The organism is Streptomyces sp. NPDC046939 (assembly GCF_040644575.1).
In the GTDB taxonomy this organism is placed as follows: Bacteria; Actinomycetota; Actinomycetes; order Streptomycetales; family Streptomycetaceae; genus Streptomyces.
Genome location: NZ_JBEYWV010000006.1, coordinates 57,672 through 115,342, shown reverse-complemented (window position 1 = coordinate 115,342; position 57,671 = coordinate 57,672). Strand labels below are relative to the sequence as shown.

Below are 57,671 nucleotides of genomic sequence, written 5' to 3'. Positions count from 1 at the left end.
GGGTTGCACTTGCAGAAGATGATCGACGCGGCCGGAGACGGCCGGCGGGTGGTCGCCGGCGCCGACATCGTGCCGGAACTCGGTCCGACGCCCAGCACCGGCAACCCGGCCGGGAAGATCACTGCACGCTCGACGAAAGGCGGCATCAGCACTCACACCATCCGCCGCGACGACGACGGCGACCCACTGTGCCCGCCCATCGGCCGGGCACGTGAAGTCCGGGCCCGGGGCGGCCGGTCCGTCGGCGCGGCGTCGCCGTGGTCCGGTGGACGGCGAGGGGTCAGGCCCAGGGCTGGGCCACGGCCCAGCTGGTGTCGTCATTCCAGGAGGTGGCGCTGTCCCACTCGTGGGACCCGCCCTGGCTTGCGATATAGACGCCGTAGTTGTAGTGGCGCAGGAAGTCGCTCGGGTAGTTGGCCGAGCGGAAGGAGTAGCCCTGGCCGTTGTGGCCGCCCTCGGTGCAGAAGGTGGCGTCGGCGGCGAACTGCGCGGTGCCGTCGCTGGTGTTCAGCCGCGCTGTGAAGTTCGTATGGCGCAAGTACTGGCCGGGCCTGTCGGCGGATTCGAAGGAGACGCAGGAGGAGTTGGCCAGTCCTGCCCGCACGGTCCAGGTGGCGTGCGACTTGGCGGTGGCACTGCTGGACGCGGAGACCGGCGCGATGGAGACGCCGGCTCCGGCGTCGTCATGTGCGAGGTAGCGGTCGGTGCAACATGCGGTGGTCGCCCGCAGCGAGACTTTCGAGCCAGGTGCGGGTCCGCCTGAGGGCGATGTCGTGTAGCCGGCCGCGTTGATATTGGCCTGGACCGCGTTCTCGGTGGCGTCCGTGGGGTAGCCGGAGGTCATGACGCCCTCGTAGAAGGTGCCGGTGGCTCCGTGGCTGTTGTCGCCGCCGATGCCGAGGATGATGGCGCCTTCCTTCTTCATCGGGTTGTAGCCCGGGGCATTGGGGCGGGCCCCGTTGTAGAAGGTGGACAGGCCGCCCGACTGGGCGTTGCCGCCGCGGATGGCCCAGTGATTGGGTTCACCCTTGACGACGGCGGTCAGGAACCGGTGGCTGATGCTGGGGTCACCGGCGTTGTAGCCTGGGTTGACGCCGGAGAAGAGCCCGTTCTCGAGGTCGGCCATGATCCAGGGGCCGTTGCCCGCGCCGTAGCCCCAGACCTTGATGTTGCCGAAGTAGATGGCTTCCATGGTGCCGTTGCCATTGTCGCGGCTGTTGGTCTCGGCGTTGCCGTAGTCGAAGCAGCAACCGCCGTTGTAGTGCGTCCCGTTGAGGACGGCGTACATGCCTTCCGGCTGGTCGCCCTTGGCGATGCCGTTGGTGTTGTTGTTGCGGTATCCGGTGCCCGGGGCAACATAGACGCCGTAGGCCCTGTGCCCGCCCACGGTGATCGGCGCAGCGGTGGCGTCGGCGAGGTTGTCGTAGCCGCCCGGAGCCGGGCCGGGAAAGCCGCCGGGGGGAGCCTGGGTGAGGCGGTTGTTGCGGCCGGACTGGTCGTAGATGACGGTGATGACACAGGTCGTCCCGGCGCAGAAGGAGTCCTGCGCGGCTGCGTTGGCGACTCCGCCCGTGTTCAGTACGCCGATGTCGCGGGTGGTGTTGTCCGAGGCCCGCCTCACCTGGTACAGCGCACCGTTGTAGGCCGAGAACAGGGCGCGCGTCGTGCTGTGCGCCGCGACGCAGGGCGTTCCGCCGGACGCGTAGAGATCGCACGGCCCCGAGGCGGCGGCCGGTTCGGCGGCCGCGGTCGCAGCGGAGTGCTGTCCCGCCGGCGGTTCGCTCGTACCGCTGGCGGATGTCTGACCTCCCAGCAGGGCGGCGGTCAGTCCGATTCCTGACGCCAGGACGGCGAGCGTTCGTCCCCGACGTAAGCGACCTAAGATCAACGACATGTCTCTCCTCGTGGAGGGCGCAGGAAGATGTCACGGCCGGCGGAAGTCGTGCACAGGGCAAGGGGTGCGGGAATGTCGACGCCTGTTCAGCACCCACCCACCTCAGTTCCGACCGAAGCCAAGACACTGCAAGCCGCGCGTTCGATATTTCGGTCATTGAACGAATTGCCGGACGGTCGTTGATGGTTACGGGACTGCATGGCCCTGTCAACGCTTTCTGCACGCTCGCATCGAGACGCCGACGGGGGAGGTGGGATCCCGATTGTCTGCCGGCAGGCGGCAGGGCTTGGGGCTTGTCACTGAGAAGGCAGCCTGGCTGAAACGATGCCCTACGTGGTGAGGCGGACGAGGCGTTTGTAGCAGCACAGGGTGACGGCGAGACCGAGGAAGGCCAGGTACTACTCGGCAGACTTGACGGCATCCCTGTCTACCTCGTCAACGCCCGGCAGGACATCGTCGCCTGGAACGCGGCAGCCGCGACTCTGGTCACAGACTTCTCTCGTCTCACACCCGACGAGCGCAACGTTACGCGCATCTCGGTGAGATGCCGGGGCACCCTCTGCACCGGCGCGCCCGGTTCGGAGTCCGATTTTGCTCAGCAGGTAGCTGCCCAATTGCGCGCAGCCGACGTTCGGTACCCCACAGACAACGTGCTTGCAGAGCTGATCAACGAGTTCGCGACCCACGATCCGGCTTTTGCGAGCAGCTGGCGCGATCACGCTGTGCGCCCCGTGCCCGGCGTGCGCAAGAACCTGCGTCCCCCCACGCTGGGCGAGCTGGAGATCGACCGGCACACCCTCACCCTGCCCGGCTCAGGTCTCTGCTCCGTCCGCCGAGGTTGGGGGCGTACTGGTGGAACCGTAGCCTCGGGACGGAGAACTGCCCACTCCGCAACTCCACACGCCTGTGTCGTCATACCTCACCGCAGGTTCAGACGTGCGACCAGGACAGCGGGGTCGGGCCGCGCTGGTCGGCCGGTGCAGGGAGATCCGCCCCCTCCGGTTCGCCGAGGACGTCCTGGAGCATCAGGGTGTTCCCGTACACCAGGGCCGATTCGTCCGCCCCCACATCTACGCACTGGGCCGTCACTGCTTCCAGCTCCTCGACCTGCCCGGCGGAACACGGCCCCTGCGCGACAGGAACGCCTCCGACGACCAGTGAGCGCCGGGAGCAGGCAGGCCACGGGACTTCGCCTCGCACACACCAGAAGCTGTTCCATTGACCAGAGCACGTGAAGGCTGTGCCCTAACCGGTGTGGGCCTGGACACCGGTCAGGGCACAGCCTGTTCGCCGCCCTATACGGCTTGGGCCGTGGGCAGGATGGTCAGTTCGCTGACGTTGACGTGTCGGGGAAGGGCGCTGATGAAGGCAACGGTCTCCGCGATGTCGGTGCTGCGCAGGCACTCGATGTCCTTGAGCAGGCCGGCCATCATGGTGCTGGCGTCGGGGTCGGTGACATGGTCGGGCAGTTCGGTGTCGACCATGCCGGGCTCGATGGCGCTCACCCGCACGTTCTTCCGGCCCAGTTCAACGCGGAGGAGACGGGTGAGGTGGCTGATGTACGCCTTGGTACCGGAGTAGATCGAGAACTTCTCCAGAATGCGTGTCGCCGCGATGGAGGAGGTGTTGATCAGGTCGGCGGACTTTCCACGCTCAGCGCTGGCAGTCAGGTGGGGGAGGAAGGCGGCGATCACGTTCATCACTCCCGTGACGTTGAGATCGATCTGCCGCTGCCAGTCCTCGACCTTGAGCTCGTCGATGGCAGAGATCAACTGGACGCCCGCGTTGTTGAACACCAGGTCCGCCGTTCCCAGCGTGTCCGCCACCTGGTCGGCGGCCGTTCGGACGGCCGACCGGTCGGTGACGTCGACGGACAGGGGTATGGCCTTTCCGCCGGCCGCGGTGATGTCGTCGGCGAGGGAGGTGAGCTTTTCCTGCCGACGTGCGATGACGGCGACAGAGGCCCCGAGTTCGGCGAGCCGGCGGGCGGTGGCCGCCCCCATGCCACTGGAGGCTCCGGTGACCACAGCCACACGGCCGTCCAGCGGCCGACTGGTAAGCAGGTACGTCATGACGAGAAGTACTTCCTGTTGCTCGGGATGCGTTTGGTGGTCAGGCGGCAGCGTCGTCGCAGGCCGTGGCGGCGGACTTGTCCTGCCAGGCCGCGAGGTCGTCCTGAAGGCTGCGGATCTTCACCAGCTGGCGCTCGATCGCGTCGCGCCCCAGGGCCAGGTGCCCAGGCAGCTTGTCCTGGCAGGTCACCTCGTAGATCAGAGCCGCGCCCTTGACGGGATCACCGAGCTGGGTGTGGTTGGCGGTATCGACCCAGTCCAGCGTGGCGTGGGCCGGCGTGCCGTCGTAGGCGGGGATACGCTCGGCCGCGGTCGACAAGGAGCTGGCGTCGAGAAAATCGGTGCGGAAGACCCCGGGCTCCACGACCATGCTCTGGATCCCGAACGGCTTCAACTCCACCGCGAGCGCCTCACTGATACCAGCCACCGCGAACTTCGACGCGCTGTACATGCTCACCCCGGGCTCGCCCTCGAAGCCGGAACGGGAGCCGATGTTCACGATCTTTCCGCCTCCGGCCGCCCTCATTCCCGGCAGGACCGCGCGGGTGACGTTGACCAGTCCGAAGACGTTGAGATCGAACAGGGACCGCGCCTCGGCGTCGGTGATCTCCTCCAGCGCCCCGAGCAGACCGCGCCCCGCGTTGTTGACGAGGACGTCGATCGTGCCGAAGCGCTCCACAGCCGTCTCGACCGCAGCGGCGATGTCCCCGTCGCGGGTGACGTCGAGGGCGACACCGAGGACTCGGTCGTGCCGGCGCAGCTCCTCCGGCAGCTTCCGCGGGTCACGGGCCGCGACCACGACGTTGTCCCCGCCGTTCAGTGCCGCCCGCGCGATCTCCAGTCCCAGCCCGCGGGACCCGCCGGTGATGAACCACGTTGCCATGAAGGTATCTCCATCCGTTCGCTTCGCCCGGACACCCCTTGCGGTGGCGGGCTCCGGCATCCACTGAACCAACTCCGAGCAGGCAGAAAGGGCCTCAAAAGGGCCCGCCTGATCGGGGGACAAAATGGGCCACCCTCCCGCCGCCGAGTCCTCAGTGAACGCGTCACCATGGATGTATGGACCGTGAGCACCCCACCAGCACACCCTTGGCGGAGTTCCTCCGCTCCGCCCGCACCCGCCTCACCCCGCGGGAAGCCGGGCTCGACGACCCGGGCCTGGGCCGACGCCGGGTCCCCGGACTGCGGAGGGAGGAACTCGCCCGACTGGCCGGGGTGAGCGTGGACTACTACACCCGTCTCGAACAAGGCCGCAGCCGCAGTGCCTCCGCAGAGGTCCTCGACGCGCTCGCCACCGCCCTGCACCTGGACGACGCCGAGCGCAGCCATCTGCACACCCTCGCCCGGCCACGGCCCCGGCCGGCCCGTCGGCGCCCTCGCCCCCAGCGCGTCCACCCCGCCACCTGGGACCTGCTGGACACCCTCCAGCAGACCGGCCGCCCCGGCTTCGTCCTCGGACGACGCCTCGACGTGCTGGCCCACAACCCACTCGCCGGGCGCCTGATCACCGACTTCCGGGCGCTCCCCGCGGCCGAGCGGAACCAGGCCCGCTTCGTCTTCCTCGACCCGCACGCGCGCGAGCTGTACCGGGACTGGCCCCGCGTCGCCGCCGACACCGCCGCCATGCTCCGCCTCGACGCGGGTCGCCACCCCGACGACCCGGCCCTCAGTGCCCTGGTCGGTGACCTTTCCATACACAGCGAGGAATTCCGCCGCTTCTGGTCCGACAACAAAGTCCACCAGCGCACGACCGGCACCAAGGACTACCACCACCCGCTTGTCGGCGACCTCACCGTCACCTACCAGGCCCTCACCCCCGCAGACGACCCCGACCAGATCCTCTTCGTCTACGGCACCGAACCCGGCAGCGCGTCCGAGACCTCCATGCGCCTGCTGGCCCAATGGAGCAGGACGGCAGCCGATACCGGCAGCGTCACAACGCAAGCGCCCAAAGCGCACGACTGATACAAGCCCGTTCCGGGCGGCAAAAGGTACGAGACTCATCCGACGCATAGCGGTCTCTCCCCACGCCCCGGCGCCCAGGCACGCTGGTTCAGCTCAGGACAGCGCCTCCGAGGAGGGCTTGAAGTAGCGGCGGGCGCTGGCTGGGGCGTCGGCGCCTCGAAAAGGGAGCAGGGCGCCTCTCCGCTGATGTTGATGGCGATCGCCCCCCGGGACCGCTTGTGACCGCATCGGCCGCCTCGCCGCCTGCGGCACTTCCATGATGTCCCGGTACGACGACGGCAGCACCGAGGCCCCCGTCCCCGCCTCCCGCGGCGGCACCGTCCGCGAGCACCTCATCGAACGCCTCGAGCTGCTCGCTCAACTTTGCGACTTACTGGCTCCAACAAAAGCTGCTGACCGTGAGTCTGTCGGGCGTTCTGTCCGTAGGTCTGGGCATGGGGAAGCGCGAGTCCCGGCCGTGGATCGTGTCGGATGAACTGTGGTCGCTGGTCGAGCTGTTGCTGCCCGTGCCGGGGCTGAAGCTGGTGGAGGGCAGGCCGCGGGTGCCGGACCGGCGGGCCCTCTGCGGCATCCTCTTCGTCCTGCACACGTGCACGGAGGCGTTGTCCAGGACGACGGTGCACGGCCGCCTGCGGCACCAGAGCGGGAGCCAATCGACTCCGACGCCGTCCGTAACCAGGTCGAGCATGCCTGCACCGCCGCCCAGGCCCGTCAGGCGGACGCAGACGGAGTCCAGCAGCATGCGGGCGTCGATCTTGCCGTCGGTGCGCTGCCAGAGCAGGTCCGGCTCCACGCCGACGATCTGCGCCCCCAGGACCTTGACCCGGTGGCCCTGGGTGCCCTCCCGTGGCACCACGGCTCGCTGTCCGATGCGTGATCAGGTGTATCCGGTGGGCACGGTAGCGGTAGGGGCGAAGCCGGACTCGTCCAGGAAGATCGGGTCGCGCCGGGCGGTGTTCGCCCGCAGCCGTAAGTCCGCAAGTCCTCCAGCTGGGCCCGGGCGGTCTGCTGGAGGACGGGGTCGGCCTTGTGCCGGACTCTGTCGCGGGTGCGTGCCCAGCGGAAACCCTCTCGGTGCAGCGGCTCGGCCGGCTGGTCCGTGGAGGTCTCCACCCCCGCGTTACTGACCTTGTCGCGGTGTTGTCGTAATGGGTTACGGGAGATGATCCCTGCGGTAGGCCGGTGATGTGCGGTACGCAGGTCGGTGGGATTGTCGAGCGGCAACGCTTTCGTGAACGGATCCGGATGGAAGCCGGCGAGCGCTTCACGCGGGGCGAGGAGAACGCGGTCCCGCGAAGGAACTGCGGGTGAGCGTGCGCCCGGTGGAGTGCTGGCGGTAGGCCCGGCGCCAGGGCGGGACGGCCGCCCTGCCCTCCGCCGGACCGCCGAAGCTGCCCAAGCTGACCGATGACCGGCTCGCCGAACTGGAGCAGGACACATTCGGCCCGATCGAGACCGCCGACCACCTTCCAGACCTACCTCGACCAGCACCAGCCCCCCGGCTCGGGGCCTGGGCGACCCTCGTAAGGCGACCTCGCTCACCAAGATTTCCGACAGGGTCAAGCTGAGCCCCCTGCTGTGGGCCGCTTGCTCTGACGGTGTGGACGCTGGTGGGGCCTGCCTGTGCGCAGGGGTGGGCTCCTCCCCGTAGGAAGGGGCCCACCCCCGCACGGGGTGTGTGAGGAGTTATTCCGTGCGCAGGCCCGCTGGGCGCATCATGCGCAGCAGCAGCGGCAGGCTGAGCAGTGTGACCATAGCGACCACGGCCGCGCCCACGCCGGTCATGGTGAGGACGCTTGCCCAGTCCATGGTCACCGGTGTACGGGTCATCTTCAGCAGTGCCGTGCCGAGGGTGACGCCCACCGCCGTGGCCAGTACGAGACCGAGGATGACTGGGAGGGCTGTCTGCCAGAGGACGGACAGGCTGAGCGTGCGACGCCGGGTACCGAAGGCGACCAGCGCCGAGAGCAGCTTCCTGCGTTCGCGCAACTGCTCCAGTTGGGAGACCAGCAGGCTTGCTCCGATCAATGCCAGTACGAAGGCGGAGCCGATGAACAGACCCGTGCGGATGCGGGTGTACTTGGCGTCCTCCTGGGTGGCCGACCAGCCGAAGGCCTGTGCCAGGGGGTCGATGCGGGCGGCGATGTTGCGTACGTAGTCCCGTGAGTCCGGCACTGAGGGGTCCAGACGCAGGTAGATGCCGTCCGAGAACACCGCGGGTAGGGCCTTTCGGGGCAGGGCGGTGGGGGTGACCAGCAGACTGGTGTACTTCTGCAGTGAGTCCTTGCGCGCGTTCACCTGCCGAATATTTGCCGGAACGGTCCAGGGCACCTCTAGGCGGTCGTTGTCGCCGTCGTACGAGGGGTCGATGTAGAGCTGCCGACCGGGCTTCGCCAGGGCGATCTCGGATGCGTTGCTGGGGTCCGAGTAACCGGCCCGCGTTCGCGTGATGAACACGTCGCCCTCCTTGCAGGAGGGCAATGTGGCGAGTTCGCGCAGGGCGACGCAGTTACCCACGGCCAGGCTGTTGCTGTTCTGCGGGTCGCGAGGTGAGTCCCCGTACTGGGCGCCGGCCAGGGCCACCGCGGCCCGGACTCCCTTGGCGCCGGTGAATTCGCGCTCGACGGCGGGCAGCGGCTTGCGGTCGCTGAAGGTGACTTGCATCTCGACCCGGTTGGGGTCCCTGCCGGTGGCTTTGGTGTACTGGCTCTGCGTTCCCGTGAAGAGCATCTGCAGTGCGATGGCCCCGGCCACGGCCACGGCGATGCCGTTGACCATGCGGGCGGCTGTGCCGCTGCTCAGTTGCAGCCGTCGAACGGCCAACTGCCAGGACAGCATGCCCTTGCCGAGCCGGACGACGGCTGCCTCCACGGCCCAGGGCAGCAGGGCGGTGATGCCGATCAGCAGCATGAGGACGCCGCCGATGACGAGGTACTGGTTGAATTCTCCGTTCTTGCGGCCTTGGCCGATCATCGGATAGAGCATGGCGAGGCCGGCGAGCGGCGGCAGCAGCCGCCACCACAGTCGGCGGCGGCGCTGTTTGGCCGCACGCACGACACCGAGGGGTTCGACGCTCACGCCGCGCATCGCGAGGAGGGTGGCCAGCACCGCGGCGACCGGCACCGCGACCGCGACCAGCGCGGCGAGTGCGGGAGCGGGGTCGAGGTAGCTGGCCCAGACGCTCAGGCCCATCAACTCGCCGGCGCCCAGCCTCTGGCGGCCGAGCAGGAAAAATACGGTGCCCACCGCCAGCCCGAGCAGGGCTCCGGCCAACGCCTCGCCCGCCGCGATCCGCCGGGTCATGTGACTGTCGGAGCCGACCAGGCGCAGCGCGGCGAGGCGCCGGTCGCGGCGCTCGCCGCCGAAGCGGACGGCGGCCGCGATGAACACCGCGACCGGCGTGAGCAGTGCCACGAACACGACCAGGACCATGAGCAGCAGCACAGGATCGGTCTTCTCGGGTTTCATGTCCGGTTTGCCGAACTTGGTCAGCCGCGTCACCAGGGAGGAGTCGGTGAGCTTCAGCCCCGAGGTGCCCGCGTAGTAGGCCAGTTCGTGCGAGCCGATCAGCCCGCTCTCGCCGATCGTGCCGGTGATCTTGTACGGCAGGCGTTCCCGCAGCAGTTTCGCGTCGTCCGAGGCGAGCAGGTTCTTGAGCGCGGGGGAGACCACCATCTCGCCCTTGCGCGGCAGGTGGTCGACCCCGGGGGGGCAGCGGCGCCCGCCTGCCCTCGGGTTCGACCAACCGGCCCAGAATGTCGTCGTCGTGCCAGGTGGTGGCGGCGTCGGCGACCAGGAGAGTGTTGTCGGCCTTTGGCGGCACCTTCAGGGCGTACAGGTTGACGTAACGGGCGTCCTCCACCTTGCTGCGGGACGCGTACACGTTGGGTATCGCGGTGCACAACAGGAGCAGAGCCACGCCGAGGCCGACACCGACCGCTGTCAGTGTCACTCGGATCCAGCCCTCGCGGCCGCCGGTGACGGCGAACCGGGCTCCCATGGCCAGGTCCTTGGCCCACTGGCGCGGACTCATACGGCGCGCTCCATGTCCTGGGACTTGCCGTCGCGCACGACGACCTCGCGGTCGGAGTAGGCGGCCACCCGTGCCTCATGGGTGACGAGGACGACGGCGGCGTTGGTGGAGCGGGTCGCGCCGGTGAGGAGTTCCATCACGCGCTCACCGTTGTAGGAGTCGAGCGCGCCGGTCGGTTCGTCGGCGAACAACACCCGGGGGCCCGTGACCAGCGCGCGGGCCACGGCGACGCGCTGACTCTGGCCGCCGGAGACCTCGCCGGGGCGCTTGCCCTTCAGGTCGTCGACCTCCACGCGTTCCATCCAGCCGAGAGCCGCCCGCTCGGCGTCCTTCCGGGAGGCGCCGTTCAGCCTGAGCGGCAGGGCGACGTTCTCCACGCAGGTCAGTTCCGGTACGAGCTGTCCGAACTGGAACACGAAGCCGAACTCGGAGCGGCGCAGCGCGCTGCGCTGGGCGTCGCTCATCGTCGTCATTTCACGCCCGTTGTAGGTGATCGACCCGGAGTCGGGCTGCAGGATGCCCGCGAGGCAGTGCAGCAACGTCGACTTGCCGGAGCCGGAGGGGCCCATGACGGCGACGACCTCGCCGGGGTCGATGGAGAACTCGGCGCCGTCGAGGGCGTGGGTGTGCCCGTAACTCTTGCGCAGGTCCCGCGCGGTGAGCAGGGAACCGGGGGGAGAAGTCGTCATCGGGCTACAGCCTCACGGAGTTTGTCGAGTCGGGCGGCGGTCAGCTCCAGCCAGCGCAGGTCCGCTTCCAGGTGGAAGAGGGCGTGGTCGCAGATCAGCTGGTCGGCCAGATAGCCCTTGCGCTTGCGGTCGGTCAGGATGCGCATACTGCGCAGGTGTTCGGAGCGTTGGGTGTCCAGGATGTCGGCGGCGTCCCGCTGGGTGAGCAGCGCGAGGACAACCTTGGTGTAGAGGGCCGACTGGAGGTATTCCTCCGGCTTTTGCGGTGTCGCGAGCCACTGCTCTACGTCGGTGATGCCGGCGTCGGTGATCGCGTAGCGCTTGCGCTCCGGGCCGGAGCCGGCCTCGATCCCGTCGACCTCGACGAAGCCGTTCTTCAGCAGCCGGGACATCGTCGAATAGACCTGACCGTAGTGCAGTGGCCGGTCGTGACCGAACTTCTCGTCGAAGGCCCGTTTTAACTCGTAACCGTGTCGCGGGCCGGACTCCAGGAGCCCCAAAAGGGTGTGACCGATGGACATGCGCACACTATACATAGCATGTATACGCTCAATGTATACGTGGAGCGTATACGTCCTTGTTCGGCTGGAGCCGAACCGAACGCGAACACCCCGGGATCGTGGATCACCTCGGCATCCTCGACGTCTGGCACACCCGGGACGCCGACTTCGCCACCGCCCATGCGATCGCCACCACCGACTGCCGCGCGAGCAGGCGGTGACGCTACGGTTCGTCGGGACCGACTCCCGCACCGGCGGCCGGGTTCGGCCGGTTGCGTCGAGTGGGTAGCCGGCCGAAGGCAGGGCTTCCCGCGCACAAGCACGTGATGCGGATCCCGCCCCGCCGGGCGCCGTTGTCGACCACCTGGACCGTGCCCCACGACGGCCGAGCGGTATGACCGCGCCGCTCCCGGCGCACGCCCTCTGTCCGGTACCGGCCGGTCCGCAGCAGCGCCGGGATCTTGCCGGTGACGCACGCGATCGAGGAGGGCACGGTCCCGGGGGCGGGCCGCCATCGAGGCGGGGGTGACGCAGTCGCCGGCAAGGGCGAGGACGGCCGGGTACGCAGGACGGAGCGGTCCCCTCTTCTTGGCGTATGTCCGCATGTCGGTTCGCCGTCCAAGTGGCATCAGGCGAACGGCGTGCGTTTTCTGGCGCGGGTTCCGCAGCGAGGCCGCTGAGCCGCATCGACGTGCGCGCGGGGGCGCCGCTACCGCCGCGGGTGCCGTCTTCTGCGGCACGACCGGGGCCGGGTGGGAGGACGATGGGCGGAGACCGGCTCGCGTAGAGGTGGTTCGTGAACGAGGAGGGGAAGCGATGACGTCATCTTCCAGTTCCTCAGGCAGCGGCTCTTCGTACGGCGGCGGGTCGCCTGAGTTCTCCGCCGCCGGGCCGCTGGCCGTGGTGGCGGGCATGGGCTGGCAGATCCTGCTCATCACGGGCCTGGCCGCCATCGCCCTGGGTGTGGTGATCTTCGCCTGGCCCGCGGAGACGCTGCGGGTCGTCGGCGTCCTGTTCGGCGTCTACCTGCTGATCACCGGTGTCTTCCAGCTGGCCGCCGCGTTCGGCACACATGTTCCCGGGCACCTGCGGGCCCTGCACTTCGTCACCGGTGCGTTGTCCGTGCTGCTGGGACTGCTCTGCTTCCGCAGCACCCTGGAGTCACTTCTGCTGCTCGCGCTGTGGATCGGCTTCGGCTGGCTGCTGCGCGGCGTCATGACGACGGTCACCGCGGCCTCCGCCGAAGTCATGCCGGCACGGGGCTGGATGCTGTTCTCCGGGATCATCGGCATGCTGGCGGGCATCGTGCTGATCGTCTCGCCGTTCACCTCGATCGCGGCGCTCACCCTGGTGACGGGCGTCATGGCGGTGGTATTCGGGGTGATGGAGGCGGCCCATGCGGTCAGGATGCGCCTCGAGGCCGGCCGCTCGGCCTCGGGTGTCCCGGCCGGAGGGCGGCCCTCGTTCGCCTCGCGGCCGCATCCCGGGCACTGACGGCGATGATGCCTGCGGTTCCCACATACTCGGCACCCTTTGCAGGCACCGCCGCAACGGCACCCTGGACCAACGGCACCAGGTACCGCGCACCGCGCACCGTGCAGGCCACCGTGAAGCGGGCCCCGGCCGGGGACGCCCGAAGGGAAGGGGACCAGACACCAACCACCGGACCAAACACTCAGTCAGGGGTCGGGACCGGCGCGAGGGACATCGCCTCGTGGGCGACGACGACCGCGACCTCATCGGCGGCCTCGTCATACGTGACCTCGCCATCCGAGACCTCGTCATCCGTGACCTCATCCATGGACGGCGAGTATTCCGACCCGGTGTGCGAACGTCGCAGGCAGCCCGCGGCCGCGCGTCACGGCACCAGTACCACCCTGCCGAACACCTTCCCCTCGTCCATCCAGCGGTGGGCCCGAGCCGCCTGCTCCAAGGGCGCCACCTCGTGCACGACCGTACGCAGCTTCCCGCGCGCGGCCTCGGCGAACTGGGCGGATCGCACGGTCTGCCGGTCCGCCGGGGGAACGGTGTCGGAGCTGAACGTGGCGAACGACAAGGACTTGCGGAAGGCGTCCGTCAGCCGCCTGCCGAAGTCCGCCGGAGGCGGCCCGCCGACCACACCGACAGCCACGTAACGGCCGTTGGGCCGCAACTTGTCCAGGAAGCGGGGAAGGTGCGGACCGCCCACGACATCGATCACCACGTCGAAGTCCGTGGGCGCCTGCGGACCGCCCTCACCGGTGCGGTCGAGAACATGTGTGGCGCCCAGCTCCCTCAGCCGGGCGCCACGCTCCACCGAGGAGGTGGTGACCGCCACCGCGCCCGCGCCACGCCCCACCGCGAGCTGGATCGCCGTGATCCCGATGCTGCCCGCCGCGCCGCGCACGAGCACCGTCTCCCCGGGCGCGAGGCGAGCACGGTCCAGGGCGAAGTGGGCCACCACGCCCGAACCGCCCAGGGTCACCGCCGCGGCGCCGTCCAGACCGTCGGGCAGTGCGAGAACGTCCTCGACCGCGGCGACGGCCCGCTCGGCATACCCTCCTGACAGACCGGTGAACGCCCACACACGCCGCCCGATCCACCCGTCGTCGACACCCTCTCCCACCGCGGTGACCCTTCCCGCGACCTCGCTGCCCAGCAGGTGGCCCTCCCGGAAGCCGTACGAGGCGAGGGTTCCCCTGCGGATGACGGCGTCCACGCCGCCGACCCCGATCGCTTCCGTACCGATCTGCACCTGCCCCCGAGCGGGGACGGGCACGGGCACATCGACGACATCGAGGCCATCGGGGTCACCGAACGCCCTGATCACAACGGCCTTCATCGAAAACTCCTCAAGGTCGGGAAACAGCTCGCGGCCATCGGAACGTAAGGGACACACCCAGCCGCGCGGCTAAAGTGAGAAACGATGAGCAACCATGTGTCTCGGTCCGCGCGCTCCGACGCCCGCGACAACCGGCACCGCATCCTCACCGCCGCCCGCGACGTCTTCGGCGAGGAGGGCCTGAGCGCGCCCGTGCGTCAGGTCGCCCGCCGCGCCGAGGTCGGCCCCGCCACGCTCTACCGGCACTTCCCGACCAAGAGGGAACTGATCGAGGAGGCCTTCGCCGAACAACGGCGGGCCTGCCATGCCGCCGTTCGTGACGCGCTCGCGGACGTGGACCCGTGGCGCGGATTTCGCGGCCTGGTCGAGCGGATCTGCGAACTCCACGCGCACAGCAGGGGCTTCGCCGACGCGTTCATGACCACCTACCCGGAAGCCATGGACTTCGCCGCCGACCGGGAGCGAGCACTGCGCGCGGTGGAGGAACTGGCCCGCCGCGCCCAGCGGGCGGGGCGGCTGCGGCCCGGGTTCGTCGTCGACGACCTGGTCCTCATGCTCATGGCCCACCGCGGCCTCCAGGACACGCCGGGCGCCGCCCGGGTGGCCGCCTCCCGCCGCTTCGCCGCCTACGTGATCGAGGCGTTCCACGCCGCTCCGGAGGCGCGAGCATCCGCTCCGCTGCCACCGGCGCCGCGCCTGCGGTTCACGCCCTCGCCCTCGCCCTCGCCAGACATGAGGTAGGCCCTTCGGACGACCACCGTGACGATGTCGGTGCCGGGTCAGTTCCAAGCCCGTCGTTCCTCGCCGTGGGGGTCTTCCACCTGGGTCCATTCGGCGTCGATGCGCATCGTGGCGCGGCGCTCGGCGTCGTACGGGTCCCAGCCGGGGTCGCCGGTCCCGGCGAAGCGGATCCAGGTCTCGTGCACGCGGGTGGCGAGGCCCTCGGGCGGCTTGTCGGGGCCGAGCAGGGCGTGGGGGCCGTTCAGCTCGGGCCGGTGTGAGAGGTCGAAGACGAAGGGCAGCTCGACCGTGTGGGTGGCGCCAAGCTCTCCGTCCAGGGCCTTCGAGCGCCAGGCGAACTCGTAGGCGTACGTGGCGGAGCGCGGGTGCGCGGCGTGGGCGTCGGCCAGGGCGCGGCTGCCCACGCCGAACAGCGCGTCGCCCATGATCGCCGAGCGCAGTTCCGCGAAGGACGCCCCGGGGCGGGACCGGCGGTACGTCTCGACCAGTCGCGCCGGGTCCGGATGGGAGCGCGCCGCGGCTTCGTGGACATCGGCGGCGGTGGAGGCGGCGTGCTTGCCGACGGGTACCAGGTAGAGGTTGCCCTCCTCGGCGTTGGTGCCGACGAGGAGGTCGACGTCGGCGGCGAGGCCGGTGGCGACGGACGCGGCGGGCTGGGCGTCGAGGACCAGGCTGAAGGGGCTGAGCCCGATCAGCGGGTCACGGTGGCTTCCGGTCCGCAGGTCGATGCCCGAGAGCTGGGAGGCGGCGTCGACCAGACGCTCGTCGGAGATGTCCGCGAAGGCGTCGACGTGGGGCTCGGCGCCCAGGAGCACGGCCGCCGCCCCGGTGACGCGGGCGGCCTGCTCGGTGGTGAACGCGCCGAGGCCGCTGCCGCTCTGCACGATCGCCCGGCGGAACAGGCCCGCCGCCTCCGGAGAGGCCAGGACGCCGCCGACGACGGTCGCCCCGGCCGATTGGCCGAAGAGGGTGATGCGGTGCGGGTCGCCGCCGAAAGCGGCGATGTTCTCGCGTACCCAGCGCAATGCGGCGACGACGTCGAGCAGGCCACGGTTGGCGGGCGCCCCCGGGAGGTCGAGGAACCCGGCGATGCCGAGCCGGTAGTTGAGGGTGACGAGGACGACGCCGTCCCGGGCGAACGCGGAACCGTCGTACATGCTCGACCGCGTCGACCCGGCGACGAATCCGCCGCCGTGGACGAAGACCATGACCGGCAGCTCCCCGCCGCCGACGGCGGGCGTGAAGACGTTGACGGTGAGGTAGTCCTCGCCGTGGCTCCAGCCGGGGCCGAAGTAGGGCGTCATGTCCACATTGCCGAGCACGCGTGCGGACTGCGGTGCGGTGGGCCCGGGGACGGTGGCGTTCCGTACGCCGTCCCACGGCTCATGAGGCCGTGGCGGCGCGAAGCGGTCGGCGCCGCGGGGAGGGGCGGCGTAGGGGATGTTCAGGAAGGCGAGGGTGGCGCCTCGGCGCAGACCGCGGACGGCTCCCTGGGCGGTGGTGACGACGGGGTCGGGGTGGTGGTTCACGGTGGTGCCTCCCGCGGGTTCTCAGGCCTGCTCGGTGTACTTGGTGAAGGGCGCCCAGCCCTTGACGGCGAACTTGTCCCCCTCGCGGACGACTTCGGCCGCACCGTGGCCGCCGAGGTGGGCGGGGAAGACGAGCGCGTTGTCGTCGGCCGCCGAGCCCAGGAGCTTGCGGCGGGTGGCACGGGCCTCGGCGGGGTCCTCGCAGAAGCAGCTGTTGGCGTCGGGCTCGTGGATCTGGACCGGACTGTGCACCAGGTCGCCGACGAAGAGGGCCCGGTCCGGTCCGGACTCCAGCCGCAGCACCGAGGAGCCCGGGGTGTGGCCGGGCGCGAGGTCGAGGCGCAGGTTGCCGTCGATCCGGTGGCTGCCTTCCCAGAGATGAGTCAGGCCCGCCTCGTGCACAGGGGCCACACTGTCCTCGAAGACGTTCTGGTTGCCGCGGCCGAACAGGGTCTTGATCTCGTTGGCGGGGTTCCAGTAGTCGAAGTCCGCCTTGGCCATCAGATAGGTGGCGTGCGGGAACGTCGGCACCCAGGTCCGGCCGTCGAGGCGGGTGTTCCAGCCGACGTGGTCGATGTGCAGGTGTGTGTTGATGACGATGTCGACGTCCTCGGGGCGGACCCCGGCGCGGGCGAGGTTGTCCAGGAAGCCGGTGTGCAGCCGGCTCCACACCGGCGCGTACGGCCGCTCCTTGTGGTTGCCGACGCCGGTGTCGACCAGGATGGTCCTGCCCTCGCTGCGCAGCACCCAGGTCTGGATCGCGGTGTTGACGATGTTGGTCCCGGCGTTCAGGAAGTCGGGAGCCAGCCAGGAACGGTGGGTCTCCCAGGCCTCCGCCGGGCTCTCCGGGACGAAGGCTTCAGGTGTCAGGTCGACGGGACCGTAGTACTCCCGGACGCGGGTCACGGTGACATCGCCGAGGGTGAGGGTGTCCATGATTGTCGTCTCCAGTCGATCGGTTCGGCGTGCTCGGGCGTCCGCGGACGGCCCTGCTCGGCCATGTTCGATCCGGCCGGACGTGCCGCGGTATGCGTCACGTGACTGCACCTGGAACCGGGCCCGGCCCCCACGGCCTTGGTCAGCCGGCCGCACGGGCGGGACGGAAGGACGGCCGCGTTACCATCTGGGCAGTCTCAGTTCGTGGAGCATCCGTGGAAGATGGTGGGCCTGTCCGAGCGGATCGGCGCTCGGCACGCGATCCCGCTCCGCCGCTGGTGGGACGGGAGGCCGAGACCGCCGAGATCATGCGACGGGTCGCCTCCGGTCGGTCCCGCAGCGAGGCGCTGATCCTCACGGGCGATCCCGGGGCCGGTAAGAGCGTGCTGCTCGACCTGGCGACCGCCCACGCGCGGTGCGAGGGGCGCCGCGTCCTGCGCGCGGTCGGCAGCGAGTCCGAGGAGCACCTCGGATTCGCGGGCCTGCACCAGTTGCTCCGCCCCGTGCTGGGCAGTCTCGACGGTCTGCCGTGTCGGCAGCGTTCCGCGCTGCGGACCGTCCTGGGGCTCGGCCAAGGCCCCGAAGTCCAAGCCCCTGACGGGATGCTCGTCGGTCTCGCGGTCCTCACCCTGGTGTCGGACCTGACCGAGTCAGCGCCGCTGCTCATGGTGGTCGACGACGCGCAGTGGATCGACCGTGCGTCCCTCGACGTCCTCTCCTTCGTGGCCCGGCGCATGGACAGCGAACCCGTCACGCTCCTGGTGGGGGTGCGCTCCGCCGCCGCGCTGCCCGGACTCGACAAGGGGTATGACCGCCTGGAGATCGGTCCGTTGAGCGGTGAGGCGGCGGCCCGGTTGCTCGACCGGCAGCCGACGCCGCCCACCGGCCGGGCCCGGGTACGGATTCTGCGCGAGGCGGCCGGCAATCCGCTGGCCCTGGTCGAACTCGCCCGAGCCGACGCGACTCGAGGGGCCCCGGGCAGCGGCGTGGCGGGCCCACTCCCCGTCACCGACCGGCTTGAGCGGATCTTCGCGCGGCACGCGGAGTCCCTGCCGGAAGTGAGCCGCCGCCCGTTGCTGCTGCTCGCGGCCGCTGACGCGACGGACGCCCAGGCGGCGTCCGCAGGGCTGCCCGAGGCCGACGACAAGGCCTGGGTGCCGGCCGAGCAGGCCGGACTCGTACGTCAGGACGGCTCCCGGATCGTCTTCCGCCATCCGCTCGTCCGCTCGGCCGTCTACCATGCCGCGTCGTTCGAGGAACGCAGACGAGCACACCTCGCTCTCGCCGGTCTGCTGAGCGAGGAGCCCGACCGCCGCGCCTGGCACCTCGCCGCCGCTACCACGCGCCCCGACGCGGACGTGGCGGCCGCCCTGCGGCAGACGGCCGACCGGGCCCGGCGCCGGGGCGGCCACGCCGCCGCAGCAGCCGCCTTGGAGCGTGCGGCGGGCTTGAGTCCGCGCCGCGCGGACCAGGCGCGGCTGCTGACCGAGGCCGCCGTCACGGCCGTGTTCACCGGTCAGCTCGGCTGGGTGGAACACCTGGCCGCCGAGGTCCGCGAGCGCAGTGCCGACCCGGTGCTGAACAGCAGGGCATCCCTTGCGGCCGGACAGCTCATGAGCCTGAGCAGGCACCATGCCGCGGCCTTCGCCCTGCTGACACGCGTCGCCGCCGAGGCGGCGGCCGCCCGCTCACCGCTCCTGCTGGACGCGCTCGCCGCGGCGTCCGTGGTCCGCTACTACTCCGGCGAGCAGTCCCACAAGCAGCGGATCGAGGATTTGCTGGCCGCCTCGCCCGCATCCACCGCCGACAGCGTCCTGCGCGCCTGGGCGCTGGCCGTCAGCGACCCGTACGGCGCGGGCGCGAGCCTCGCGCCCACGCTGCCCGAACTCATCGCCGACGCCGAGGCCGAGGACGACGCCGGCGGTCTCACCGCGCTGGCCGTCGTGGCCTGGCTGCTGGACCGGACCGCACTCGCCGCGAAGACGTTCGACGAGGCGCGCGACCGGTGGCAGGCCCGCGGCCCGCTCCCGGACGGCCTGGGATGCGCCGTCGGCTGGGCCTACCTGGAGCAGGGCCGGTGGGCAGAGGCCCGCTCGGTGGCCGCCGAGATCTCCACGGTGGCGTCGACGGCCGGACTCGACCACGCCGAGGCGTGCGCGCGGACGCTCGACGCGACGGTCCTCGCGCTGCTCGGCGAGCCCGCCGAGGCGCGCGGACATGCCGAGCGGGCACTGGCCCTCGTCGACCCGCTGGAAAGCCGCTCCGTCGCGGTCTCCGCACACCGGGCCCTGGGCCTCGCCGCGGTGGCCGAGGGCGACTACGACACCGCGTACACGCAATTCCGCTCGGCTTTCACGGATGACGGCGAACCGGTGCACTACCACGTGTCCTGCACCGTCCTGGCCGACCTCGCCGCGGCGGCCGTCCGCCGAGGGCGCCGGCAGGAAGCCGCCGAGCTGCTGGAACGGTGCGCGCGTCGCCTGGGCGCGGGCGCGTCCGCACGTATCTCCGCACTGCTGGACCGAGGCCGTGCCCTGCTCGCGGAACCGGACCGTGCGGAACGGTACTTCGAGGCCGCGCTGGCGGACGACACGGGCGAGCAGCGGCCGTTCGAACGGGCGCAGACACGGCTGGACTACGGTGAATGGCTCAGAAGGCGGCGCCGCATCGCCGAGGCCCGCCCGCTGCTGACCACGGCGCTCGACACCTTTCAGCGGCTCGGCGCGCGGCCGTGGACCGAGCGGGCGACGGCGGAACTGCGAGCAGCCGGAATCGAAGCCGCCGACAGCAGGGTGCCCGGTGCCTTCAGCGCACTCAGTCCCCAGCAGCAGCAGATCGTCCGGCTCGCGGCCCGCGGCCTGACGAACCGTGAGATCGGCGAGAGGCTCTTTCTCTCGCCGCGCACGGTCGGCTCCCACCTCTACCGGGTGTTCCCCAGACTGGGCGTCACGGCCCGGGCACAGCTCCGCGACGTGGTGCCCCACGCGCCCGCGTCCTGATCCGAGCGGCCGGGGGGAACTGTCACCGGCGACGCAGGGGCCACGCCGTGGACAGGGCGGCTCCCGCGATCAGCAAGGCGGCCGAGAGCGCGAGCCACAGCCCGGTGGTGTCGCCGGTCTCCGCCAGGCTGCCGTCGCCGTGCGGCGGGTGAACCGCGGGCGGCTCACCCGCCGGGGGGCACCGACGCCGTGGGCCGCGGGGTGGACGACGGGGTGGGTGAAAGCTGTGCGGCCCGGTCCGTGTTCGTGATCGTGCAGGTCACGTCAGCGCCCGGTTCCACGGTCACCTTCGCCTCATGCACCGGAACCGCACCGTCGGCGCCCGCGCAGCTCCAGCCGCTCGCCTCGTATCCGTCCGGGCCGTCCGACTCCGACAGCGCGTGGGTGCCGGCCCCGACGTCGGCGCCCGTCACGTCCGCCGAGCCGGTCACACCGGTGACCTGGGACGGGCCGTCTGCGGTCAGGAGCCAGTCCGTCGGGGACGCGGTACCGCCGTGCTAGGGCGTGCTCTCGTCGACGGCCGTGCCGTTGGCAGAGATCAGGTGGGTCCGCCGGCTATGCGGCGTTCGACGGCTTGCAGGTGGCAGGCCGGGACCTGTGGGGCTGCTCGTATGTGGAGCGACGCGCGGCGCTCCTGGACGTGCTCGAACCCCTCGGACCGCCGCTGGAGGCGGTAGCCGCGACCGATGACGTCGACGTGGCGCGCGTCTGGTTCGAGGCGCTGCCCGCGCAGGGTGTCGAGGGCATCGACGCCAAGCGCGCCACGGGCTTGTACCGGCCGGACCGGCCCTGGCGGGAGGTCCGGCACAGCGAGACGGTCGACGCCGACGTCATCGGCTACACCGGCGCCCGCAGGCACCCCAAGCACCTGGCGGTGCGCCTGCCTGACGGCCGGACCGCCCAGACCCAGACCCTGCCCCCGGCGCTCGCCGTACAGGTCGCTGCGCACCTGTCTGCCACCGACGACCTGCCGGTCCGACACCCGCGGACGCGCCCAGTCACAGCCCGCGGTATCAGCGGAGCGAGCAACTCCCGCTCCGAACGGCTGAGTTCATCACGGCGTATCACCCCACCAAGATCGAGCACTCCGTGACCTACGAAGACGGACCCCGCGCGGACACTTGGTGGCAGGTGGACCAGAGTCCTTCGTGGCGGGGGATTCCGCTACGGCCTGCGAGGTGTGGTGATCGGACCGCCCGCTCCCATGGGTGCCACCCGGACCGACCGGTCGGCTTCGGGCCTCGCCCTACTCAGGACGAGACGGTCACAACGGTGGGACCGTGCCGGGCCCCCGTCCCCGGCACGGTCGACATCGGTCGCTCAGCAGCCGTCGGTCCAGGAGTGCGAGGAGATGTTGTCGTTGACCGACTGGTTCTTCCCCTCCCACCACCACAGGCCGTTGTTGAAGATGTAGTCCCCTCGCGAAAGGTCGTACCACGCGTCACCGTGGCCGAGGCAGGCGTACACCCCGGTCTGGTCCTGGTTGTAGTAGAGGTCGACATCGTCGTAACCGCCCGCGAATCCGCGGTTCTCCAGCGACGAGGCACGGTTGCGCATCGGCTCGCAGTTGCCCGTCACACCGTCGTCGCCGTAGTCCCAGTCACGCTTGTCGCCCGACCAGGAACAGTGGGCGCCCCGCTGGTTGGGGTCCGCCCACGCGTGCAGCCTGCCATCCTCCGTGGCGGCCGCGCGCGGCGCGGCGGCCGGTCCGTCCGCCGCCTGGGCGCCGACGACTGGGCCGACTGTCGCGAAGAGCATCGCGGCACCGGTGGCGAGCAGAGTGAGTCGCTTCATTTCCTCATACCTCTCGGATCCAGATGGGCAGTCAGCTGGTCTTGAAGATGTCCCGGGCGCGGTTCAGCGCCCCGAACTCCAGCGTCTTCCTGGTGATGAACTCGGTGGAATGGTCGGACTCGGTCCTGGCCCGTTCAGCGTGCGCGAGCGTGCGGGCCGTCTTCGCAAGACCCGAGGTGCCTGCGCACTGGGCCTCCGCCCTCGCAGTCGCGATCTCGGTGGCGCGGGACTCGCCGGATCCGGTCGCGCCCGCCGGACGCACGAACCGCTGACGTGCCTCCAGGGGGGAGCTGTACGAGTAGCCCTTGGCCCGCATGCAGGTCGACCACCGTGAGACCGCCGCCGTGAAGCGCTCGTCCCGTACGACCGCGGGCGGTACGGAGCGCTCGAGAGCGTCCGTCACCTTCCACGCGCTGTACCACTTGGGCAGGTCCAAGTAGAGGGCCCGTTGCGCCTCGGACTCGCACCCCTCATCGCTGTGCCGGATCGTGCCCATGCCGGGAACCCGCGCTTCCAGACCCGTCGGCTCCGGGCCGTTCAGCGCGTCCACGGCGGCTTCCCTGCGTTCCGCGGAGAGGCTCCGGAAGTAGAGCTGGTTCGGGTTCTTCGCGGCGAGGGTGTCCCGTTTTCGCTGGATGTCGCTGCCGTAGCCGTGCTCGGCGGCCCAGCCCTCGTCGTCGACGACGTACGGGAAGAGGCGGTCGACCCCGTCCGGCAAGTCCTCGACGGCGTGGAAGGAGAATCCCCGCTCCTCCATGCAGTTCCGCGTCAGGAGTGCCTCGGCCTTGGTCAGGGTCTGCCGTTCCGCAGGCGTGAGTGCGCGAGCGGCGGCGGTCGGCTCGGGGACGGTGGTCTTGGGAGGAGGGGGCGGCGCGCCCGTGCAGGCCGACAGCGCCGGGGCTGCCAGACAGAGCAGCAGCGCGGCCACGGCCTTGCCCCGCCCTGGACAGGACTCGGTGCGTCCGGCCATGTTCATCCCTCTTCCCCCCAAACGCTGCGACACCTCAAACGGTAGGAGGACCAGCTCGCCCGCGGTCCTGACATCTGTCAGCACCGCGGGCCCGGGCTGTTCCAGTACGCAGAAGGTGTATGCCTTCCGATCCACCGTGCCCGGCTCCAGGTGCGGCGCCCGCAGCACCAGCCGCCGCCACGAGCCGATCAGCAAAGACGTGTCGACCTCGCCGGGGTCGCTTCGAAGTCGTGGCGGGTCGTGGGCTGCCGGTTTCTGGTGCCGGTGGGCGTCCGGGGCCGGGGCGGCTGGGTTTTGGCCCTTGGGCCGGGTGGGCGAGGTAGGGGCGGATGTGCCGGAACCCTCGGTGGACGCGGGTCGGGGTGAGGGTCGCACCGGGCTCGGTGCGCTTCTCCCGGGGCTTGCGTCGGTCGGCCGCTATCGATGTGGCGAGGCGGAGTCGGGTGTGGGCGGAGATCACCAGCCATGTCCAGCGGTCTGCTGTCTGCGGGTCACGCAACCGCGGCCTTGTCCAGCCGAGCGACTGCTTGGACAGACAGGCGGAAGGTGTGCTTCAGGTGGAAGTAGGCGCAGGGCTGCCGGGCCGCGCCCACGACCTTGTCCGCCGCCCGCGCCAAAACGGCATCATTAAGCCCTGCCTGATGCGGCACATCCTCTGATACGGCCATGCCGCCCTACCGCTGCGTTCCCAGGCCGAGACTGCACCGCGTCGCGCCCTGCTCGGCGGGAAGGAGCGGCACGGCAGCATCGGTGCGGCCGCGCATGCCCGGTCCGGTGGTCTGTTGGTCTGTTCGGCGGGGCGGCTGGGCCCGAATGCGCTGGGGTGGGGCGGCTGTCTGGGTGGCAGGCGGGCGTGGGAGCCGGGCCGGGGCGCGGTGTTGGCGGCGCTGCCACGGGGATGAGCCGCACCACCCCCTACGGGCCGTTCGGCGGCCTGCCCGCCCGGGTCCGCGTGGACCGGGGCAAGGAGTTTCTGTGCCGCACTGTGTACCGGGCGCTGGGCGTGTTCGCTGTCACCGTCGAGGACCTCCCGGCCTACACCCCTTACCGCAAGGGGACGGGCGAGGCGCTCAACAATGCGGTGGAGCGGATGCTGTTCATCGCCATGCCGGGCTCTACCCGCCGGCGCCCGCGCTACCGGGGCCTGCCGGCCGGACCGGTCCGAGGACCTGTTGCCTTACGCCGACTTCGTGCAGGCATTGCTCGACGGGGTCGCCTGGTGGAACACCGAGCACCGCCCCGCGGCCTGGCCGGCGACCGCACTCCGCAGCAGGCATGGGAGGCAGACCCGGCACCCGTCGAGGACGTGCCCGAGGAGCATCCGGCGTTCTTCGCGCTGGAGGACGACGCCCGCCTGAGGAGGATCACCACGAACGGGATGTCCCGGCGCCGCCGCGCCTACATCGCTCCCTGGATGACCGGGCACGTCGGCACGCCGGTCAGGCTGCGCTGGCTGCCGCACCACGATGTTGTGGTGGGGTGTTCACCGCTACCGGCGACGGCCGGCATCTGGGCGCCGCCTACCCCGCCGAGAGCGCCACACGGCCCAGCAGCGCGCTTTGAGCGCGATCCGGGCGCAGGCAGCCCAAGCCTTCAGAGCGGACCTGAAAGCCGCGAGGAAGCAATGCCGGGCTCCCTACACCGCCAGGACCACAACACGCCGCTCCCGACCCCCGTCGCACTCCGACCTCGCGTGCAGCCCAAGGGGAGATCGACCTGGCTCAGGCCGCGGATCTGGCCGCCCGGGCGCTGCCGGATCGGATCCCGCCCTGCGAGCCGCCTGCGGCATGGACCCACCCCCGTAGGCACCTGCTTCCGAGGCCGACGTGCCACGTCGTTCGGGTGGCCCAACGTTGACTTCGGTGCTCCCGACTGGGCTGATTGGTTGCCTAGGACAGGACTGCTGCGCCGAAGATGACGACGCACATGCTCACGCCCAGGTAAACCCTCTGCCACCGAGGGAGCACAATGCCGGGTCGGGCGGGATCGGCTCCCTCCACGCGCACGAATCGCCGCACTGTCAGCAGCATGGGCAGGGTGCTGACGGCCATGGCGACCTGCCCGCCTGCATACAGCACCAGGCCAGAGGCGACCGAGTAACCGTGGAGGTGAATCACCAGGAAAAACAGGGGGCCTCCTCCGGCCCAGACGATCGGCCACAAGATACGGACCTTGCGTACGGGTACGCACACCCAGATCAGTGCCCAGCAGAGCAGAAGTGCCACGAGCGCGGTAAGCCACAGGTATGCGATGGGTGCCGAGGCGAGCATGGGCGAAGTCCTCCCACAGTAACGACAGTTGGCGCGTGCCGAGGGGCGTGATGTACCTCATGCGTGCTCGTCACGTTCAGACCGTACGGCCTCAAGATCCGCTGGTCACTGCCAAGGTCCGGCAGGATCGAGTGGGGATAGGTTGCGCGCCATCGACATATCATGTGCGTCATCCTTGGCTTGACTGTCTGGCGGGCCCTGCGGATGGGCCCCGTCATCCGCTCCCGCGGCCGCGTCCGCGAGGCGATGCCGGTGACGGGCGCTGTGCTGGACCGGATGTCTTCACATCCGACCCGTTCGCGCCTGCCTGTGACGGCATCCGCGACCACTCCATGCACGCCTACCTGGGCGCACTGGAGAAGAACCTCGCCTGACCTGCGCCAGAACAGCCACCGCCGCACCGCCCGCAGCTGGTCCTGGCGGTGTGAGCAACCACCGCCACCAGCGCGCCGTGCACGCCACCGCACCCGGCGCCATGGCAAGGCCAGCGGACGAGGAGGTCGAGGTGAGCGGAGCGGGGAGCCGGCCGGCTCGTATGCCGCGCTGGCCGACGATAAGGCGTACAGCAATGGGCCGTGCCGCGACAATCCGCGTAGATGCTGCATCCGGCACGCCGTCCCGAAGAAGAGCGACAGCCGGGCCACCCGCCTGCGCAAGGGCTCATGCGGCGGGCGACCGCCGGGCTTCGACGAGGAGCGGTACACGAAACGCAACACCGTTGAACTGGCCATCAACAAGCTCAGGCATGCCAGAGCCGTCCGCCATCTGACATGACAGACGCGGGTACGTCTCCCTCGGCACCGCTACCGCAGCAGCCGTCATCTGGCTCCGCATGTGATCGACCCGAGAATTCCTAGCCGACTGTTGCGGCTTCAGTGGATGCTGTCTCGTCGGAGACCGTGGAGGACTTGTTGTTGGGCCCTCGCAGGGCGACGTAGACGAGCAGGACGGCCATGATGGCGGCGCCTGCCCACATGGCCTGCTGCCAGCCGTCGATGAAGGGCTGGTGGGCTGCGTGGATGAGGTCCTTGGCGTGGGGGTTGGCGCTGCCCGCGACCTCGACGGCGTTGGCGACGCCTTCGCGGGCGGTGTCCGCGGTGCCCTGCGGGATGTCGTGCAGCTTGTCGTCCATGGCGCTGCGGTAGCCGGAGGACACCAGCGCGCCGAGCAGGGCGACGCCGAGGGCGGTGCCGAACTCGCCGGTCACGTCGTCGAGCGCGGAGGCGACGCCCTGCTCGGCGCGGGGCAGGGATTGAGTGATGGCCTCCGTGGAGGGGGCATCGACAGACCCATGCCGATGCCCATGGCGAGCAGGCCGGGCAGTACGGACAGGTAGCCGCCGTCGACGGAGATGAACAGTGCCATCAGCGCCATGCCGACGTCGGCCAGCGCGATGCCCATCACCATGGTCATGCGGGTGCCGACTGCCGCGGCCAGCTTGGGGGCCCAGGCCGGACGAGGCCATCTTCTACCACTGCCTGGATTACCCGCTCGCTGCCGTGGCCGACACCACCGGCCCGCACCCCGGGACGGCCGCCCACCTCGCCCGTAGCCGGCGTCGCTCCCCACCCGCGGGGTGAGCGCGTTTGCGGGAGGCGGGTGAGGTGCATGCCCGCGCATCGGCTCTGCATCCTCCGCGCACGGCAGCGCAGCCAGTGCGCTGCTGATCAAGACCCAGTGCACTGAGCTGAAACTGCACGGGCACGGACCGTCATAGCGTGAGCCGTGAAGCAGCCGCCGCACAGTCTCCTCGTGCACCTCGCCGCATCCCACCGGCGCAAGCGCGCGGCCTCGACGTTCATCCCATGCTGTACGGCCATGCAGGAGGTTGTCGAAACGTGTCCACGATGCCGGTCGGCGGGCTGATACCTCGCGCCACCGACGACGCGGCGGACCTCATCGTCCGCAACGCCAAGATCCATACCGGAGATCCCCGGCTTCCGCAGGCCGAGGCGATCGCCATCCGGGACGGAGTCATCACCACCGTCGGCGGCGACAAGGACGTCGCCGACCAGGTCGGTCCCGCCACGCGGGTGGTCGACGCGCTGGGCCGCAGGATGATCCCCGGCCTCAACGACGCGCATCTGCACGTGATCCGCGGCGGCCTCAACTACGTACTGGAACTGCGCTGGGACGGCGTGCGCTCCTTGCGGCAGGGCTTGGCCATGCTGCGCGAGCAGGCGGCCCGTACACCCAAGGGGCAGTGGGTGCGGGTGGTCGGCGGATGGTCGGCCGAGCAGTTCGCCGAGCGGCGCCTGCCCACCGTCGCGGAGCTGAACGCCGCCGCACCGGACACCCCGGTGTTCGTCCTGCACCTCTACCAGGCGGCGATCCTCAACCGCGCGGCACTGAAGGCGGTGGGCTACGACAAGGACACCCCCGACCCCCGTGGCGGGCAGATCATGCGCGGCCGCACCGGCGAACCCACCGGCATGCTGCTGGCGGCCCCCAGCGCCCTCATCCTCTACTCCACCCTGGCCAAGGCTCCGGTCCTCGATGAGGAACACCGCGAGACCTCCACTCGTCACTTCCTGCGCGAGCTCAACCGGTTCGGCCTCACGTCGGCTATCGACGCGGCGGGCGGCTTCCAGAACTTTCCCGACAACTACGAGACGGTCACCGCCCTGGCCAGGCGGGGCGAACTGTCTCTGCGCATCGCCTACCACCTCTTCCCCCAGACCGCGGGACAGGAGATCGACGACCTCACCCGCTGGGTCGGCATGGTCCGCCCCGAGGGCGGCGACGAGTGGCTGCGCCTCAACGGCGCCGGCGAGAACCTCACCTGGGCGGCGGCAGACTTCGAGAACTTCGCCGAACCACGTCCCGAACACGCCCCCGGCTACGAGGTGGAGTTCGAGCGGGCCGTACGCCTCCTCATGGAGAACGGCTGGGGCTTTCGCCTGCACGCCACCTACGACGAGACCATCCGTCGCGACCTGGCCGTGTTCGAGAAGCTCGCCGCGGAAGGGCTCTTCCCCGGTGGCAACCGCTGGCTGTTCGACCACGCCGAGACCGTCTCCGCCGACAGCCTCGACCGCGTCGTCGCCCTCGGTGGCGCCATGTCGGTGCAGAACCGCCTGTCCTTCCAGGGCGAGGCGTTCGTACGCCGCTACGGGATCGGAGCGGCCGCGGACGCACCGCCCGTCCGCGCGATGCTGGGCCGGGGCCTGACCGTGGCGGCCGGCACCGACGCCACCCGCGTCTCCTCCTACAACCCCTGGGTCGCCCTGCACTGGCTGGTCACCGGCCGCACTGTCGGCGATCTCGCCCTGCACCCGCCGCACAACCGCGTCGACCGGGAGACGGCCCTTCAGATGTTCACCACGGCCGGTGCCGCCCTGACCGGCGAGCAGGACCGCAAGGGCGTCCTGCGGCCGGGCTTCCTCGGCGACCTCACCGTGCTGTCCCAGGACTACTTCACGGTGCCCGACCCGGAGATCACGGACATCGAAGCCCTGGTGACGGTCGTCGGCGGCCGCATCGTCTATGCCGCCGGCGAGTACGAGGGCATCGACGAAGAGATGCCCGCAGTGGCCCCCGAGTGGAGCCCGGTGGCCCGTTTCGGGGGCTACCAGGCGACTCCGGCGCACGCAAGGCCGGGGGTGCGCCAGGCCGAACTGCTCGGCGAGGCCGTCGCGGAATCCGACCTGCACCGCCAGTGGCGCGCCCGCTGCGGCCAGGTCCCCGAGACCGACAGCCCGGTCTTCGACCCCTGCTTCTCCCTCTGACACAGGCGCTCCGGCGCCTGCCCCACTCTTCCTTCTCCTTCCGGTCACAGACACCCGTCGGTGACCGAAGCACCTCATCATCGAGAGGCACACTCATGGTCAACATCGCCGAGGTCACCGCTGCCCCCAGCCCGGACCTGCTGACCCCCGACAACTGCGCGGTGCTGTTCGTGGACCACCAGCCGCAGATGTTCTTCGGCACCGGCAGCAGTGACCGCACCGCGATCATCAACGCGACCGTCGGCCTGGCCAAGGCCGCCAGGGTCTTCGGCGTTCCGACCGTCCTGAGCACCGTCGCCGCCGAGTCGTTCTCGGGCCCGCTCATGCCGCAGCTCGCGAACGTCTTCCCCGGCCAGGACATCATCGACCGCACCACGATGAACGCCTGGGAGGACGAGGCGTTCGTCGAGGCCGTCAAGGCGACCGGCCGCAAGAAGCTCGTCATCGCCGGGCTGTGGACCGAGGTCTGCGTCGTACTGCCCGCCCTGTCGGCCCTCGCCCAGGGCTACGAGGTGTACGTCGTCACCGACGCCTCCGGCGGCGTCACCCCCCAGGCTCACGAGCACGCCGTCCAGCGCATGGTCCAGGCCGGTGTGGTGCCCGTGACGTGGGTGCAGGTCCTCCTCGAGCTGCAGCGTGACTGGGCGCGAACCGAGACGTACCTGCCGGTCATGGATGTCGTGAAGGAGAACGGCGGCACCTACGGCCTCGGCGTCGTCTACGCGCAGGCCGTCATCGGCGAGCACGCCGCCGGCTGATCCCACCCACGATCGGCCACGGACGCCAGGAACAGGCGGACGAACGCGATGGACAGCGGATTGTTGATGCTCCGGCTGGTGGTGGGGCTCCTCATCGCCGGACACGGAGTGCAGAAGGTCAGCTTCCGGTTGGGCGGCAACGGGCTGGACGGGGGGACCGAGGAGTTCCGCCGGGACGGCTTCCGCGGCGGCCGGCTCACCGCCCTCGCGGCGGGCGGCAGTCAGATCGGGGCCGGCCTGTTCCTGGCGGCCGGCCTCATCACCCCCATGGCGGCAACTGCCGCCATGGGGGTGATGACCGTGGCCGGCACCGTCAAGTGGCACAAGGGGCTGTGGGTGCAGAACGACGGCTACGAGTACCCGTTGGTCCTCGTCGCCACCGCGGCCGCCCTGGCTTCGACGGGCCCCGGCCGCCTTTCTCTCGACGATGTTCTGGGACTGGCCCACTGGCCCTGGTGGGTGGCCCTCGCCGCCCTGGTCGTCGGTCCGGGCAGCGGACTGATCACTCGCATCGCGCTGCGGCACCGGCCCGGCGACCCCACGCAGGAAAGGACGCGGCATGCGCGCACTGCTGACTGACGCCGCCCATACACTCGTACCGCCCAAGGACGACCGGCACGGCCCTCTGCCCCCGCTGATGCTGGTACTGACCGTGGTGACCGGCCTGATCGACGCTGTCAGCTACCTGGCGCTCGGCCGGGTCTTCGTCGCCAATATGACCGGCAACGTCGTCTTCCTCGCCTTCGCCCTGGCCGGCGCGCCAGGCCTGTCCGTCCTCGCCTCCCTGGTCTCCATGGCCTCCTTCCTCGCCGGAGCGCTGGCGGGCGGACGCCTCACCACGCAGCTCGCCTTCCATCGCGGCCGGTTGCTGGCCGTGACGACGGCCCTTCAGGTCCTTCTGGTCGCCGGGACGGTGGCCGCCGTCGCGGTCGCGCACGGCGAGGTCACCACCCCGGTCCGGTACACCCTCATCGTGCTGCTGGGCCTCGCCATGGGCATGCAGAACGCGGTCGCGCGGCGCCTCGGCGTCCCCGACCTCACCACGACCGTCCTGACGCTCACCCTGACCGGACTGGCCGCGGACTCCGCACCGGCCGGCGGGGCTGCACCCCGCCCCGGCCGCCGCATCCTCTCCGTCCTCGCCATGTTCCTCGGAGCCCTCGTGGGCGCCCTGCTGCTGCGGCACACCGCACTCCTCTACCTTCTGGCGCTGGCGGTGCTGCTGCTCGCCGCGACGTCGCTGGCCGCCCACCGCCTGTCGGCCTCCGCGCCCGCCTGGACCCGGCCGCCCGCGTGAAGCTCACCGAAAATGCGGCATGGGCGCCCTTCGCAGCCCGTGTCTTCCGGGCCCTGTGGATCGCGCAACTGGTCTCCAACACCGGAAGCTGGATGCAGACGGTCGGCGCCCAGTGGCTCCTCGTCGGGCACAGCGCGGCCACTGTGACCTTGGTGCAGACCGTCTCCAGCCTCCCCGTCGTCCTGCTGGCCCTGCCCTCCGGCGTCCTGGCCGACCGCTTCGACCGGCGCAAGGTGCTCCTGGTCTCCCAGGCCACCATGCTCACCGTCGCCACCGTCTTGACCGTGCTGGCGTTCCAGGGCGCCCTCGACCCCACCCGCCTGCTCGCGCTCACCTTCCTGCTGGGCTGTGGAACCGCCCCGATGGGCCCGGCATGGCAGGCCATCCAGCCGGAGCTGGTGGCCCGCGAACAGCTCGGCCAGGCCGCGGCGCTGGGTGCCGTGAACATGAACCTGGCGCGTGCCGTCGGCCCAGCTCTGGGCGGCGCGGTGGTGGCCGCCGCCGGCCCCGGCTGGGTCTTCGCCTTCAACGCCCTGTCCTATCTCGCCATCATGGCGGTCCTGCTGACATGGCACCGCACCGGAACCGCCCAGGCCCCTGCGGCACACAGAGAAGGACTCCTGGCCGCCGCGCAGGCCGGACGCCGTTACGTCTGGCACGCCCCCGGTATCCGCCGCATCCTGCTGCGCACCGCCCTGTTCATTCCCGGCGGCGCCGCCCTGTGGTCCCTGCTTCCCCTCGTGGCCAGCCGCTCCCTGCTGCTCGGGTCAGGCGGGTACGGACTCCTGCTCGGAGTCGTCGGCGTCGGTGCCGTCGGCGGTGCCTTCGCCTTGCCCGCCATCCGGCGACGCCTCAGCGCCAATGCCACCCTCGCCGTCGGGACCGTCATCTTCGCCGCGGTGCTGGTAGTGCTGGCCACGACCCAACTGCCCTGGCTCGCGGCCACAGTCCTGCTGCCGGCCGGCCTGGCATGGATCAGCGTGCTCTCCACGCTCAACGCCGCCATCCAGCAGCGACTACCTGGCTGGGTCCGGGCGCGCGGGCTGGCCGCCTACCTCGTGGTCTTCCAGGGCGGCCAGGCGCTGACCGCACCGGTATGGGGGGTACTGGCCGACCGCCTGGGTCTGTCCGCCTCCCTTGTGATCGGCGCCGTCCTGCTGGCAGGCAGCGCTTGGAGCGTGCGGCGCTGGCCCTTGCGCCCCGCAGAGGGAATCGACCCGAGTCCCTCGGACCACTGGCCCGTCCCGCCCCTGGTGTTCCAGCCCGGTCCGGCCGATGGCCCGGTACTCGTCTCCGTCACCTACCGGATTGCCCCACAACAATGGACGGCCTTCACTGCCTGCATGCGGCGCGTCGCCCGCTCCCGGCGCCGTACGGGCGCGCTCACCTGGGGCCTCTACCAAGACGGGCGCGAGTCGGGACGGTTCATCGAGAACTATGTGGTCGCCTCGTGGTCGGAGCATCTGGCGCAGCACCACAGTCGCCTCACCGCCACCGACCGCCGCTATGAGGAGCAAGCACGGCAGATGCTCCTCGAAGGGACCGTTCCTGAAGTGGTCCACGCCTTCGACGCCACGGCCGGACCTGCGGTCACCCTGCCCACGGCAGGGGCGGAGGGCGGGCAGCGGCATCCCGGAGCCAGCGGGGGAGCGGCGCCCCGCATGCCGTGAGCGGCGGGCCAGGTCGCCCGCTCTCGCCCCACCAACGGCCGCGTGCGAGGCACCGGGCGCGCCCCGGCGTCACATGCCTCGGCCGGACCGGTCTCCGGAGGAACATGTAGACACCATGTTTTTGTTGAGGGCAGCGCTCGGCCGACGTGTCACCCGTGCTTCGGGGGCCGGGCGCCGTGCCTATGAGCCTGAAGCACACACCGCAATGATCTTTGACCGATACTCGCAGAAGGACCACCGCAATGTTCCAACGCATTCTCGTCGCTGTTGACTCAAGTCCCGGCCGCCACTCCGTCCTACGCCTGGCCAGGGACATGGCCCTACTGGCCGGCGCCACGGTTCGGGTGCTGCACATCGCGCCGTCCAAGGCCACCCTTGCCGCAGTGGTTTCCCTGGAGGACGACGACGAAGCCAAGGCCGTCCTTGACGAGGCCGTCACTTTGCTGCGTGAGGCAGGCGTACAGGCCGAGGGAGCCGTCTCCAGCGCCCTGACGACGCAGGTGGCCACCACGATCGTGTCTGCCGCCGAGGAGTGGCGCTTCGATCTCCTGATTCTGAGCCCCCACCACCGTGGAGCGCTCGAAGCCCTCGTCAACCCCCGGGTCAGCGACGCCGTCGCCCATGCGAGCCGCATTCCTGTTCTGCTCGCGCCGGAGAATGACGCCGACCGCTAGACCTGATCACGCATCAGAGGACCAAGCCGGCGCCGTCCTGACCGGCAGAGTGCGGCCCGCGCCCGCGGGCCGCACCCGCATGCGAAGGACGGACGAGAACCCGGCGCGGACTGCGCCACGGGGCACTGTCGTGAGGCACGACAGTGCACTGCTGGTCGCGAACCGGTGCACGCAGCCTCAACTGACCTGCTCCACAGCTCCCTAGCCTGGCCCGGCCCGTGAGCGACCACCTGAGGAGCACCACGGCCCGACAGTCCGTGGCCGAGCAATACGTCGACCTCCTGGCACGTGCCGGAGTACGGCGCCTGTACGGCGTGGTCGGCGACAGTCTCAACCCTGTCGTCGACGCGACCCGCCGCCACCAGGACCTGGAATGGATCCAGGTCCGCCACGAAGAGGTCGCGGCGTTCGCCGCCGGTGCCGAGGCCCAGCTGACCGGCAGGCTCGCCGCCTGCGCCGGCTCGTGCGGCCCCGGCAACCTGCACCTCATCAACGGCCTGTACGACGCCCACCGTTCGATGGCCCCGGTCCTCGCCCTGGCGGCCCAGATCCCCAGCGGTGAGATCGGTACCGGCTACTTTCAGGAGACCCACCCCGACCGGCTGTTCGCCGAGTGCAGCCACTACTCGGAACTGATTTCCTCGCCCCGGCAGATGCCCCGTGTCGTGCAGACCGCCGTGCAGCACGCGGTGGGACGCCGCGGCGTGTCCGTGGTGTCACTGCCCGGAGACGTCGCCGCGGAGCACGCGCCGGCCGACGGAGCCGAACTCGCCATGCCGCTGGACCGGCCCGCCGTACGGCCGGCGCAGGAGGAACTGACCCGGCTGACCGAGCTGGTGGACGCGGCCGAGAAGGTCACCGTCTTCTGCGGACGCGGTGTCGCCGGTGCCCACGCCGAGGTGATGGCGTTCGCAGAGAAGATCAAGGCTCCGGTGGCCCACGCACTGCGCGGCAAGGAACACATCCAGTACGACAACCCCTACGACGTCGGCATGTCCGGACTGCTGGGCTACGGCGCCGCCTACGAGGCCATGCACGGTTGCGACCTGCTGATCCTCCTCGGCACCGACTTCCCGTACACCAACTTCCTGCCGCGGCACGTACGCACCGTCCAGGTGGACATACAGCCTGAACGGCTGGGGCGGCGCACCCAGCTTGACCTCGCAGTGTGGGGAGACGTCCGCGAGACGCTCCGGTGCCTGACGCCCGCGGTGCGGGAGAAGCACTCCCGCAGCTTCCTCGACCGCATGCTGCACCGGCACGTCCACGCGCTGGAAGGCGCCGTCAACGCCTATACCCGCGACGACGAGCACACCCCCGTCCATCCCGAGTACGTCGCCTCCGTCCTGGACGAAGAGGCCGCGGACGACGCGGTGTTCACCGTGGACACCGGAATGTGCTGTGTCTGGGTGGCCCGCTACCTCACCCCGAACGGCCGACGCCGCATCCTCGGCTCCTTCGTGCACGGCTCCATGGCCAACGCTCTGCCGCAGGCCATCGGCGCGCAGTTCACCGACCGTGCACGCCAGGTCGTCTCCCTCTCCGGCGACGGCGGCTTCTCGATGCTGATGGGCGACTTCCTCACCCTGGTCCACCACGGCCTGCCTGTGAAGGTCGTCGTCTTCAACAACTCCTCCCTGGGCATGGTTGACCTGGAGATGATGGTCGACGGCCTGCCCCCGTACGGCACCGACTACCCCCACACCGACTTCGCCGCCATCGCCACCGCGGCCGGCGCCCGCGGTATCCGCGTGTCCAAGCCCGCACAGGTACGCGCCGCCCTCCGCGAAGCCTTCGCCCATGACGGGCCCGCGCTCGTCGACGTCGTCACCGACCCCAACGCGCTCGCGATCCCGCCAAAGATCACGGCCGAGCAGGTCACCGGGTTCGCTCTGTCCGCCAGTCGCACCGTGCTCACCGGCGGAGTCGGACGCATGATCCACTTGGCCAAGACGAACCTGCGCAACGTCCCCCGCCCCTGAACACATCCGCCTGCCGCCGCCCGCGCCGGGCGACTGCCTACCTGCTGCACGGCTTCCCGGAAATCTGGTACGGCTGTCGCTGGCAAATATCGGTGCCGGCCGAGCAGTTAGCAGGCATCGCGGGAGGAGGTCGGATCGTGAGTCGGCGTCCGAGCACGCCGAGCGGCGACGCCTGCTGGTGGTGGCGCTGTTGGCGGTGCCGGTGGTGTTGTTGTCGATGATTTCGGGCTGGCAGTTCCGTCATTGGCAGTGGCTGTGCTTCATGCTGGCCGCGCCCGTCGCGGTGTGGGGGGCCTAGCCGTTTCACCAGCGGGCCCTGCGCGGGGCGCGGCACGGTGCGGCGACGATGGACTCCCTGGTCTCACTCGGCGTGGTGGCCTCCTTCTCCTGGTCGGCGTACGCGCTGTTCTTCGGCGGCGCTGGAGGCGGCGGTCGGTGTGCCCTTGTTCGTCCTTGTGGGCCGTTACCTGGAGGGCCGGGCGCGGCGGGGTACCGGGGCCGCGCTGCGGGCGCTGGCCCGGCTCGGGGTGAAGGATGTCGCCGTCCGTGAGGGGCGCCATGAGCGGTTGATCCCGGTGGAGGAGTTGGCCGTCGGCGCCACATTCCTGGTGCGTCCCGGCGAGCGTGTGGCCACCGACGGTGTGGTGGTTCAGGGCCGTTCGGCACTCGACCAGGCGCTGGTGACCGGGGAGAGCGAGCCCGTCGAGGCCGGCCCCGGGGACACGGTGGTCGGGGGCGCGGTCAACGCGGGCGGTCTGCTGCTGGTACGGGCCACGGCGGTCGGCGCGGACACCCAGTTGGCGCGCGTCACCCAGCTGGTGACGGAGGCCCAGGCCGGAAAGGCGCGTGCCCAGCGGCTCGCGGACTTGGTGGCCGGGGTGTTCGTGCCGGTGATCCTGGCGCTGGCGGTGACCACGCTGGGCTTCTGGCTCGGTGCCCGCGCCGATGGGCAGGCAGCCATCACCGCGTGTGTGGCGGTGCTGGTGGTGGCCTGCCCGTGTGCGCTGGGCCTGGCCCCACCGACCGCGCTGATGGCCGCGACCGGCCGGGGCGCGCAGCTCGGCGTGCTGGTGACCGGCCCGCAGGCACTGGAAGGGCTGCAGCACATCGACACCGTCGTGCTGGACCTGACCTCCGGCCACATGAGCGTCGCCGCCGTCACCGTCGTCCCCGACGGCCCCGCTCTCGCCGATGTACTACGCCTTGCCGCGGCGGTCGAGGACGCCTCCGAGCATCCGCGGGCCGGGCGATCACCGTGCACGCCGTGCGTGCCCTCGCCGATGAGGTGCTGCCACCGGTGGCGGACTTCGCGGCGACGCCCGGGTCCGGCGTCCGCGGCCGGGTGGAGGGGCGACTGATCGAGGTGACCGCCGTCGGCGACCGATTGCCCGCAGCGCTCGAGGATGGGTTGCGTAGGCAGTGGAGAGCCCGTGAGCCCCTTCGATGGTGAGGACCCGGCCGGGCACCGAGCCACGTCTTGAGATCGTCGTGGCTGTCGGCGGGGTTCCCCATGGGGAGAATGTGCCAATCCACAGCGTCCTCCTCAAGATCTGGAGTCCGGCATAGGGTCTCCGCGTCTGGCAGGGACATGCAGCCGCGGTTCCCGAAACTGGTTCGCTGCTCTTACACCCCCACCTTGATCCAGCGGACCACCTAGCCCGGCCGCGTGATGTCCACACTGCCGTGCCCCGTCCGCACTGCGGTGGCTGAAGCGACCGCAACCACACACCGCCGGGCCCTCACACCACAGCCGACGTCGCAGGCCGGCGGAGCAGGGTAGGAACCGCGTAGAAGCCTGTTTGGCCGGGCACGCCACAATCTCATGCCCCCGCCGTCAATCGCTCGGACATGTCGTGCGCCTCCGCTGCCCGGCCCTGGTCCCGGTACATGTCCAGCGCCGTCGCCCAGGCGCGCCGTGCTGCGGCAAGGTCTCCCGCGTCGGCGTGCACGTCTGCGAGGGACGCCCAAGTGTCGGCCTCACGATTGGCGTTGCCGATGGCGTGGAAGTGGGTGAGGGCCCGTTCGTACGCCTTCAGGGCACGCTCCGTGCGGCCGGTACGGCGGGCGATGTACGCGAGCGTGTCCCATGTCGCGGCCTGCCCCTCACCGTCCGCATGCTTCTCGAGCAGCGGGAGCGCCTGGAGGCAGTGCGCCTCGCCGCTCTCGAACCGGCCGAGGCGTGCCAGCGCCCAGCCGGTGCCGTTGAGGATGTTCGATTCGCCTACCTGGTCCGCGAGTTCGCGGTAGCCCTCCAGTGCCTGTGCGAAGTGCGGCAGGGCGCGCTCATAAGCGTTGATGCGGACGTGGACCTCGGCGAGCGAGTGGTGGGTACGGGTCAGGCCCGCGGTGTCGTCGTCGGCTCGGAAGTGCGCGAGAGCCGCGTCGAGATGAGGCAAGGCTTCGTCATATCTTCGCGCCTGTGCCAGGGCGACGCCGAGCCGTTGACGGATGTGGGCGGCCAGGAACGTATCGTCGAGGCCGGCGGCTGCATCCAGGGCCGTGTGCCACGCCCGGATACTCTCCTCGAACAGCCCGCGACGCCAGCGGAACGTGTGCAGCGCCCAGGTCAGCCGGCATAGCTGAAGGCGCATTCCGTGCTGTTGGGTGACTGTGACGATGTCCTGGAGGCAGGCATACTCGGCATCGAACCAGGCCAGCGCGGCCTGCGCGTCGTCGAAGGAGAGTGAAGCCGACTCCGGAACGTGCAGCGAGGGCGGATCCTGAGCCGTCCGGTGCGGCTCCAGGACCCGGTGCGCGGCTTGGGCGGTGCGCACGTAGAAGCTTACGAGCCGGCGCGTGTGCTGCTCGCGCTGTGCGGCGGTCAGGCGGTCCGCCCGCTCCTCGGCGTAGAGCCGGACCAGGTCGTGCATCTGGTAGCGGCCCGGCCGGTGCTGGCGGACCAGGCAGGCTTCCTCCAGGACGCGCGCGATCTGCCGGGTCGGCGCCAGGTCGCGTTCGCTGAGGTGAGCGAGCGCGGCCAAGGAGATGTCCTGGTGGGGCGTGAGCCCCAGCAGAGTGAAGGTTCGGGCCGGTTCCGGGTCGAGAGCGGCGTGCGACGCATCGAACAGGACGCGCAGACTGGCGGAGACGTCACCGGCGTCCAGCACGTCGAGACGGGTGCTCGGGTCGCGCAGGTCCCGGGCGAGCTGGTCGAGGGAGCCGCCCGGCAGGCCGTCCGCGTGCGCGGCTGCGATGTCGAGGGCCAGCGGCAGTCCGGCGCACCAGCGGACGATGTCGCGCAAGGCCGGTTCACCGGCGGCCCGTACGTCCCCCAGGCGGCGGGCGAACAGCCGCGACGACTCGGCAGCGGGCAGCACGCCGAGGCCGACTAGGTGCGCACCGGTCCGCACTCTGAGGCTGCTCAACCGGTTTCTGCTGGTCACAAGCGTCCGGCAGTCAGGTGTTCCGGGCAGGAGCGGCATGACCTGGGTGCTGTCGCGGGCGTTGTCGAGGAGCACCAGCATGCGGCGCCGGGCCATCAGTGTGCGATAGAGCGCCGCGCGGCCCTCGGTGTCGGCGGGCAGTTCGCTCTCGGCCGCCCCAAGAGCCATGAGGAACAGGCGCAGGACGTCACCGGGGTCGGTGGGGCGGGCGCTGGGACTGAAGCCGTTCAGCTGGGCGTAGAGCTGGCCGTCGGGGAACGCCTCGGCGTGCTGATGTGCCCAGCGCAGAGCGAGCCACGACTTGCCGACCCCCGCCATGCCCGCGATCACGCTGACGTCCGGTTGCGCATCGTCGGCGCGGCCGCCCCGTGTGTTCAGGAGGCGCAGGGCCTCCTCCCGGCCCACGAACCCCTGCGGACCGACCGGGAGTTGGCGCGGAATACGGCGGTCCGGAGCGGCGGCCGCGGGGGCGGCGAGCGCGTCGTCGAAGACGAGAATTTGCTGATGGAGTTCGCGCAGCCGGGGGCCGGGGTCGACGCCCAGCCGCTCGGCGAGCCGTTGCCGCACCTCCTCGTAGGCGGTCAGGGCGGCCGCGGGGCGGCCCGCCCGGTACAGGGCCAGCATGTGCAGATGGGCTGCTTGTTCATCGAGCGGCTCGGCGGTGGCGAGTGCGGCGAGCGGCTGGAGGGCGTCGACGTGCCGACCCTGGTCCAGCAGCAGCGCGCAGTGGTCCAGGCGGGCCTGCCGGTGTTCCTCCGCCAGAGTGAGGCGGTACGCGTCGAGCCAGGGGGAGCGCAGCCCGGCGAACGGCTCACCCTGCCAGAGCGCCAGCGCCTGACCGTACGACGTCTCGGCCTTGCGCGGGTCCTGCGCGCCGCGCGCCTGCTCGACCAGGGAGCGGAACCGGAACAGGTCGACGTTCCAGCTGTCGGTGCGCAGCACGTATCCCGCCGGTGTCCGCACAATGTCCCACCGCTCCTCGTCGCCCGGGTCCGAGCGCAGGGCACGCAACCGTGACACGTAGCTGTAGAGCGAGGCCATCGCACGCGGCGGGACCTCGTCCCCCCACACGCGCGCGACGAGCGTCTCCGCCGGGACGGGCCGGTTGACGTCGATCAGGAGCAGGGCCAGGACACAACGCTGACGCGGCGATCCAGGGGCGACCTCGACGCCTCGCGCGCGGATGGTCACATTCCCGAGAAGGGTGAATCCGATGCTCATGCCGGTCCTTCGTTCCGCGAGGTCTCACCGGAGCCGGACCGGCCGCCGCGGCTGCCCACCCGGCGCCGAACCGTGCACCCCTGCAAGAAACTATCAAGTTCCGTACAGGGCGCGTGCGGAACAGTGAAGGCGACCAGCACGCACCACAGGGGGAAGGACCGCCTCATGACCCACCACGCCGTACTGCTCCGCGGACTGCTCGGAGTCACCGCCGCCGCAGCTCTCCTGACCACCGCGGCGGGGGCGGCCACCGCGCAGACCGCACCGGCCGCCCATGCGGCAGCCGCACCGGCGAAGACGCTGGGCGCGCAGTCCTCGGCGGGCCGCTACCTGGTGGACGGCGCCCGCATCCACACGCAGCCCAGCACCACCTCCACGACGGTCGGTTACGGCTATGGAAGCCACAGCGTCACCGTCCACTGCCGTCGCGTCGTGGCAGGGCAGGAGTGGTTCTACCACACGGACAACACCACGCGCGTGACCGGTTGGGGCCGCTACGTCGTCGTCGTCCCGTTCATCGCCGTCGGCGACTGCTGACCCGACCACAGGAGCCATCCGTGAGCGCATCCATCAGCCGCCGGCCGCGTGCGCCCGCCGGTACTCTCGCTGTCCCCGGCGCCTCGGCAGCGCCCGACACCGCGCCGCAGGTTGCCGCTGCGGCGCCGGGGGACTACTTGGGAACGGGAATGCGAATCCGGGCCTAGGCCAACGGCTCGTCCACGATCAAGGGTCTCAAGGGTCTGGAATACGCGGGGCAGGGAGTGACCGTCTCCTGCCGGCAAGACGGACCCACCTCCAACCCGAACTTGACCATCAGCTGGTACTACCGCCGCAACAACGCCACTGGCGTCACCGGCTGGTCCAGCTGGGACGTCCTCCGGCCGTCTGCCTCCGTACCGCACTGCTGACACCACGGTAGGTACGCACGATCGGGCCCGGCCCTTCGCCCACGGGGGTGGCGGAGGGCCGGACGCGCTGCTTCCCCAGCGTCCGTACGCCAACGTGCTCCCTGCCCTTCCGGTCCCGGCGTCCAGCGCGGCGCCGGGGTGCTACCGGGACCGGAGACACCCGACATCGGCTCACCCGGTCCGCAGGCCAACGCCGACTTTTTCACCCGTTGCCCTCCGCCTCCTCGGCGGTCGTGCCAGAGTCCCGCGCACCGGTAACCGGCAGTGGCACTTGCAAGAAGCGTGCAAGACGCCCCCAAGGCAAACCGGCAATGCTGCTGAAAAACCCCGCTCCCGGAACTCTCCCTCAAAGGATGAGGAAACCATGGACAGAACCCTTTCGCGTACCGGGCTCGTCACCATCAGCGCGGTAGTCGGCCTGCTCATCGCCACTGGTGGCGTCAGTCAGGCGCAGCCCGCAACTGCGGCAGCTGCGCGGACCGCGGCAGCGTACAGCGTCGTGCCGTACGAGAACGTCAACGTCCGCAAGCTCCCCACCAAGGACAGCGCCTACTTGGCCACCCTCACTGCCGGAAGCACCTACACCGCCTACTGCTGGACTCACGGACAGACGATCAAGGACCACGGGATCACCAACGACATCTGGATCGGTTTCGCGGATGGCTACAGCAGCGCCGTGTACTTCAAGGGCAATGAGTACGCCAACCTGCCGCAATCCGCTCAGTGCTGACCATTACCTCGGACACGAAGGAGAACAGCGTGCGATTCAGTGCTCGCGCAGTCGGCGTCGCCGCAGGGTTCGGTGCCGGCGTCGGTCTGCTTGGCATAGGTGCGCCCTCGGCCGCCGCTGCGGACGCCTGCGTCACCAGCGGACCGGCCACCTACTGCCACAACGTCTACGGCGCCCCCGTATACGGCAGTTACGACGGTACCGGCCAGGTGGTCGGCCGCATGTACACCACCTACAGCTGGTTCAGCTGCCGACTGGACAAAGGCGGCTACGTCGGCGGCCCGCACCCCTACCGATGGCTGCTCACCAAGGCGGACAACGGGGTATGGGGGTGGATGAAGGACACCTCCATCAGCTCCGAGACCGACTCCGTCATCCCCTGTTAGCCCTGCTTTCGCTGGTCAGGCAGGGGGCGGCTCGGCCTGAGGGAGACCTCCGGCGTCTTGTTTCCGTTCGGGGAGCTGGGGGGTGCGATGGCGTCGGTGCTGGGCATGCTGGATAGCAGGAGGCCGCCGCCTGAACCGCCCCGGGTGAGGTGGAGACTCGATGCTGAACGCGGTGATGGAGAAGCTCGGCATCGGTTGGCGCGAGACGCTGCGCAAGTGGATCCGCCAAGGCCAGATTGACACCGGGCAGCGGCCGGGGGACGACGACCGAGGAGGCCGCGCAGGTCAAGGCCCTGAAGCATGAGTCGGTGACGCACACGAACAACGCCTCGCCCGCGAACTGCACGCAGGCGGATGGACGGTCCAGCGCTGCGGACAAGGCACCTTTCCACCGGCCGTCCAGCACGCCCTGGCCCGGACCGACTCCGTGTTGCGGTACTTCCCCGACCTCATCGCCGCCCGCGACCACGAAGTGATCACCATCGACGCCAAGGGCCGCCTGCCGAGCACCCACACCGACCGTTACGCGATCAGCACTCCAGGACCCGAAGCTGCAGGAACCTCGCGAGCTCCGCCGGATCCCTGGGGCTGGAGAACTTCAGCAGCTCCCGCGCCCACTCACTCACCGCCCCGGCCGCCTCGACGCCCCCCAGAGCATCAGCGTCATCCAGGGAACCGTCTTCCTCAGCCCCTCCAGCCCCTTCGTCTTCCGAACTCCCGCTGCGCAAACGGGAGTCGGCAAGGGCCTCCAGGGTCTCGGTGTGGTGCGCCCGCAGCGCTTCGAGGACCTTCGCCAGCCCGCTGTAAGCCGGGGAGGTCAACGTGTCCTCGGGATCTTCGCCTTCTCCGAGGAACACCGGGACGATGAGCGAGGCGATTTTCCCTTGCTCGGGTTTCATGCGCAGGGCGCGTCCGACCACCGGCGCGTTGTGCAACGGCCCCGCCGCCTCAAGAGCGCGGCGAGCGGCAGAAATGGTCGGTAGGGCGGCCGGTATGCGGCGGATACCGCGGCGAGGAGGTCCCGCTACCGGCGTCGCATGTCCGGGCTCTCAAAGGGGGGCTCACACCGGACCTTCGCCGGTCGACCGGGCCCGGCCCGGCAGCAAGCATCACCTGATGTCGACCGGCACGGTACCCCCTTGGCGGTCCTGCTGAGCGGCGGCAACCGCCACGACGTCACCCAGCTGATCCCGTTGCTGGACGTCATACCCCGCATCCGCGGGATGCGCGGACGGCCGCGGCGTCTGTTCGCCGACCGCGGCTACGACTACGGCCACTACCGCCGCCTGGTACGGGCCCGCGGCATCACCCCGAAGTTCGCTCGCAAGCGCCTGCGCATCCGCTACGAGGTACGGGCCGGCCTGCACTTCGGGCTGCTGCAACTCGCCTGCAGCATCATCTGCCTGCGACGCCTACGTACATCATTCTGAAACGGTCAGTAAGGGGTGACACGGCACGGTGCGTGCCCTGTCCGCCCGGCTGTATAGGGTGTCTGTCGTGCCCGGCGAAACTGACCTGCGACGACTCTTGACCGGCATGCGGCCGGAGCTGAATCCGGGACGCTATGTGTTCACCACCGTGGGCGGTGGCGTCCCGCCCGGTGTGACCCCGGTCGTCACGGTGACCGAGCCGGAGGGTCTCACCCTGGTGCTGCGGCAGGAGGACGCCGAAGCGGCAGGGCTCAAGTACGACTATGTGGCCGGGTGGTTGGTCCTGCGGGTGCACTCGGCCCTGGACGCGGTGGGCCTGACCGCCGCCGTCGCACAGGAACTCGCCGGGGCCGGGATGAGCTGCAACGTGGTGGCTGGATTCCACCACGACCATCTCTTCGTGCCGTACGAGGCGACGCACCGTGCTCTGGAGCTGCTCGAAGGACTCTCCCGCAGATGTGCGGCCGACATCGCGTAGTAGCCTCGGTGATCCATTCGGGAAGGGCCTTCGACATGCTCAGGACGCGGAGAACCGGCCCCTGCCGGGTGCTCCGGGTTCGTACGCTTCCCTTCCCGTCACCGGGAGAGGATTGAAGGAATGACAGTAAGCGTGCGCACCTCGGAGACCATCGAGGTGGTGGGGGCACGGACCAACAACCTCCGTGACGTCACCGTGCGCATCCCCAAGGGGCAGGTGGTGGCCTTCACCGGCGTCAGTGGCAGCGGCAAGACCTCCTTAGCGATCGACACCCTGCACAACGAGGCCCAACTCCGTTATCTGGAAGGGCTCTCGCCGTTCGTCCGGCAGTACATCACCCAGCGCAACCGCCCCAAGGTGGACCGGGTCCTCGGCCTGGGCGCCACCCTCGCCGTCGACCAGCGCCGGCTCAACCGCAATCCACGCTCCACCGTCGCCACCATCACCGGCATCGACGGTCACCTCGGACTGCTGTACTCCCGGCTGCCGGGCATCGGCCCGGATGCGCTTCCCGGTGACGGACATCTCAGCTCCGCCCACTTCGACCGGCACACCCCGGAAGGAAGCTGCTCCGAGTGCCACGGTGTCGGCGGAGTCTGGCAGGCCCAGGAGGAACTCGTCATCACGCGACCGGAGTTGCCCCTCTTCGAGGGAGCCTCCCCCTGGTACGCGAAGTGGCGTTCCGGCGAACACGCCTTCATCCCCGCACTGGCCGAGAAGCGCGGCGTGGACCTCGCCCTGCCCTGGCAGTCGCTGCCCGAGCGCTTCCGGCACGAGGTGCTGTACGGCACGGGTGACGAGAGGATCGAAGCCACCGTCGACATGCCGAACAAGAACGAGACGTCCTCCTGGACGTACACCTCCAGCGAGCCGCTGCGAGGAGCGCTCGCCGAGGTCGAGCGGGTCTTCGCGAACGCGGCGACACCCAGCGCGAAAGAGCGGTACCTGCCGTACATGCGCAAGATGCCCTGCACCACTTGCGGGGGCAGCGGTTACGACGAGATCGCCCGGTCGGTGAGGCTCGGCGGGCTCGCCTACCCCGAACTCCTTGAGGCCGACGTTCGCGAGGTGCGCGCCTGGGGCGACCGGGTCACCTCCGGCCTCGACACCCCACAGCGCGCGGTCGGCGAACCCCTCCTGCAGGATCTCGCCCGCAGACTTCGGGTCCTGGACCGCCTCGGCCTCGCCCACCTCCAACTGTCCCGCAGCGCGGCCACCCTGTCCGGCGGCGAACTCCAGCGCACCCGGCTCGCCGCCCAGCTCAGCACCGAACTCAGCGACATCATCTTCGTACTCGACGAACCGGGCACCGGCCTCCACCCCGCCGACAAGGCCCATCTCCTGGACATCGCACTGGAGTTGCGCGCCGCCGGGAACACCGTGCTGCTGGTCGAGCACGACCCGGAACTCATCGCCCGCGCCGACTGGGTCATCGACATGGGACCGGGCGCCGGACGGCTCGGCGGTGAGGTGCTCGTCTCCGGCACCCCCGCCGACGTCGCCGAAGACCCCCGCTCGCTCACCGGCCACTACCTCGCCGGGAAGGGACCACGGCTGCGCCGCAGCCGCCGGCCGGTCGGGCAGGGCACGGAATGGGTGGAACTGCACGGGCTGTCCGCGCACAACGTGACGGCGGACCTGGTCCGCTTCCCCGTGGGCCGGCTGACCTGCCTGACCGGGGTCAGCGGCAGCGGCAAGAGCAGCCTGCTCGGCGCCCTCGGCGCCGGGACCGAGGCGGCTCTGGCCGGAACGGCGGCCGACGCCGTCCGCCGGGTCACCGGGGCCGGGGCCTTCGGCTGGGTCGCCGTGGTCGACCAGGAGCCGATCGGCCGGACACCCCGGTCCAACCCCGCCACCTACAGCAAGGCGTTCGACATCGTCCGCAAGCTGTTCGCGGAGACCGACGAGGCACGCAAGCGTGGCATCAAGGCCTCCTGGTTCTCCTTCAACGCGGCCAACGGCGGACGCTGCGAGGTCTGCACGGGTTACGGCCGCAAGCTGGTCGACATGCACTTCCTGCCGGACGTGTGGGTGGTCTGCGACGCCTGCGAGGGACGCCGCTACACAAAGGAGGCCCTGGAGATCACTTACCAGGGACTGACCATCGACGGGGTGCTGGAGCTGACCGTCGCCGAGGCCGTCGAACGCCTCACGGAGAACCGGCAGTTGGCGGACGCGCTCAAGGCCATGGACCGGGTCGGCCTCGGCTATCTGCAACTCGGCCAGAACGCCACGGAACTCTCCGGCGGCGAGGCGCAGCGTCTCAAGCTCGCGTCGGCGATCCAGCGCGGCTCGGGGGGCCGCAAGGCCGGACTGGTCGTGCTCGACGAACCCGTCTCGGGTCTGCACCCCTCCGACATCCAGCGCATGGTGGACGCCTTCGACCTGCTCCTGGACTCGGGCAACACGGTGGTCGTCGCCGAGCACGACATCCCCGTCGCGGCCTCCGCGGACTGGGTGATCGACCTCGGTCCGGGCGCCGGACCGGACGGGGGAGCGGTCGTGGCGGCCGGCACCCCCGACCAGGTCGCCGAGGCCCGCACCCCGACCGCGGGCTACTTCCGCCGGTACATGGCGGGCCTGCCACTGCTGAACGGGCACGGCGGCCGCTGACACACCGGTGACGCCCCGCGTCCGGCCGTCGCGCACACGGTCAGGCGCGGGGCGACACCAGCTCCACTACGGTGATGTCCGGGTCGGCGTCCAGGCGGACGGGCGGCCCCCAGAAGCCGGTGCCCCGGCTCACGTAGAGCAGGGTGTCCCGGTACCGGCTCAGCCCGGCGACGTGCGGCTCGACCAAGGACGCGAGACGGGTGAAGGGCCACAGCTGGCCGCCGTGGGTGTGCCCGGACAACTGGAGGTCCACCCCGTACCTGGCGGCCTCCGTGACCTGAGCGGGCTGGTGGGCGAGGAGGACCACGGCCCGGTTCCGGTCGCGTCCGCCCAACGCGGCTTCGTAGTCGGGGCCGTCGTCGTGGTCGACGCCGCTCGCGTCCTCGATCCCGGCCAGGTCGAAGCCCGGCAGGGCGATCCGCTCGTTGCGCAAGGGACGCAGCCCGAGCTCGCGCACGAAGCGGACCCACTGCTCGGCGCCCGAGTAGAACTCGTGGTTCCCGGTCACGTAGTAGACGCCGTGCGGCGCCCGCAGATTCGCGAGCGGTTCGGCGGCCCGCCCCTGGACCGCCACGTCGGCGTCCTCCACCAGGTCGCCCACGAGGGCCACCAGGTCCGGCTCGGTGCCGTTGAGGAGGTCCACCAGCTGCCGCGTTCGGGAACGCCCCACCAGCACGTTCAGGTGGATGTCGCTGATCAGCGCGATCCGGAAACCGTGGGCCTCCGGGCCGAGCCGGGTCAGGGGCACGACGAGGCGCCTGACGCGGGGCGGCCCCAGCGCGGTGTACGCGCCGTACCCCACGGCGGCGCCCGCGGCGGTCCCCGCGGCGACGGCGACGACCCGGCTCACGAACATCCGCCGGGAGGCCGGGAGCCCGTCGGCCGACGCGGGCGCCGGGCTGTCCGGGCCGGGCACGGACCCCGTACCGTACAGGCGCTCCCCGCCGTCCCCGGACACCGTGTCACCGGCGAAGTGCCTCCGGCGGACCCGCATCAGCACGGGACGGACCGCCTCACCCGCCAGCAGCGCCAGCGTCAGGTAGAGGATCCCCGCCATCCAGGTGAAGCCGGGCCAGCCGACCGCGGTGGCCAGCGGAGCGGGCAGCGCGCGCTCCGCTGGCGGCGCGGCCACCAGCAGCAGCGCCAGCAGCACGATCAGGACCGTACCGGCCCGGCGCCACCACGAACGCGGGGACGTCGTGGCGCGGACCATCCGCCACCACACGTAGAAGTGGGCGCCGGCCAGGACGGGCAGCACGAGCGCGACGAACAACGCGGAGGACACCGGACCCCCGGATCAGTCGGCGACGGTGCGCGGCTCACCGCACCAGCGACGCAGCGCCCTCGTGAGCCCCCGGCCGGGTTCGACGCCCGCCCAGGCCACGTAGCCGTCCGGCCGGATCAGCACATGCGCGGGCCACCCGGCGCCGATGGGTTCGGCGAGCACACCCGTACGCAGCCGCGCCTCCCAGCCCACGGCGGCCGGCGGACAACCCTCCGTGCCGGTCAGCACGAAATGACCGCTCCGGAACAACTCGTACAGCCGCTCCGGGCCGCCGGGGGTCGCCACGAGCGGCCGGTCCGGTATCCGCCGGCCCGTCCACCGGTCGCCCTTGTCCGCCGGGTAACGCAGGGTCAGCCCCGACAGGTGCAGCACGTTCAGCCGGTGCACCGGCTTGATCCGCATCGACCACATGGCGGCCTTCCGCAGCACCCGCGCGGGAAGGCTGTCGGAGGTCTCGAAGCGGAAGGACAGATCGGTCTTGCGCAGCGTCTCCGCCGCGATCGGGTACCGCTCCGCCTCGTAACTGTCGAGCACTCCTGGCGGCGCCCATCCGTCGAGGACCGCACGCAGCTTCCAGCCCAGGTTGAACGCGTCCTGGATACCCGTCTGGAGGCCCTGTCCGCCGGACGGGATGTGCGTGTGCGCGGCGTCCCCCGCGAGCAGCACCCGCCCGGCCCGGTACGTCTTCGCGTGCCGCTGCGAGCTGCGGAACCGGGACAACCACAGCGGGCTGTGCATGCCGATGTCCGTACCCAGGATGGCGGCGCAGCTCTCGCTCAGATCCTCCAGCGTCAGCGGCTCGTCGGCGGGGACGGCGAACTTCTCCCGGTCCAGCACGATGACCCGGTACGTGCCGTCGCGGAACGGGAACAGGGCAGCCATGCCGCGCCGGGTGATCCGCGCGTACTCGGCCGGCCCCGGCGGGCTGCTCAGCCGGGCGTCGGCCATCATCAGCGACTGGTCGTAGTTCCAGCCGTCGAACTCCACGCCGATGGCGTTACGCACGGTCGAGTTCACCCCGTCACAGCCGACGACGTACCGGGCCCGGACCGTGGCCGGACCCTCCGGCCCGGTCAGCTCGACGTCGACCCCGTCGTCGTCCTGCGAAAGGCCGGTCATCTCGGTCCCGAAGAGCAGCACCGCGCCCGCCTTCTCGGCGGCGGCCTGCAGCGCGTCCTCGGTCCGCGCCTGCGGGATCGACAGGCTGAAGGGGAAAGGCGTGTCGAGCAGCCCGTAGTCCAGGTAGCCGTCCTCGTTGCCGAGCGGCGGATGCGGGCATTCCCGCCCCCAGGCCAGCACGTCGCCCACCCGGCCGCGCATGTCGAGGAGTTCCAGAGTGCGGGGCTCGACCGTGCAGGCACGGGACAGCCGGCTGCGCCCGGTGCGCTTGTCGACCACCTGGCAGGAGACGCCGAAGCCGGCCAGTTCCGCCGCGAGCGCGAGCCCGGCGGGTCCGGCGCCGACGATGAGCACCTGGGGGGACGGCGGCATCTTCTGACTCCTTCGCAACGGCCGGACCCGCGGCACGGGCAGTGCGCGGGGCGCGATACCACGGCAGGCGCGGGCCGGTCCGGGACCACGGGGCCGCTTCCCGTCGGGATGACGGCCAGTTAACGGGCGGGTGCGAAGCGGGCGCAACCACGCTGAGAACGAGGTAAGAGACGGCGGAGAGCGGGGGCCCGCGGATGAGACCGGATCGAGCACCGGATTGAGAACGGCGCGTTCTAGCGTGACGGCCGATCGTCTGCCGCACCCGCGTTCCTGCCCGCAGGGAGGAGTTCCGCCATGACCGCGCGTCCGCCGGAACCGAGCCGTACACCGGCCGACCCGGCCGCCACACACCCACCGGCCGCCCTCTCCCTCGCGGAAACCCCCGCCGGACTCGCGCGTGAGGACCTGGAATCCCTGCTGACCATCCGCCACTTCGAGAATCTGCTGCTGCGGATGTTCGCCGAGGGCAGACTCAACGGCACCACGCACACCTGTCTCGGACAGGAGTACGTGCCGGTCTCCCTGGCCCCGCTGCTCGCGGGCGAGCACGTGCTCAGCAACCACCGGGGCCACGGCCACTACCTCGCCCTGTTCCGGGACCCCGCCGGACTGCTCGCAGAGATCATGGGACGCGCCGGCGCGGTGTGCTCCGGCGTCGGCGGCAGCCAGCACATCCGCCGAGACGGCTACCTCTCCACCGGCGTGCAGGGGCAGAGCCTGCCGCTCGCCGTCGGCATCGGACTGCGCTGCAAGCGCACGGGATCCGGCCGGCTCGCCGCCGCGTTCGTCGGCGACGGCACCTGGGGCGAGGGAGCGGTCTACGAAGCACTCAACATGGCCGCGCTGTGGCAGGTGCCGGTCCTGGTGGTCGTCGAACACAACGGGATCGCCCAGTCCACCCCGACGCGCGCCCAGATGGCCGGTTCGATCGCCGACCGGGCCGCCGCCTTCGGCATCGACTTCGTGGAGATCACCGGCCACCACGTACCGGAGATCCGGGAACGGCTCACCCCCGTGGTGCGCCGGGTCCGCGAGGAACACCGCCCGGCCGTCGTGCAGTTCACCACCCAGCGGTTGGGCCCTCACAGCAAGGGCGACGACACCCGCGACCCGGTGGAGGTCGAGCGGCTCCGAGCCGGCGACTGGTACCGGGAGCTGACCGGCCGGCTGGGCGCGCCGTTCCGGGAACTCGACGCGCGCATCCGCGCCGACCTGGAAGAGATGGCCCGCGAGGTGGAGGCGCGACCGCCCGCCACCTGGACGGGGTCCGGTGCCGCGGACCCGAGGACGGAGGACCGATGGCCGAACTGACCGAGCCGACCGACCTGAGCGGACTGACCGGCCTCGTCGCCGAGGTGCTCCAGATACCCGCCGACGAGGTGACGGAGGAGACGGGGACCGCCACCACGGCGGCCTGGACCAGCCTGCGGCACGTCCAGATCGTCTCCCGCGTCGAGCACACCTACGGCATCCGGCTCACCGCCCGCGAGGTGCGCCGCTGCCGGAGCGTCGGCGCCCTGCGCGCGGCGCTCGCCGCGAAGCGGGGGACGCCGTGACCCGCCCCGCGCCCCGTGTGGTGGAGGCGCTCAACGCGGCCCTGCACCGCCTGTTCGAGGAACGGTCCTCGTTGCACCTGCTCGGCGAGGACGTGCGTGACCCGTACGGCGGCGCCTTCAAAGTGACCCGCGGTCTGTCGGCCCGCCACCCGGACCGGGTGCTCTCCACCCCGATCAGCGAGGCGGGCATCACCGGCGTGGCGGGCGGCCTGGCGCTCGCGGGCGACCAGGCGATCGTGGAGATGATGTTCGGCGACTTCGCCGCGCTCGCCTTCGACCAGATCCTCAACCTGATCTCCAAGTCGGTGACCATGTACGGCGAGCGGGTGCCGATGCCGGTCGTGGTGCGCTGCCCCGTGGGCGGCAACCGCGGCTACGGTCCCACCCACAGCCAGAGCCTCCAGAAGCACTTCCTGGGCGTGCCCAACCTGGCGCTGTACGAGACGAGTCCCTTCCACGACCCGTACGTCCAGCTCGTCGAGGGACTCGACCGGGGACCGTCGATGCTCTTCGAGGACAAGGTCCTCTACACCCGGCGGATGTTCCGCGACGGGGTGGTGGACGAGCACCACCGGTACGCGCTGCGGGGCGGGTCCACCGGCTGGGCGCACATTTCCCCCATGGACGGCACCGCCGCGGACGTGGTGCTGATCTGTCCGGGCGGCACCGCGCACCGGGCCCTCGACGCCGCGCGGCTCCTGCGCCCCCGCGGGATCGCCGCGCACGTCCTGGTCCCCGCCCGGCTCTACCCGCTCGACCTGGAGCCGGTGCTGCCGCTGCTGGCGGACGCCCGGCTGGTCGCCGTGGCGGAGGAGAGCACCGAGGGCGGTACCTGGGGCGCCGACATCGCCGCCCGGCTGCACACGAGGATCTGGGCGCAACTGCGTTCGCCCGTCCTGTTGCTGAACTCGGCCGACTCGGTGGTGCCGACCGCACCGCACCTGGAGGCGCGGGTGCTGCTCGGCGCGGAGCTGATCGCCGACGAGATCGAGGCCGGCGTGGCCCGCTCCCTGCCGCCCCGCACACCGGCCGCCCTGCCGCCTGCCGCCCCGCTCACGGCCGCCGGGCCGGAGATCGCTGAAGCGGGAAGCGCCGAGCCCGCGGCCGGTGTGCCGGTCGCCGTTCCCAAGCTCAACAACAACGACACCGCCTACCTGGTGCTCCGGTGGTTCGCCGACGACGGCGCGCACGTCGACGAGGGAGACCCGCTGGTCGAGCTGGAGACCTCCAAGGCGGTCGAGGAGATCGCCGCACCGGCTGCCGGACATCTGCGGGTGCGCGCCGCGGAAGGCAGCGAGGTCGGCGTCGGGGAACTCCTCGCCGAACTCCTCGCCGAGCCCTCCGCCGCCCCCGTGCCCGCGACCGCGCCCCCTCCCGCCCCGGAGCCCGGCACCGACGTCCGCACCCATGTGCTCGACCGGGCCCAGCAGGGGACCGCCGCGGTGGTCACCCGCGCCCACCGGGAGGTGCCCGTCGCCTTCGCCGCGGTCGAGGTCACCGTGGACACGGTGCTGGCCAGGCTGCGCGCCCTGTCCGACGAGAGCGGCGCCGAGGTCGGACTGCCGGAGGCTGTGGTCAAGGCCGTGGCCGCCGCGCACCCCGCCTTCCCGCACCTGTTCGGCACCCTGGTGGACGAACGGACCGTGCGGCTCGCCGACACCGTGGACATCGGCGTCACCGTGGACGCCGGGAACGGCCTCTACATCCCCGTGCTGCGGGACTGCGCCGGCCGTTCCCTCGCCGACCTCTCCGACGACCTCATGGACTTCCGGCTGAAGGCGTTCCGCGCCGAGTTCACCGCGGGCGAGCTGTCCGGCGGCTCCCTGAGCGTGTCGCTGAACACCGAGCCAGGTGTCCTGTTCGTCCAGCCGATCGTCATGGCGCCGCAGCTCTGCATGGTCTCGGTGGGCGGCCCGCTCACCCGGCTCGTCCTTCAGGACGGGGCGCCCGCCTCCACCACCGTGGTCACCCTCGGACTCGCCTACGACCACAGGGTGGTCAACGGCCGGGACGCGGTCGCCTTCCTGCGCACCGTCGCGGACGCCCTCCACCACGCGGAGAAGCTCGTCGAACTGGGCGACCCGCAGTGAGCCCTGTTCGGACCGTTCCGGCTCCAGCGGCCCCGCGGCCGCCGGAGCAGTCAAGTGAGGAGTTCTCGTGGCGTACGGGTTGACCGCCTTCGGCACGGCGCTCGGCGAGGAGGCCGCCGTCAAGGACGTGGTGGCCGATTACACCGAGGACGTCGAGCGCGTCCTCGGATACGGATACGACCGCATCCACCGCGCCGATCCCGGCACCAGCGTCACCGACCTCGCCGTCGAGGCCGGGCGGCGGGCCCTGGCGGGGGTGAACCCGCGCGAGGTGGACCTGCTCGTCCTCGCCCTCACCGACCTCGCCGACCATCTGTACTGGGACGCGGCTGCCCGCGTCCAGTGGGAGCTCGGCCTCAGCCGGGCCGAGGCCGTCCTCGTCGACCAGGGCTGCGCGGGCGGGGTCACCGCCTTCGACACCGTCGCGGGACGCTTCGCCACCCATCCCGGCTACGACACGGCCCTGGTCGTCGGCGCCAACCGTACCGTCGAGGCGTACTGGAACCGGCTGGACACCCACTCGCTGCTGTTCTCCGACGGGGCCGCCGCCGCCCTCGCCGTACGCGACGCGCCCACCCTGCGCTGGCGGTCCTCCTACGCGGAGACGGACGGCCGGTACGCCGACTTCTTCCGGATGGACGTCGGCGGCGCCAGACAGCCCTTCGTGCCCGGCGCCGAGACACCCTCCGTACGGGACTCCTGGGACGTGGTCGAACACTTCCAGCACGACGCCGAGCGACTGGCCGCCTACGCCGAGGAGATCGACGACCGCACCGCGCGCGCCGTGCACCGGGCCTGCCGTCAGGCCGGATGCGCCGAGGAGGACCTGGCCTGGCTCCTGCTGCTCAACGACAACGCTCGGGTCCTGGCGGCGCAGGCGGAACTGATCGGGATACCGCTGGAGCGCACCAACACCCGGCTGGCGCGCCGCCACGGCCACTTCGGCGCCGCCGACCACCTGTTCTCCCTCGCCCGCACGTACGAGGCCGGGGAGTTGTCGCACGGGGATCTCGTGGCCCTCGCGACCAACGGCCGGGGCATGCACTGGGCGTGCGCGATCCTCCAGTGCTGACCACGGCCCGGCCCCGTCCGGGGAGCCCTCTCCCGCCACCGAACAGATCGGAGTGACACGCTATGAGCCGTCAACCCGCCCGGCGCGCCAGGACGGCCGCCGCGCTGGTCTGCGCCTGCCTCGGGCTGATGTCCTGCGGGGCCGAACCCGACTCGGCCGTGCGGGCCTCCGACGCGGCCGACACCCCCGCGTGCAAGGTGCTGCGGCCGCTGGCCGTCGAATTCGGCCTCGGAGAGCCCTCGGTGAGCCAGATGTCCGGGGAAGGCTGTACCGCACACAGCCACGAGTTCGGCACCCTCACCGTGCTGCTGCGGGACCGGCCGCTGGAGGACACGGCCACCGGGCAGGGCAAACGGAGCACGATGCGCTTCAGCGACCACGACGCCGTGATGCTGATGGGTTCGCTGGACGGCGTCTGCAAGATGTTCCTGGACACGGGGGAGAAGAACACCGTGGAACTGCGGCTCGGCCGGACCACGGCGATGACCCCGCAGGTGTGCACCTCGCTCAAGAAGGCGACGGCGAAGGTGGCCGACGGGCTCGCCGCGCAGTCGGCGGCCTCCGCGTCCGGCTGACCGGACCGAAGGAAACCGGGGGTGGCGCCGAACGCGCCACCCCCGGTCGCATGTGCCGCACGGCTCTGCGCCGTACGGTGTCACGCACCGCCTCACTCCAGCGTTCGGGTGGTGGCGGCCAGGGATGCCTCTCCGAGTGAGGCGACCCCGAGCGCGGGCGGTCGTGAGCCGTCCGGTCCGTCGGCCGCCGGCCCCGGCAGGCCCTGGCTGCGGTCGATGACCCGGACCGTCGCCGGCCCCGCACCCAGCTCCAGCTCCAGTTCCGCGCCCCGCGCCGGCACATGACGGACCCACAGCTCCCACGGGGCGTCACCGGCCGGGTCGTCGGCGTGCTGACCGGCCACCCCGGACAGGGACCAGCCGCGGACGTCGGCCCCGCTGACGAGAACCACCAGATGGTCGGCGCCCCGCCTGGACGCCGCCGTCACCCTGACCCGCCGTCCGCCGTCCGCCGTGTCCGAGACGACCCTCGTGGTGACCCGTGGGCCGGGCAGCGGGTACGCCTCGGCCGGGCCCCGCCGGACCGGCACCCGCCAGCCCGGCCAGAGATCCGCCACCGAGCCGCGCCCGGCGTCCGCGGGCAGGAAGTCGTCGCTCCAGTCATCCGCCGGGGCCCCGCTGATCCAGTGGCCCGTTCGCCGGTCCGCGTCCCACAGGTACAGAAGGTCGGCCCGTACCGCTTCCTCGGGTTCGCGGGGCAGCAGCGCGGTGCCCGCCAGCACGGCCGTCGCCACCACGGCGGCGGTCACCGGCAGCAGCCGCGGCAGGACCGGCAGCACCCCCGGCAGCAGCGCCGTGAGCAGTGCCGCCACGGCCACCGGCGCGGCCACGAGGCCCAGGCCCAGAGCGTTCGTGAGCAGCGGCACAAGCGGGAACACCAGCAGGGCGGCCGGTACCGTGCCCAGGGCGGCGGCCGCCACCCGGCCCGCCGCCGTCGCCCCGGCCCGCGAGGTGAGCACAGCGGCGGCGGAGAGCAGCCCCATCGTCGGCCAGACGAACACATGGCTGCCGCCGGGCAGCAGCACCGCCGACGCAACGGACAGGACGATCCACAGCAGCACGGCCCCCGCCACCTGTGCCGCGGCGTCGGCCCACCGCTTGGCGATCAGCGCGAGCGCGCAGCCGACGGTCAGGGTGAGCGACAGGAACCCGATGAGGGCCGCGTCGTGATCACCGATGTCGTAGTAGTGGGCGAACTCGGGGTGCCCCGACGCGACCACGGGCGCCAGGCCGAACGCGGCCCCGGCGGCGAGCACCAGCTGCCCGAGGGCGACAGCGAACCCCCGCAGGACGGCGCCCACGGTGAGCGTGCCGCGCGTCCGCAGCCGCAGCAGCAGCGCCAGACCGAGCCCGGCCGTCGCCAGCGCGGCGGGCAGCGCCGCGCCCAGCGGGTAGGAGACGGACCATCCGCCCGCCCGGAAGTACGCGGAGTCCCCGGCCGGGGTGTGCGTCAGGTCGGCCGAGGCGAGTGCGCGGGCCAGACCGAGGGCCTGCTCTCCCTGGTGCTGGACGGTGTCCGGGTCCACCCGGACCGGGGTGTCACCGGCGCCGTGGTAGTGGGTGTAGCCGTCGAGGTAGGCCAGGTTCAGGCCCTGATGCCCGGCTTCCTGGAACACGGTGAAGTCGGTGAGGTTGGGCATGTAGCGGTACGCGGCGTCCAGCAGCGAGTCGGCTCGCGCGTGCGGCGCCGACCCGGTCAGGGTCCGCACCAGCCAGTCGGCGTCCGGTCCCGTCTCGAACATCAGGCTGGGGCCCTTGCTGCCTCTGGCCTCGAAGTTGAGGACCACCGCGTCGGGTGGCAGCGTCCCCGCTCCGGCCACCAGGGCCTGCGCGCCGAGCAGTCCGCTCTCCTCGGCGTCGGTGAACACGAAGAGGACGTCGTTGCGCGGGGGCGGCCCCTCCAGCAGCGCACGGGCCGTCTCAAGGAGCACCGACACCGGGACCCCGGCGTCGTTGGCGCCGGGGCCCGCCTCGGTGGAGTCGTAGTGGGTGACCAGCGCGACCGGCCGGGTGCTCGCGGTGCCGGGAACGCGGGCGACCACGTTCCGCAGCCGCAGGTCGGCGTAGCGGGAGTCGGCGCCGATGGGGGAGAGGTCCGGACGGTGGGAGGCCGCCGCCCCGGTGTGCACCCGCGTGTTGAGGCCCAGCGCGGTGAGGGTGCGGACGATGTACTGCCGGGCCCGGGTGTGCGCGGCGGAGCCGCTGGGCCGGGGGGCGGTGGCGATCTCCCGTACGTGCGTGGCGGCGCGGGCCGCCGAGAAGGTGTCGGCCGGCGCGTCCGGCCCGAGGGCGGCGGGCATCCTGCTGTTCCAGGCGACCAGGGAGAGACAGAGTGCGGTGAAGACGGCGACGGCGGCCGGGAAGACCCAGCGCCCACCGGTGGTGCGCTGACCGGGGCCGTCGTGGCCCTCCTCACCAGGGCGTGCATCGCTCGGGCGGGCGGCGGTGGACCCGTTCCGGTTCTCGGGGCGGGAGCCGCCCGCCCCGCCGTCATACCGCCTGAGTGCCATAGACCGAGCACTCCTCGTCCGGCCGGAGGGCTCCGAGCTCCGTCGCGGCGCGTTGCCGGGCGTGGTCGCGCACCAGCGGATTGAACGAGTAGAGGGGGCCGTCCGGCGCCCGGTGCTGGGCGACCGTGAGCAAGTGCGCGTTGACCAGGGTGTCCAGCAGCCGTTGGGTGTCCTCGCCGGGGCGGTCGGAGACGGCGGAGGCCATCCACTCCGGGACGGCGTCCACGTCGCACATGCTGAGCCGGAGCCACAACCGGTAGGCGAGCGGCGACAGCTGCTCCACGGTCGAGTCGAGCCGTGCCCCCATGTCCAGGGAGCCGATGGAGAGTTCGGCGATCCGGTCCTCCTGCGTCGCCAGGCGGCCGGTGAAGCTGCGCAGGGTGCAGTGGGGGCGGGCCCGCAGCCGCGCCCCGGCGGCCCGGATGGCGAGCGGCAGGTGTCCGCAGAGCTGGACGATCCGCCGGGCGCTGTCGACCTCGGCGAACACACGCTCCACACCCGCCAGGGAAGCGAGCAGGTCCAGTGCCTCGTCGGTGGGCAGCCCGTCGACGTGGTACTCGATCAGGCCGGGGATCTTCAGGAGACTCGCCCGGCCGGTGCACAGGACCGCGCTCTCGCCGC

Annotated in this window: 43 protein-coding genes and 8 pseudogenes (2 of these 51 cut by a window edge); 27 read left to right on the top strand and 24 right to left on the bottom strand. The window is 71.0% G+C overall.

Going from position 1 to position 57,671, the window contains the following annotated elements; genetic code table 11:
* Both ABZ877_RS08750 and ABZ877_RS08745 read right to left on the bottom strand, forming a co-directional pair.
* Positions 1–321, bottom strand: partial view of a nucleotide-binding domain containing protein gene (locus tag ABZ877_RS08750; protein WP_361066608.1) — the 5' end (the start) only. It extends 429 nt beyond the left edge of the window; only the first 321 of its 750 coding nucleotides appear in the window; its start codon is at positions 319–321; its stop codon lies beyond the left edge, outside the window.
* Entirely contained in the window at positions 281–1,894 is a 1,614-nt protein-coding gene (locus ABZ877_RS08745; RefSeq protein ID WP_361066605.1) for an alpha-L-arabinofuranosidase B, read from the bottom strand. Before ABZ877_RS08745 ends, ABZ877_RS08750 begins: the two co-directional genes overlap by 41 nt.
* Before the next feature lie 419 nt (positions 1,895–2,313).
* Between ABZ877_RS08745 and ABZ877_RS08740 the strand changes: the two are divergent.
* Positions 2,314–2,652, top strand: a pseudogene (locus tag ABZ877_RS08740) (transcriptional regulator); the annotation flags it as partial.
* Positions 2,653–2,824: 172 nt separating this feature from the next.
* Here ABZ877_RS08740 and ABZ877_RS08735 read toward each other — a convergent pair.
* The 3 genes from ABZ877_RS08735 to ABZ877_RS08725 form a co-directional block, all read right to left on the bottom strand.
* Positions 2,825–2,983: a hypothetical protein gene (locus tag ABZ877_RS08735; protein WP_361066602.1), complete on the bottom strand. Its 159-nt coding sequence runs from the start codon at positions 2,981–2,983 to the stop codon at positions 2,825–2,827.
* A 206-nt stretch (positions 2,984–3,189) separates the two neighbouring features.
* Positions 3,190–3,966, bottom strand: coding sequence for an SDR family oxidoreductase (locus tag ABZ877_RS08730; protein ID WP_361066600.1), 777 nt, complete (start codon positions 3,964–3,966; stop codon positions 3,190–3,192).
* A 40-nt stretch (positions 3,967–4,006) separates the two neighbouring features.
* A complete protein-coding gene (locus tag ABZ877_RS08725; protein WP_361066596.1) occupies positions 4,007–4,849 on the bottom strand; it encodes an SDR family NAD(P)-dependent oxidoreductase in 843 nt (280 codons plus the stop codon).
* A gap of 176 nt (positions 4,850–5,025) precedes the next feature.
* On the opposite strand from ABZ877_RS08725, the gene ABZ877_RS08720 reads away from it, so the two are divergent.
* Both ABZ877_RS08720 and ABZ877_RS08715 read left to right on the top strand, forming a co-directional pair.
* The gene (locus ABZ877_RS08720; protein ID WP_361066593.1) at positions 5,026–5,931 is read left to right on the top strand and encodes a helix-turn-helix transcriptional regulator; all 906 of its coding nucleotides are present in this window, start codon (positions 5,026–5,028) and stop codon (positions 5,929–5,931) included.
* A gap of 434 nt (positions 5,932–6,365) precedes the next feature.
* Positions 6,366–6,521: pseudogene (locus ABZ877_RS08715) on the top strand (IS5/IS1182 family transposase); the annotation flags it as partial.
* Between the two features lie 1,096 nt (positions 6,522–7,617).
* Here ABZ877_RS08715 and ABZ877_RS08710 read toward each other — a convergent pair.
* The 3 genes and pseudogenes from ABZ877_RS08710 to ABZ877_RS08700 all read right to left on the bottom strand — a co-directional run bounded on the left by ABZ877_RS08710 (position 7,618) and on the right by ABZ877_RS08700 (position 11,174).
* A pseudogene (locus ABZ877_RS08710) lies at positions 7,618–9,964 on the bottom strand (ABC transporter permease).
* On the bottom strand, positions 9,961–10,653 hold the full coding sequence (locus ABZ877_RS08705; RefSeq protein WP_361066590.1) for an ABC transporter ATP-binding protein: 693 nt from the start codon (positions 10,651–10,653) through the stop codon (positions 9,961–9,963). The pseudogene ABZ877_RS08710 and the gene ABZ877_RS08705 overlap by 4 nt, the downstream one beginning before the upstream one ends.
* Positions 10,650–11,174, bottom strand: coding sequence for a PadR family transcriptional regulator (locus ABZ877_RS08700; RefSeq protein ID WP_361066588.1), 525 nt, complete (start codon positions 11,172–11,174; stop codon positions 10,650–10,652). Before ABZ877_RS08700 ends, ABZ877_RS08705 begins: the two co-directional genes overlap by 4 nt.
* Positions 11,175–11,969: 795 nt before the next feature.
* On the opposite strand from ABZ877_RS08700, the gene ABZ877_RS08695 reads away from it, so the two are divergent.
* Positions 11,970–12,647, top strand: coding sequence for an HdeD family acid-resistance protein (locus ABZ877_RS08695; RefSeq protein WP_361066585.1), 678 nt, complete (start codon positions 11,970–11,972; stop codon positions 12,645–12,647).
* Between the two features lie 181 nt (positions 12,648–12,828).
* Here ABZ877_RS08695 and ABZ877_RS08690 read toward each other — a convergent pair whose 3' ends face one another.
* Complete coding sequence (locus tag ABZ877_RS08690) at positions 12,829–12,954, bottom strand: hypothetical protein (RefSeq protein ID WP_361066582.1); 126 nt, start codon at positions 12,952–12,954, stop codon at positions 12,829–12,831.
* 57 nt (positions 12,955–13,011) lie between these two features.
* Positions 13,012–13,974 carry a zinc-binding dehydrogenase gene (locus ABZ877_RS08685; protein WP_361066579.1) on the bottom strand — a complete coding sequence of 321 codons (963 nt, stop codon included), beginning with the start codon at positions 13,972–13,974 and terminating at the stop codon, positions 13,012–13,014.
* Positions 13,975–14,058: 84 nt separating this feature from the next.
* Here ABZ877_RS08685 and ABZ877_RS08680 point away from each other — a divergent pair, with 84 nt between their 5' ends.
* Positions 14,059–14,715: a helix-turn-helix domain-containing protein gene (locus ABZ877_RS08680; RefSeq protein ID WP_361066576.1), complete on the top strand. Its 657-nt coding sequence runs from the start codon at positions 14,059–14,061 to the stop codon at positions 14,713–14,715.
* A gap of 38 nt (positions 14,716–14,753) precedes the next feature.
* On the opposite strand, the gene ABZ877_RS08675 is transcribed toward ABZ877_RS08680, so the two are convergent.
* On the bottom strand, positions 14,754–16,244 hold the full coding sequence (locus ABZ877_RS08675; RefSeq protein ID WP_361066573.1) for a carboxylesterase family protein: 1,491 nt from the start codon (positions 16,242–16,244) through the stop codon (positions 14,754–14,756).
* A 21-nt stretch (positions 16,245–16,265) separates the two neighbouring features.
* Entirely contained in the window at positions 16,266–17,180 is a 915-nt protein-coding gene (locus ABZ877_RS08670) for an MBL fold metallo-hydrolase (protein ID WP_361066570.1), read from the bottom strand.
* Between the two features lie 215 nt (positions 17,181–17,395).
* Here ABZ877_RS08670 and ABZ877_RS08665 point away from each other — a divergent pair, with 215 nt between their 5' ends.
* A complete protein-coding gene (locus ABZ877_RS08665) occupies positions 17,396–20,179 on the top strand; it encodes an AAA family ATPase (RefSeq protein WP_361066567.1) in 2,784 nt (927 codons plus the stop codon).
* Positions 20,180–20,343: 164 nt separating this feature from the next.
* Here ABZ877_RS08665 and ABZ877_RS08660 read toward each other — a convergent pair.
* A pseudogene (locus tag ABZ877_RS08660) lies at positions 20,344–20,661 on the bottom strand (hypothetical protein); the annotation flags it as partial.
* A 98-nt stretch (positions 20,662–20,759) separates the two neighbouring features.
* Here ABZ877_RS08660 and ABZ877_RS08655 point away from each other — a divergent pair.
* Complete coding sequence (locus ABZ877_RS08655) at positions 20,760–21,272, top strand: hypothetical protein (protein ID WP_361066564.1); 513 nt, start codon at positions 20,760–20,762, stop codon at positions 21,270–21,272.
* Between the two features lie 227 nt (positions 21,273–21,499).
* Here ABZ877_RS08655 and ABZ877_RS08650 read toward each other — a convergent pair whose 3' ends face one another.
* From ABZ877_RS08650 to ABZ877_RS08630, 5 genes and pseudogenes are all read right to left on the bottom strand, one after another.
* Positions 21,500–21,973: a hypothetical protein gene (locus ABZ877_RS08650; protein WP_361066561.1), complete on the bottom strand. Its 474-nt coding sequence runs from the start codon at positions 21,971–21,973 to the stop codon at positions 21,500–21,502.
* 31 nt (positions 21,974–22,004) lie between these two features.
* Positions 22,005–22,943, bottom strand: coding sequence for a hypothetical protein (locus ABZ877_RS08645; protein ID WP_361066558.1), 939 nt, complete (start codon positions 22,941–22,943; stop codon positions 22,005–22,007).
* Between the two features lie 188 nt (positions 22,944–23,131).
* Positions 23,132–23,506, bottom strand: a pseudogene (locus ABZ877_RS08640) (transposase); the annotation flags it as partial.
* Positions 23,507–24,832: 1,326 nt separating this feature from the next.
* Entirely contained in the window at positions 24,833–25,213 is a 381-nt protein-coding gene (locus ABZ877_RS08635; protein WP_361066555.1) for a hypothetical protein, read from the bottom strand.
* A gap of 853 nt (positions 25,214–26,066) precedes the next feature.
* Positions 26,067–26,678, bottom strand: a pseudogene (locus ABZ877_RS08630) (MFS transporter); the annotation flags it as partial.
* Between the two features lie 382 nt (positions 26,679–27,060).
* Between ABZ877_RS08630 and ABZ877_RS08625 the strand changes: the two are divergent.
* The 8 genes and pseudogenes from ABZ877_RS08625 to ABZ877_RS08590 all read left to right on the top strand — a co-directional run.
* On the top strand, positions 27,061–28,941 hold the full coding sequence (locus ABZ877_RS08625; RefSeq protein WP_361066919.1) for an amidohydrolase: 1,881 nt from the start codon (positions 27,061–27,063) through the stop codon (positions 28,939–28,941).
* A 95-nt stretch (positions 28,942–29,036) separates the two neighbouring features.
* Positions 29,037–29,699: a hydrolase gene (locus ABZ877_RS08620; RefSeq protein WP_361066552.1), complete on the top strand. Its 663-nt coding sequence runs from the start codon at positions 29,037–29,039 to the stop codon at positions 29,697–29,699.
* A gap of 48 nt (positions 29,700–29,747) precedes the next feature.
* The gene (locus ABZ877_RS08615) at positions 29,748–30,278 is read left to right on the top strand and encodes a DoxX family protein (RefSeq protein ID WP_361066549.1); all 531 of its coding nucleotides are present in this window, start codon (positions 29,748–29,750) and stop codon (positions 30,276–30,278) included.
* Positions 30,259–30,996 (top strand): YoaK family protein, encoded by a 738-nt coding sequence (locus ABZ877_RS08610; protein ID WP_361066546.1) that lies wholly within the window; start codon positions 30,259–30,261, stop codon positions 30,994–30,996. The genes ABZ877_RS08615 and ABZ877_RS08610 overlap by 20 nt, the downstream gene beginning before the upstream one ends.
* Positions 30,993–32,666 (top strand): MFS transporter, encoded by a 1,674-nt coding sequence (locus ABZ877_RS08605; protein WP_361066543.1) that lies wholly within the window; start codon positions 30,993–30,995, stop codon positions 32,664–32,666. The genes ABZ877_RS08610 and ABZ877_RS08605 overlap by 4 nt, the downstream gene beginning before the upstream one ends.
* Before the next feature lie 242 nt (positions 32,667–32,908).
* Positions 32,909–33,340 carry a universal stress protein gene (locus tag ABZ877_RS08600; protein ID WP_361066540.1) on the top strand — a complete coding sequence of 144 codons (432 nt, stop codon included), beginning with the start codon at positions 32,909–32,911 and terminating at the stop codon, positions 33,338–33,340.
* 218 nt (positions 33,341–33,558) lie between these two features.
* Positions 33,559–35,322 (top strand): pyruvate dehydrogenase, encoded by a 1,764-nt coding sequence (locus ABZ877_RS08595; protein ID WP_361066537.1) that lies wholly within the window; start codon positions 33,559–33,561, stop codon positions 35,320–35,322.
* Between the two features lie 157 nt (positions 35,323–35,479).
* Positions 35,480–36,712 (top strand): annotated as a pseudogene (locus tag ABZ877_RS08590) (HAD-IC family P-type ATPase); the annotation flags it as partial.
* Positions 36,713–37,142: 430 nt separating this feature from the next.
* On the opposite strand, the gene ABZ877_RS08585 reads toward ABZ877_RS08590, so the two are convergent.
* Positions 37,143–39,926, bottom strand: a complete 2,784-nt coding sequence (locus ABZ877_RS08585; RefSeq protein ID WP_361066534.1) for a BTAD domain-containing putative transcriptional regulator — start codon at positions 39,924–39,926, stop codon at positions 37,143–37,145.
* Between the two features lie 165 nt (positions 39,927–40,091).
* Between ABZ877_RS08585 and ABZ877_RS08580 the strand changes: the two genes are divergently transcribed.
* The 4 genes from ABZ877_RS08580 (at position 40,092) to ABZ877_RS08565 (ending at position 42,254) form a co-directional block, all read left to right on the top strand.
* Positions 40,092–40,463: a hypothetical protein gene (locus ABZ877_RS08580; RefSeq protein ID WP_361066531.1), complete on the top strand. Its 372-nt coding sequence runs from the start codon at positions 40,092–40,094 to the stop codon at positions 40,461–40,463.
* Positions 40,464–41,198: 735 nt separating this feature from the next.
* The gene (locus tag ABZ877_RS08575) at positions 41,199–41,564 is read left to right on the top strand and encodes an SH3 domain-containing protein (RefSeq protein WP_361066528.1); all 366 of its coding nucleotides are present in this window, start codon (positions 41,199–41,201) and stop codon (positions 41,562–41,564) included.
* Between the two features lie 29 nt (positions 41,565–41,593).
* Entirely contained in the window at positions 41,594–41,950 is a 357-nt protein-coding gene (locus tag ABZ877_RS08570; protein ID WP_361066525.1) for a hypothetical protein, read from the top strand.
* 160 nt (positions 41,951–42,110) lie between these two features.
* The gene (locus ABZ877_RS08565) at positions 42,111–42,254 is read left to right on the top strand and encodes a hypothetical protein (protein ID WP_361066522.1); all 144 of its coding nucleotides are present in this window, start codon (positions 42,111–42,113) and stop codon (positions 42,252–42,254) included.
* A 226-nt stretch (positions 42,255–42,480) separates the two neighbouring features.
* Here ABZ877_RS08565 and ABZ877_RS08560 read toward each other — a convergent pair whose 3' ends face one another.
* Entirely contained in the window at positions 42,481–42,885 is a 405-nt protein-coding gene (locus ABZ877_RS08560; protein WP_361066519.1) for a hypothetical protein, read from the bottom strand.
* Between the two features lie 130 nt (positions 42,886–43,015).
* Between ABZ877_RS08560 and ABZ877_RS08555 the strand changes: the two are divergent.
* The 3 genes and pseudogenes from ABZ877_RS08555 to ABZ877_RS08545 form a co-directional block, all read left to right on the top strand.
* Positions 43,016–43,380, top strand: a pseudogene (locus ABZ877_RS08555) (transposase); the annotation flags it as partial.
* A 67-nt stretch (positions 43,381–43,447) separates the two neighbouring features.
* Positions 43,448–43,858, top strand: a complete 411-nt coding sequence (locus ABZ877_RS08550; protein WP_361066516.1) for an ACT domain-containing protein — start codon at positions 43,448–43,450, stop codon at positions 43,856–43,858.
* Between the two features lie 132 nt (positions 43,859–43,990).
* Positions 43,991–46,471 (top strand): excinuclease ABC subunit UvrA, encoded by a 2,481-nt coding sequence (locus tag ABZ877_RS08545; RefSeq protein ID WP_361066513.1) that lies wholly within the window; start codon positions 43,991–43,993, stop codon positions 46,469–46,471.
* Positions 46,472–46,511: 40 nt separating this feature from the next.
* Here ABZ877_RS08545 and ABZ877_RS08540 read toward each other — a convergent pair whose 3' ends face one another.
* Positions 46,512–47,756, bottom strand: a complete 1,245-nt coding sequence (locus ABZ877_RS08540; protein ID WP_361066510.1) for a metallophosphoesterase — start codon at positions 47,754–47,756, stop codon at positions 46,512–46,514.
* A gap of 12 nt (positions 47,757–47,768) precedes the next feature.
* The gene (locus ABZ877_RS08535; RefSeq protein WP_361066507.1) at positions 47,769–49,247 is read right to left on the bottom strand and encodes an FAD-dependent monooxygenase; all 1,479 of its coding nucleotides are present in this window, start codon (positions 49,245–49,247) and stop codon (positions 47,769–47,771) included.
* A gap of 294 nt (positions 49,248–49,541) precedes the next feature.
* On the opposite strand from ABZ877_RS08535, the gene ABZ877_RS08530 reads away from it, so the two are divergent.
* From ABZ877_RS08530 to ABZ877_RS08510, 5 genes are all read left to right on the top strand, one after another.
* A complete protein-coding gene (locus tag ABZ877_RS08530) occupies positions 49,542–50,558 on the top strand; it encodes a thiamine pyrophosphate-dependent dehydrogenase E1 component subunit alpha (protein WP_361066504.1) in 1,017 nt (338 codons plus the stop codon).
* Positions 50,546–50,803, top strand: a complete 258-nt coding sequence (locus ABZ877_RS08525; RefSeq protein ID WP_361066501.1) for a phosphopantetheine-binding protein — start codon at positions 50,546–50,548, stop codon at positions 50,801–50,803. The genes ABZ877_RS08530 and ABZ877_RS08525 overlap by 13 nt, the downstream gene beginning before the upstream one ends.
* Positions 50,800–52,893 (top strand): 2-oxo acid dehydrogenase subunit E2, encoded by a 2,094-nt coding sequence (locus tag ABZ877_RS08520; RefSeq protein WP_361066498.1) that lies wholly within the window; start codon positions 50,800–50,802, stop codon positions 52,891–52,893. The genes ABZ877_RS08525 and ABZ877_RS08520 overlap by 4 nt, the downstream gene beginning before the upstream one ends.
* A gap of 67 nt (positions 52,894–52,960) precedes the next feature.
* Positions 52,961–53,965: a 3-oxoacyl-[acyl-carrier-protein] synthase III C-terminal domain-containing protein gene (locus tag ABZ877_RS08515; protein WP_361066495.1), complete on the top strand. Its 1,005-nt coding sequence runs from the start codon at positions 52,961–52,963 to the stop codon at positions 53,963–53,965.
* A gap of 62 nt (positions 53,966–54,027) precedes the next feature.
* Positions 54,028–54,540: a hypothetical protein gene (locus ABZ877_RS08510; protein WP_361066493.1), complete on the top strand. Its 513-nt coding sequence runs from the start codon at positions 54,028–54,030 to the stop codon at positions 54,538–54,540.
* Between the two features lie 92 nt (positions 54,541–54,632).
* Here ABZ877_RS08510 and ABZ877_RS08505 read toward each other — a convergent pair whose 3' ends face one another.
* Positions 54,633–57,050, bottom strand: coding sequence for a M28 family peptidase (locus tag ABZ877_RS08505; protein WP_361066490.1), 2,418 nt, complete (start codon positions 57,048–57,050; stop codon positions 54,633–54,635).
* Positions 57,031–57,671, bottom strand: partial view of a BTAD domain-containing putative transcriptional regulator gene (locus tag ABZ877_RS08500; protein WP_361066487.1) — the 3' end only. It continues 1,138 nt past the right edge of the window; 641 of the gene's 1,779 nt are visible here — the last part of the coding sequence; its start codon lies off the right edge, out of view — the gene reads right to left on this strand; it ends in the stop codon at positions 57,031–57,033. Before ABZ877_RS08500 ends, ABZ877_RS08505 begins: the two co-directional genes overlap by 20 nt.

Excerpts from the sequence above, each read along its gene's own strand:
- ABZ877_RS08745 (WP_361066605.1), bottom strand. The coding sequence starts at position 1,894 with ATGTCGTTGATCTTAGGTCGCTTACGTCGGGGACGAACGCTCGCCGTC.
- ABZ877_RS08730 (WP_361066600.1), bottom strand. The coding sequence starts at position 3,966 with ATGACGTACCTGCTTACCAGTCGGCCGCTGGACGGCCGTGTGGCTGTG.
- ABZ877_RS08725 (WP_361066596.1), bottom strand. The coding sequence starts at position 4,849 with ATGGCAACGTGGTTCATCACCGGCGGGTCCCGCGGGCTGGGACTGGAG.
- ABZ877_RS08720 (WP_361066593.1), top strand. The coding sequence starts at position 5,026 with ATGGACCGTGAGCACCCCACCAGCACACCCTTGGCGGAGTTCCTCCGC.
- ABZ877_RS08705 (WP_361066590.1), bottom strand. The coding sequence starts at position 10,653 with ATGACGACTTCTCCCCCCGGTTCCCTGCTCACCGCGCGGGACCTGCGC.
- ABZ877_RS08700 (WP_361066588.1), bottom strand. The coding sequence starts at position 11,174 with ATGTCCATCGGTCACACCCTTTTGGGGCTCCTGGAGTCCGGCCCGCGA.
- ABZ877_RS08695 (WP_361066585.1), top strand. The coding sequence starts at position 11,970 with ATGACGTCATCTTCCAGTTCCTCAGGCAGCGGCTCTTCGTACGGCGGC.
- ABZ877_RS08690 (WP_361066582.1), bottom strand. The coding sequence starts at position 12,954 with ATGGATGAGGTCACGGATGACGAGGTCTCGGATGGCGAGGTCACGTAT.
- ABZ877_RS08685 (WP_361066579.1), bottom strand. The coding sequence starts at position 13,974 with ATGAAGGCCGTTGTGATCAGGGCGTTCGGTGACCCCGATGGCCTCGAT.
- ABZ877_RS08680 (WP_361066576.1), top strand. The coding sequence starts at position 14,059 with ATGAGCAACCATGTGTCTCGGTCCGCGCGCTCCGACGCCCGCGACAAC.
- ABZ877_RS08670 (WP_361066570.1), bottom strand. The coding sequence starts at position 17,180 with ATGGACACCCTCACCCTCGGCGATGTCACCGTGACCCGCGTCCGGGAG.
- ABZ877_RS08650 (WP_361066561.1), bottom strand. The coding sequence starts at position 21,973 with ATGAAGCGACTCACTCTGCTCGCCACCGGTGCCGCGATGCTCTTCGCG.
- ABZ877_RS08645 (WP_361066558.1), bottom strand. The coding sequence starts at position 22,943 with ATGGCCGGACGCACCGAGTCCTGTCCAGGGCGGGGCAAGGCCGTGGCC.
- ABZ877_RS08635 (WP_361066555.1), bottom strand. The coding sequence starts at position 25,213 with ATGCTCGCCTCGGCACCCATCGCATACCTGTGGCTTACCGCGCTCGTG.
- ABZ877_RS08625 (WP_361066919.1), top strand. The coding sequence starts at position 27,061 with ATGCCGGTCGGCGGGCTGATACCTCGCGCCACCGACGACGCGGCGGAC.
- ABZ877_RS08620 (WP_361066552.1), top strand. The coding sequence starts at position 29,037 with ATGGTCAACATCGCCGAGGTCACCGCTGCCCCCAGCCCGGACCTGCTG.
- ABZ877_RS08615 (WP_361066549.1), top strand. The coding sequence starts at position 29,748 with ATGGACAGCGGATTGTTGATGCTCCGGCTGGTGGTGGGGCTCCTCATC.
- ABZ877_RS08610 (WP_361066546.1), top strand. The coding sequence starts at position 30,259 with ATGCGCGCACTGCTGACTGACGCCGCCCATACACTCGTACCGCCCAAG.
- ABZ877_RS08600 (WP_361066540.1), top strand. The coding sequence starts at position 32,909 with ATGTTCCAACGCATTCTCGTCGCTGTTGACTCAAGTCCCGGCCGCCAC.
- ABZ877_RS08585 (WP_361066534.1), bottom strand. The coding sequence starts at position 39,926 with ATGAGCATCGGATTCACCCTTCTCGGGAATGTGACCATCCGCGCGCGA.
- ABZ877_RS08580 (WP_361066531.1), top strand. The coding sequence starts at position 40,092 with ATGACCCACCACGCCGTACTGCTCCGCGGACTGCTCGGAGTCACCGCC.
- ABZ877_RS08575 (WP_361066528.1), top strand. The coding sequence starts at position 41,199 with ATGGACAGAACCCTTTCGCGTACCGGGCTCGTCACCATCAGCGCGGTA.
- ABZ877_RS08565 (WP_361066522.1), top strand. The coding sequence starts at position 42,111 with ATGCTGAACGCGGTGATGGAGAAGCTCGGCATCGGTTGGCGCGAGACG.
- ABZ877_RS08535 (WP_361066507.1), bottom strand. The coding sequence starts at position 49,247 with ATGCCGCCGTCCCCCCAGGTGCTCATCGTCGGCGCCGGACCCGCCGGG.
- ABZ877_RS08530 (WP_361066504.1), top strand. The coding sequence starts at position 49,542 with ATGACCGCGCGTCCGCCGGAACCGAGCCGTACACCGGCCGACCCGGCC.
- ABZ877_RS08525 (WP_361066501.1), top strand. The coding sequence starts at position 50,546 with ATGGCCGAACTGACCGAGCCGACCGACCTGAGCGGACTGACCGGCCTC.
- ABZ877_RS08510 (WP_361066493.1), top strand. The coding sequence starts at position 54,028 with ATGAGCCGTCAACCCGCCCGGCGCGCCAGGACGGCCGCCGCGCTGGTC.
- ABZ877_RS08505 (WP_361066490.1), bottom strand. The coding sequence starts at position 57,050 with ATGGCACTCAGGCGGTATGACGGCGGGGCGGGCGGCTCCCGCCCCGAG.